The 42,102-nt window shown below is 38.4% G+C and carries 37 protein-coding genes and 3 pseudogenes; 23 read left to right on the top strand and 17 right to left on the bottom strand.

The window, feature by feature from the left end; all coding sequences use genetic code 11:
• Nucleotides 1-269 precede the first annotated feature (269 nt).
• The 3 genes from FTU72_RS12030 to FTU72_RS12020 all read left to right on the top strand — a co-directional run bounded on the left by FTU72_RS12030 (nucleotide 270) and on the right by FTU72_RS12020 (nucleotide 2,789).
• Nucleotides 270-1,838: a tyrosine-type recombinase/integrase gene (locus FTU72_RS12030; RefSeq protein ID WP_257220269.1), complete on the top strand. Its 1,569-nt coding sequence runs from the start codon at nucleotides 270-272 to the stop codon at nucleotides 1,836-1,838.
• 467 nt (nucleotides 1,839-2,305) lie between these two features.
• On the top strand, nucleotides 2,306-2,599 hold the full coding sequence (locus tag FTU72_RS12025) for a hypothetical protein (protein WP_180052885.1): 294 nt from the start codon (nucleotides 2,306-2,308) through the stop codon (nucleotides 2,597-2,599).
• 10 nt (nucleotides 2,600-2,609) lie between these two features.
• Complete coding sequence (locus FTU72_RS12020) at nucleotides 2,610-2,789, top strand: hypothetical protein (RefSeq protein ID WP_029574381.1); 180 nt, start codon at nucleotides 2,610-2,612, stop codon at nucleotides 2,787-2,789.
• Between the two features lie 49 nt (nucleotides 2,790-2,838).
• On the opposite strand, the pseudogene FTU72_RS12015 reads toward FTU72_RS12020, so the two are convergent.
• Nucleotides 2,839-3,099, bottom strand: a pseudogene (locus FTU72_RS12015) (integrase core domain-containing protein); the annotation flags it as partial.
• A 3-nt stretch (nucleotides 3,100-3,102) separates the two neighbouring features.
• Between FTU72_RS12015 and FTU72_RS12010 the strand changes: the two are divergent.
• A pseudogene (locus FTU72_RS12010) lies at nucleotides 3,103-3,241 on the top strand (hydroxyisourate hydrolase); the annotation flags it as partial.
• 182 nt (nucleotides 3,242-3,423) lie between these two features.
• Entirely contained in the window at nucleotides 3,424-3,678 is a 255-nt protein-coding gene (locus tag FTU72_RS12005) for a TIGR03643 family protein (RefSeq protein WP_130114021.1), read from the top strand.
• Between the two features lie 5 nt (nucleotides 3,679-3,683).
• Here FTU72_RS12005 and FTU72_RS12000 read toward each other — a convergent pair whose 3' ends face one another.
• Complete coding sequence (locus tag FTU72_RS12000; RefSeq protein WP_180052886.1) at nucleotides 3,684-3,827, bottom strand: DUF2256 domain-containing protein; 144 nt, start codon at nucleotides 3,825-3,827, stop codon at nucleotides 3,684-3,686.
• A 3-nt stretch (nucleotides 3,828-3,830) separates the two neighbouring features.
• Nucleotides 3,831-5,354: a cryptochrome/photolyase family protein gene (locus FTU72_RS11995; RefSeq protein WP_180052917.1), complete on the bottom strand. Its 1,524-nt coding sequence runs from the start codon at nucleotides 5,352-5,354 to the stop codon at nucleotides 3,831-3,833.
• A gap of 375 nt (nucleotides 5,355-5,729) precedes the next feature.
• Between FTU72_RS11995 and nudC the strand changes: the two genes are divergently transcribed.
• From nudC to FTU72_RS11950, 9 genes are all read left to right on the top strand, one after another.
• Nucleotides 5,730-6,503, top strand: a complete 774-nt coding sequence (gene nudC / locus FTU72_RS11990; protein WP_180052887.1) for an NAD(+) diphosphatase — start codon at nucleotides 5,730-5,732, stop codon at nucleotides 6,501-6,503.
• Nucleotides 6,504-6,672: 169 nt separating this feature from the next.
• Nucleotides 6,673-7,221, top strand: a complete 549-nt coding sequence (locus FTU72_RS11985) for a lipocalin family protein (RefSeq protein WP_180052888.1) — start codon at nucleotides 6,673-6,675, stop codon at nucleotides 7,219-7,221.
• Nucleotides 7,222-7,358: 137 nt separating this feature from the next.
• On the top strand, nucleotides 7,359-8,345 hold the full coding sequence (locus tag FTU72_RS11980; RefSeq protein ID WP_180052889.1) for an acyl-CoA desaturase: 987 nt from the start codon (nucleotides 7,359-7,361) through the stop codon (nucleotides 8,343-8,345).
• Complete coding sequence (locus FTU72_RS11975) at nucleotides 8,342-9,625, top strand: NAD(P)/FAD-dependent oxidoreductase (RefSeq protein WP_180052890.1); 1,284 nt, start codon at nucleotides 8,342-8,344, stop codon at nucleotides 9,623-9,625. The genes FTU72_RS11980 and FTU72_RS11975 overlap by 4 nt, the downstream gene beginning before the upstream one ends.
• A 9-nt stretch (nucleotides 9,626-9,634) precedes the next feature.
• On the top strand, nucleotides 9,635-10,429 hold the full coding sequence (locus FTU72_RS11970; RefSeq protein WP_180052891.1) for a DUF1365 domain-containing protein: 795 nt from the start codon (nucleotides 9,635-9,637) through the stop codon (nucleotides 10,427-10,429).
• Nucleotides 10,426-11,622 (top strand): cyclopropane-fatty-acyl-phospholipid synthase family protein, encoded by a 1,197-nt coding sequence (locus tag FTU72_RS11965; protein WP_180052892.1) that lies wholly within the window; start codon nucleotides 10,426-10,428, stop codon nucleotides 11,620-11,622. Before FTU72_RS11970 ends, FTU72_RS11965 begins: the two co-directional genes overlap by 4 nt.
• A 25-nt stretch (nucleotides 11,623-11,647) precedes the next feature.
• Nucleotides 11,648-12,427 (top strand): DUF1295 domain-containing protein, encoded by a 780-nt coding sequence (locus tag FTU72_RS11960; protein WP_180052893.1) that lies wholly within the window; start codon nucleotides 11,648-11,650, stop codon nucleotides 12,425-12,427.
• 8 nt (nucleotides 12,428-12,435) lie between these two features.
• Entirely contained in the window at nucleotides 12,436-13,485 is a 1,050-nt protein-coding gene (locus FTU72_RS11955) for a cyclopropane-fatty-acyl-phospholipid synthase family protein (protein ID WP_180052894.1), read from the top strand.
• 39 nt (nucleotides 13,486-13,524) lie between these two features.
• Nucleotides 13,525-14,847: a HAMP domain-containing sensor histidine kinase gene (locus FTU72_RS11950; RefSeq protein WP_180052895.1), complete on the top strand. Its 1,323-nt coding sequence runs from the start codon at nucleotides 13,525-13,527 to the stop codon at nucleotides 14,845-14,847.
• 21 nt (nucleotides 14,848-14,868) lie between these two features.
• Here FTU72_RS11950 and FTU72_RS11945 read toward each other — a convergent pair whose 3' ends face one another.
• The 4 genes from FTU72_RS11945 to FTU72_RS11930 form a co-directional block, all read right to left on the bottom strand.
• A complete protein-coding gene (locus tag FTU72_RS11945) occupies nucleotides 14,869-15,555 on the bottom strand; it encodes a response regulator transcription factor (protein WP_086209427.1) in 687 nt (228 codons plus the stop codon).
• Between the two features lie 11 nt (nucleotides 15,556-15,566).
• Entirely contained in the window at nucleotides 15,567-16,067 is a 501-nt protein-coding gene (locus FTU72_RS11940; protein ID WP_180052896.1) for a chalcone isomerase family protein, read from the bottom strand.
• Nucleotides 16,043-16,615 (bottom strand): nuclear transport factor 2 family protein, encoded by a 573-nt coding sequence (locus tag FTU72_RS11935; protein ID WP_180052897.1) that lies wholly within the window; start codon nucleotides 16,613-16,615, stop codon nucleotides 16,043-16,045. The genes FTU72_RS11940 and FTU72_RS11935 overlap by 25 nt, the downstream gene beginning before the upstream one ends.
• Before the next feature lie 113 nt (nucleotides 16,616-16,728).
• Complete coding sequence (locus FTU72_RS11930; RefSeq protein WP_180052898.1) at nucleotides 16,729-17,622, bottom strand: LysR substrate-binding domain-containing protein; 894 nt, start codon at nucleotides 17,620-17,622, stop codon at nucleotides 16,729-16,731.
• 102 nt (nucleotides 17,623-17,724) lie between these two features.
• Here FTU72_RS11930 and trpB point away from each other — a divergent pair, with 102 nt between their 5' ends.
• Nucleotides 17,725-18,936, top strand: coding sequence for a tryptophan synthase subunit beta (gene trpB / locus FTU72_RS11925; protein ID WP_180052899.1), 1,212 nt, complete (start codon nucleotides 17,725-17,727; stop codon nucleotides 18,934-18,936).
• Nucleotides 18,933-19,718 (top strand): tryptophan synthase subunit alpha, encoded by a 786-nt coding sequence (gene trpA, locus FTU72_RS11920; RefSeq protein WP_180052900.1) that lies wholly within the window; start codon nucleotides 18,933-18,935, stop codon nucleotides 19,716-19,718. The genes trpB and trpA overlap by 4 nt, the downstream gene beginning before the upstream one ends.
• Nucleotides 19,719-19,838: 120 nt before the next feature.
• Here the strand turns inward: trpA and ribA are convergent, their stop codons facing one another.
• Complete coding sequence (gene ribA / locus FTU72_RS11915) at nucleotides 19,839-20,441, bottom strand: GTP cyclohydrolase II (protein WP_180052901.1); 603 nt, start codon at nucleotides 20,439-20,441, stop codon at nucleotides 19,839-19,841.
• Between the two features lie 432 nt (nucleotides 20,442-20,873).
• On the opposite strand from ribA, the gene FTU72_RS11910 reads away from it, so the two are divergent.
• Nucleotides 20,874-21,149, top strand: a complete 276-nt coding sequence (locus tag FTU72_RS11910; protein ID WP_180052902.1) for a hypothetical protein — start codon at nucleotides 20,874-20,876, stop codon at nucleotides 21,147-21,149.
• A gap of 38 nt (nucleotides 21,150-21,187) precedes the next feature.
• Here FTU72_RS11910 and FTU72_RS11905 read toward each other — a convergent pair whose 3' ends face one another.
• Complete coding sequence (locus tag FTU72_RS11905; protein ID WP_180052903.1) at nucleotides 21,188-21,370, bottom strand: hypothetical protein; 183 nt, start codon at nucleotides 21,368-21,370, stop codon at nucleotides 21,188-21,190.
• Nucleotides 21,371-21,472: 102 nt separating this feature from the next.
• The gene (locus FTU72_RS11900) at nucleotides 21,473-22,222 is read right to left on the bottom strand and encodes a metallophosphoesterase (RefSeq protein WP_180052904.1); all 750 of its coding nucleotides are present in this window, start codon (nucleotides 22,220-22,222) and stop codon (nucleotides 21,473-21,475) included.
• A 587-nt stretch (nucleotides 22,223-22,809) separates the two neighbouring features.
• Between FTU72_RS11900 and FTU72_RS11895 the strand changes: the two genes are divergently transcribed.
• From FTU72_RS11895 to dptH, 5 genes are all read left to right on the top strand, one after another.
• Nucleotides 22,810-24,444: an HNH endonuclease gene (locus tag FTU72_RS11895; protein ID WP_180052905.1), complete on the top strand. Its 1,635-nt coding sequence runs from the start codon at nucleotides 22,810-22,812 to the stop codon at nucleotides 24,442-24,444.
• 78 nt (nucleotides 24,445-24,522) lie between these two features.
• On the top strand, nucleotides 24,523-25,107 hold the full coding sequence (locus FTU72_RS11890; RefSeq protein ID WP_180052906.1) for a bifunctional 2-polyprenyl-6-hydroxyphenol methylase/3-demethylubiquinol 3-O-methyltransferase UbiG: 585 nt from the start codon (nucleotides 24,523-24,525) through the stop codon (nucleotides 25,105-25,107).
• Between the two features lie 295 nt (nucleotides 25,108-25,402).
• On the top strand, nucleotides 25,403-27,007 hold the full coding sequence (dptF, locus tag FTU72_RS11885) for a DNA phosphorothioation-dependent restriction protein DptF (RefSeq protein WP_180052907.1): 1,605 nt from the start codon (nucleotides 25,403-25,405) through the stop codon (nucleotides 27,005-27,007).
• 2 nt (nucleotides 27,008-27,009) lie between these two features.
• Nucleotides 27,010-28,320, top strand: coding sequence for a DNA phosphorothioation-dependent restriction protein DptG (dptG, locus tag FTU72_RS11880; RefSeq protein WP_180052908.1), 1,311 nt, complete (start codon nucleotides 27,010-27,012; stop codon nucleotides 28,318-28,320).
• Nucleotides 28,301-33,547, top strand: coding sequence for a DNA phosphorothioation-dependent restriction protein DptH (gene dptH, locus FTU72_RS11875; RefSeq protein WP_180052909.1), 5,247 nt, complete (start codon nucleotides 28,301-28,303; stop codon nucleotides 33,545-33,547). Before dptG ends, dptH begins: the two co-directional genes overlap by 20 nt.
• Before the next feature lie 47 nt (nucleotides 33,548-33,594).
• Here the strand turns inward: dptH and FTU72_RS11870 are convergent, their stop codons facing one another.
• From FTU72_RS11870 to dndB, 7 genes are all read right to left on the bottom strand, one after another.
• A complete protein-coding gene (locus FTU72_RS11870) occupies nucleotides 33,595-34,314 on the bottom strand; it encodes a hypothetical protein (protein WP_180052910.1) in 720 nt (239 codons plus the stop codon).
• A gap of 84 nt (nucleotides 34,315-34,398) precedes the next feature.
• Complete coding sequence (locus FTU72_RS11865; protein ID WP_218947525.1) at nucleotides 34,399-35,706, bottom strand: DGQHR domain-containing protein; 1,308 nt, start codon at nucleotides 35,704-35,706, stop codon at nucleotides 34,399-34,401.
• A 10-nt stretch (nucleotides 35,707-35,716) separates the two neighbouring features.
• A complete protein-coding gene (locus FTU72_RS11860; protein ID WP_180052911.1) occupies nucleotides 35,717-36,238 on the bottom strand; it encodes a hypothetical protein in 522 nt (173 codons plus the stop codon).
• A 236-nt stretch (nucleotides 36,239-36,474) separates the two neighbouring features.
• Nucleotides 36,475-36,834, bottom strand: a complete 360-nt coding sequence (gene dndE / locus FTU72_RS11855) for a DNA sulfur modification protein DndE (RefSeq protein ID WP_180052912.1) — start codon at nucleotides 36,832-36,834, stop codon at nucleotides 36,475-36,477.
• Nucleotides 36,815-38,821, bottom strand: a complete 2,007-nt coding sequence (dndD, locus tag FTU72_RS11850; RefSeq protein ID WP_180052913.1) for a DNA sulfur modification protein DndD — start codon at nucleotides 38,819-38,821, stop codon at nucleotides 36,815-36,817. The genes dndE and dndD overlap by 20 nt, the downstream gene beginning before the upstream one ends.
• Complete coding sequence (dndC, locus tag FTU72_RS11845) at nucleotides 38,818-40,311, bottom strand: DNA phosphorothioation system sulfurtransferase DndC (RefSeq protein ID WP_180052914.1); 1,494 nt, start codon at nucleotides 40,309-40,311, stop codon at nucleotides 38,818-38,820. Before dndC ends, dndD begins: the two co-directional genes overlap by 4 nt.
• Complete coding sequence (gene dndB / locus FTU72_RS11840; RefSeq protein WP_180052915.1) at nucleotides 40,312-41,433, bottom strand: DNA sulfur modification protein DndB; 1,122 nt, start codon at nucleotides 41,431-41,433, stop codon at nucleotides 40,312-40,314.
• 162 nt (nucleotides 41,434-41,595) lie between these two features.
• Here dndB and FTU72_RS11835 point away from each other — a divergent pair.
• Nucleotides 41,596-42,003 (top strand): annotated as a pseudogene (locus tag FTU72_RS11835) (class I SAM-dependent methyltransferase); the annotation flags it as partial.
• Nucleotides 42,004-42,102 lie beyond the last annotated feature (99 nt).

Below are 42,102 nucleotides of genomic sequence, written 5' to 3'. Positions count from 1 at the left end.
TTCTTGACTCAAGCATTAATGCAGTACGATCTTCAAAGTTAAGATGATGGTATGACAATTTTATATACTCCATAAACCCTTTAAATTAATTAGGTGGTTTATGTCGCACTTCAAGTTTTACTCTGCCTAGTTATGGGCATGCGGTAAGTAATCTAAAAAAATTTCACAATAGTTTAATACGTAATTTTGATGCGCCTCGCGTTAATTATTTAGATCAACTGCAATCAACTGATTTGCAAGTGTGTAGAACGTCCTATGTTACTCCAGTAATGTTTAATCAATTTAAAAATTTAATTGCTGTCCAAACTCAGTTGACTAAAGACCAGAAGAACATACTTAAAGTCATTTGTATACTTGCGTATAGAACAGGGCTAAGACTCAATGAAATTTTGGGATTAAAGCTAAGTGATTTGGCGATGTTGAATCTACGCTACAAAAATATTGGTTATGATCCCCATTACTATTTTATCAATAAAAAATATGAAATTTGCAAAATTTTTATCCACAATAATTATACTCGGCAACTTAAAACCAGTAATGCAAAACGAGGAATGTGTCTGGATCAATTACTGACTAGAGATGAATTAATGTCGGTTATTCATTTGATTAACAAAAAAATGAATGTGCCCATTCATCAAAAGACATTAGGTGCCAAAGATGGTTTAATTTTCTCCGAAGAGGGGGGAGTTATTTCTCCTCGATCTGTGAGTCATCTGATCAAGGAGATATTTGATCAGTTATTTTCGAACCAAGCACACGATTATTCATTTCATAGCTTTAGGCACACTGCTGCGACCAATCTAGCTTTAGTTTTGAAAGGAACAGATTCACTGATCAAATCTTGGACTGATTATTCACCAGAGCAAGTTCGCAAAATTAAAACTTATCTACTTTCGAGCTTAGATAATACTGGTGTTCGTACTGATGTATGGAGGAAACTGGCTCATCTTATAGGACATTCTTCTATTGAAATGACAGTAAATCATTATTTGCATTTTGGACCATTATTGGTGGTTGATGCGCTATGTATAGAAGAGAGTAAAGTATCTGCAAAAATAGTCAGAGCCTTATTGCCCGTTAAATTATTTAATAAACAGTTCAATACATCGCAAGTGACAGAAAAAATTACTCTAAAAAGTATTGTAGAAAAATTGAATTCAAGCTCGAGAATAATTCAAGAAATGATATTTCCAGATCGTTTTATTACTTATGTCGCAGAGCAAGAGGTGATCGAAGAAGATCAAGACATGATGGTAAGACGTCAGCTTATGGCAAGCTTCAATCATATTTTGAACGCTCTATCAGGTAGAGAGGTGGATACTTTAATCAGTACAATAGGGAGTGATGTAGCTGTAAAACTCTATGCAAATCGTCACTTTCAACATGATGAAAACTGTAGTCCAAATAACACTTTGGACAAGCTCTTAAAGTATATTGATAAAAATCGAACAGGTAATTTACTAGTTGAAAATAATTATAAAATTTTCAATATATTAATGAGAAATCATTTCATCCTTGACTATTTTGAGTACCGTGTACATCTTATAGATGCACGTATGGAAGTGTATATTCAAAGCAAACAAGAGCATCAGGATTTTGGTAAATTCTGTCGCGAGTTAAAGGTCATTTATAAGCAAGTTTTTCATGAAAAAATAAAAATATCTAAACTTTCATGGAAGGAGATTGAAACTGAGTTGAAATTGGCTAAAAAGAAAAAAGAGATAAGTCTGAAAATTAGTAATAACAATTTTAAAGATAATACCTGCCAGAAAATTTTGAGTGATTTATTTTTAGCAGTCGTCTATCGGAGATGGAAGATAAATCAAACTAAGACTTAATTGCAGCGTTAAATAATTTAACGATTATGGAAATTGGATGCCTAGTTAAAAAAATGGAGGAATGCTCAATGAAATGTTTCTATATAGATGCTGATCGTTGTATCCGAGAAGCCTCAAAAGGACATGTTGTACATCTAAAAGATAATTTATATCTTATCAGTACTGAAACAGCTTCACAGCAAAAACTTATACCTGAGAATATTTGTAGTACAGCGCCATTTGGATTATTGGATATGCAGAACCTGAACCTATTCAAAATGCAGAAACAATAAATTTTCTTTTTTTTTTGGAATAATTTTTTTGCTAAATTTTCTGATAATGCTCATGAGTATAAAGATTTTAACCTAAGAGATGAGTGACGGTTTTTGTGTTGAGCTATAAGCTGTAAGTATTTATTGTTTTTTTTTGAATTAATCACAATAATTTCATCTAAATTTCGGTTGAAAAGTTAAGTTTAAGGACGTTTTGTGAGCAGAGGTATCAAGAAGCAACTCAGTTTCTTTTTAATCGTAATTTGCGGCGTTGGTATCTATAACTATATAGCTACTCGTCAAAAGCAAAATAATGAAGTGAATGTTGATGTCCAGCAACGTGAGTGGGACTTTATGGAAAAAAGAGCTGAATATATACATAAACATGGCGATACAAGTACCGCAGATCAAGAAATACAAAAAGAACTGGCTTTAAGACGAGGGCATTCTTTAATTGATAGTTCGTCTTCGATTAAGAATGCTCAAGACACTAAGCAATCGGTAGAGTGAGGTATATATTATGTTAGATCATTTTTTTTCTAATGATAGTGCAAAAATAGCCACTGAATCCTCAAAAAAAGATCAGCAAGATGAAATAAGAAGGGATGAACATATTATGAAGATACTAAAAGCAGCAAATAAACTTCCCATGAAGAAAGTGAGAACTGAGAAAGATATCAATGAGTTTTTTGAGGATTGAGTTTTTAAAACTGAACCGTACCGGGTTTGTCGGAGCCTTTTTATTTAAGTTAGGCTACCTGACCTAACGGATTAATTTTATCATAGTACATTGCTTCAAAATCAAAAGGTGACACATAACCAATTGCACTATGTACACGCTCTTTATTGAACCAATCTACCCATTTTAATGTCGCAAGTTGTACATCTGCTAAACCTTGCCAATCTGCTTTTAAATATTCAATCACCTCTGTTTTGTATAAGCCATTCACCGTTTCAGCCAGAGCATTATCGTATGAATCACCAGTTTTACCGACTGATGCTCGTAAATTTTGCAGGACTGGTTTAAAAAATAATCAAGATACTTTCTTTCCTGAAGTTCCTATCATTTTTAAAGTGGATGGAAGTGTCAGCCATTATCATATTCATCTACTTTTAAGTCCTTATGGATATTCGACTTATAGAGGTAACTAAAACTTAAAAGGGCTGGTCTAACTAGCCCTTTTATTTGTGCTGAGTCCGTAAAACTAGAGAAAAATCACAAAAAATTCATGATCGTATTGTTATGCTTTTAGTCATATTAAAGTTAAATCAAGTTATGTAAATGAGTTTATAAGGCTTATTGAAGTTTCATGGTGATTAAAAATGAGAATGGCATGAATCAATTTTCTGAAGAAGACTTATCCAGAATTATCGAAATGGCTTGGGAAGATCGAACCCCATTTGAAGCCATTCAACGTGAATTCGGTTTGAATGAAGCGGCGGTAATCCGCTTGATGCGGCAAAATATGAAATCCAGTAGCTTTAAAATGTGGCGTGAACGCGTGACCGGTCGAAAAACCAAGCATCTGCAGCTGCGTTCACCCGATGTAATACGGGCCTATTGTTCACGGCAATACAAGCGTTTCTAAACGTTTTATTTTGACCGCTGTCTGGACTCACTTTTACATCGTTCAGAACAGTATCGTACTTCCTCCCAGCAGCGGTGCCATTTCTTGCGCCAAGTAAAAGGGCGCAAACAGTGTATACAGATTTTTTCAGGGAGATGCTGTTTTTTCATCGTTTATAACTCATTGATCTGGCTAAGAAGTTGCTGGGCATGGCTGATAATCTGATGCCGATCTTTAAGTTTATCCAGTTGTCGATAGATCATGCCCATACGTGGATGAGTACGAAATTTCGCCTCATTCCGGATCATGAAATACCAGTACAGGCTATTGAACGGACAGCTATCTAGCTCGGTGCGAGTTTTGACACTGTAGCTACAGTGCTTACAGTAATCGGACATCTTATGGATGTAATTGCCTGAGGACGCATAGGGTTTGCTGGCCATCAAGCCGCTGTCGGCATGCATCACCATACCCAGCGTGTTCGGTAGTTCTACCCATTCATAGGCATCGGCATAGACTGCCAGATACCACTCGCTGATCTGCTGCGGGTCTACACCAGTTAATAAGGCAAAATTTCCAGTCACCATCAAACGCTGGATATGATGCGCATAGGCATGCTGAAAAGTATTACGGAAACACTCAGCCATACAGTTCATCCGAGTGCGGCCAGTCCAGTAAAATTGTGGCAATGGTGCTGAGTGCTGCAGTGCATTGCGGCTGGCATATTCTGGCATGTACAGCCAGTAAATTCCGCGAACATATTCGCGCCAGCCGAGAATCTGTCGGATAAAACCTTCCACTGCATTCAGTGGTGCATGACCGGCATGGTATGCAGCTTCTGCCGCATCACAGACTTCTTTAGGTAGTAGCAGACCACAGTTCAGATAAGGTGAGAGCAGGCTGTGAAACAGAATGTCTGAGTCTTGAACCATGGCATCTTGATAATCGCCAAAATGTGGCAAACTGTGGGTAATGAAATGCTCCAGTGCAAGAAGAGCATTGCTACGTGTGGTGCCCCAGCGGAAGTTGTCAAGGCTGCCAGAGTGGCGGGAAAATTCACGTTCAACCAATTCAAGCACATCCAGATCAATCTGATCGTGTTCAAAGTGAAGTGGTGCAGGCAAAGGGGGATTGCCAGCCCAGGCCTTACGATTGGCGCTGTCATAGTTCCACTGTTCTCCAAACGGCTGCTGTCCTTGCATCAAGTAACCGGTCTGCTTGCGCATTTCCCGGTAAAAATATTCCATACGCAGTGTCTGGTAGCGACTGGCCCAGTGCCGAAACTGCTCCGGACTACAGAAAAAACGTTCATCATTGAGGCATTGTACTGGCAATTGCAGCTGCTGGCTCCAATCCTGTTCAATCTGGTGCTGTAAACGATATTCCCCGCAGTGCGTAATGACCAGTTCTGTGACTGGTAAGAGTTGCTGCTGTGACTCTACGAAATCCAGCAGGCTACGAATCGGACTATCAGATTTAAAAGCATGGTAACGTACACGCCAGCCTTCTGCTTTGAGTTCTTTGGCAAAATGACGCATGGCGCTAAAAATCAGGGCAATTTTCTGCGGATGATGGGCGACATAAGTGGCTTCCTCAACAACTTCGGCCATCAGGATCACATCCCTGCTACGATCTAGCGCTTTGAGCGTAGCAAGCTGATGATGAAGCTGGTCACCCAGAATTAAACCGAAACGCATAGCCATTCCAGACCCTATGAAAGATAGCGCAGTGTAAGTCAAGACAGTTCAATTTTTTGTGAAAATAAAGATCATCCTGCGTGTTGAATCAATCCAACTCGACCAGATGACATCGCACAGAAATCATGAGTACTGCTATAACAAAATATTCATCCCTTCAATGCTAAAGCCAGTTGATGAAACTCGCTTTACATGATTTCTTAATACATGAGTAGTGTGAAAATTATGTGATTTTAATCAAAAAGATACAAATTATTATGGTTGTAATTCAAGTAGCTCACGCCTAGTATCTGGCTTGAAGTTACTCCATGTGAACTTCCTTAGTTTTGTCCCATACACCCCTCTGTATGGGATTTTTTTAATCAAGGAATTGTCATGAGCATGCATTCAAAAGCGTATATTTTTAGACAGCAGCAATTACTGGTGGATGAGCATTTTCAGTTGCCGCAGGTAGAAAAACTGCAGCACGACCTGAACCTGTCGGAAAATGGCGAGATCATTGCCCGTGATCTGAAAGAAGATGAACTGGTGCCGGAAGGTTATCAGCTGGTGCCGATCAGACAATTGGTGCAAGTCTGGAGCAGACCACAGTTTGAACAGGCCAGCCGTGCGGTACAGTTACTGGAATGGCGCCGTAATCATCGCTTTTGCAGTAAATGCGGACACGCCACCCAGCAGCATGCCACCCAGTATGCCATGGTCTGTCCATCCTGTAGCTATAACCAATATCCGCGGGTGAATCCCTGTGTCATTACTATCATTACCCGAGGTACAGATGAAATTCTGCTGGCAAAAAATGCCCGCAATAAAACCCAGATGTACAGCCTGATTGCAGGCTTTGTTGAAGTTGGAGAAACCCTAGAAGAGGCAGTGCGCCGTGAAACGCTGGAAGAAGTGGGGCTGCAAATCAAAAATATTCAATATCTAGCCAGTCAGCCGTGGCCGTTTCCTAGCAATCTGATGATGGCCTTCAAGGCAGAATATCACGGAGGGGAAATTCAGATTCAAGAAAATGAACTCAGCGATGCGCAATTTTTCAAATTTGATCAGTTACCCGAGATTCCGTTCAAGGGCAGTATCGCCTATGCCATGATTCAGCATGTGATGCATGGAACACCTGTTGCAGATGACAGCAAAGAATGGCTTTGAAAAAGTAATTCTGTTTGGGTCTCTCAAATAAGCTGCAATAACGCCCTAGGTAGTGAATATTCAGGTGGCATTTCCTGATCTGGAAAAACTGAATCGTATCATTTGATCTTCACGCTTTGTTCACATCTAACTGGGTTATCTTAATCCTGAGACCCAACAAGGCTAAAAAATGAAGATGCGATTTAAGTCTGCTTTTGCAGCGATAGCACTGTCTATCATCAGCTTAAGTACAACGACTCAAGCAGAAACTGCTGCGCCTCAGGCAGTTGATCGGGTAGATATCCAGAAGTATGCGGGTAAATGGTATGAAATTGCGCATTTACCGATGTATTTTCAGCGTAAATGTATAGCCAATATCACGGCACAATATAGTGTCAATGCCGATCAAACTATCGGGGTATTGAATAGCTGCCGAATTGCCAATGGCGAAATAATTAGCTCTGAAGGTGTTGCGTATTCGCAAAATCAGGGGAACAGCAAACTGAAGGTCAGCTTTTTGCCTACAGGTTTAAGATGGATACCATTTAGCAAAGGTGATTACTGGGTATTACGCGTAGATCCGGAATATAAAGTAGCACTGGTAGGTGGACCGAGTAATAAATATCTGTGGATTTTATCGCGCGAACCGCAACTGGATGAGGCCACCTATCAGTCCTATCTGGAGACTGCAAAACATTATGGTTATGACGTGACAAAACTGATCAAATTGCCGCATTAATCTGTTACCCTTTTGCCGAACTGCCTAGTCTCTCTACAGTTCGGCTTTTTTATTTTCACTTCACATAAAATTCATATCTGACTGATTAAACTCATCAAATAGAATAAAGACAGTCGCTTAAAATTTAGGATGAGTCCATGTTGAAAAGTCTGATGCGATGGATAGACAGCTGGTCTACAACCACACAGTCCGAAACGCTGAATGCTGAAAATAGCAAGATTCAGTGGTTGAGAATTTTGCCCTTTATTCTGTTGCATCTGGCCTGTTTCGCTGTGTTCTGGGTGGGTGTGTCATGGTTTGCGATTGGCTTTATGCTCGCGTTCTACCTGATCCGGATGTTTTCCATCACCGCTTTTTTTCATCGCTATCTGTCGCATAAAACTTTTCAGACCTCGCGTCCGGTGCAGTTCATGTTTGTATTACTGGGTACTATGAGTGCACAGCGTGGCCCGCTATGGTGGGCGTCACATCACCGTTATCACCACCGCTATACCGATACCTTGCAAGACCCACATTCCTCGACGCATGGTTTTTGGTACAGCCACGTCGGCTGGTTTTTAAATGAATATAATTTTGCCACACGTAAAGAAGTCATTAAGGACTGGCTGAAATATCCGGAACTGATCTGGCTGGATCGCTTCAGTTTAATTGTGGTACTGCTGACCGCGGGAGGAATTTATGCATTAGGGGAATGGCTGGCCATTACCTGGCCACAACTCGGTACGTCCGGCCTGCAATTGCTGGTCTGGGGCTTTGTCATCTCTACCGTGTTACTGATCCATGCCACCTTGTGTATCAATTCACTGGCGCATCATTACGGCAGCCGGGATTTTGACACTGAAGATCACAGCCGCAACAACTTATTCCTGTCCATCATTACCTTGGGCGAAGGCTGGCATAACAACCATCATTATTATGCTGGCAGTACCCGGCAAGGCTTTTACTGGTGGCAGATTGATGTGACCTATTACCTGCTGAAACTCATGGCCTTGCTCGGGCTGGTCTGGGGACTCAAGCCAATTCCAGCACGGGTCTATGAAGCCAGTAAAATTAGCCAAGCTCGAAAACAGAAAAAAGCCGCTACGGCAGGCACTCACAAAATTCAATCGAAGGAATCACCATGAAAATTGCGATTATTGGTTCAGGTATTTCCGGTTTGTATGCCGCCTGGAAACTCAGCAAAGTGCATGAGGTCACGCTGTTTGAAAAAAATAATTACTTTGGCGGCCATACCGATACTCATCAGCTCAATATAGATGGCGAACAGATTGCAGTGGACAGTGGCTTTATTGTGTTTAACGAGCATAACTATCCGCTGTTTTGCGCGATGCTAAAAGAACTCGGGATCCAATCGCAAAGCAGTGACATGGGCTTTTCTGTGAATAATCAGGTCAGCGGCTTACAGTACAATCCTTCAAAAAAATTCTCCCTGCTTTTCCGCCCACAAAATTTTCTGAATGCTGATTTTCGCGCGATGTTGTCGGATCTGTTCCGTTTCTATACGGCCAATAAAGATCTGGATGTCGAGCAGGTTGATGCACAACTCAGTATTGATGAGTATCTGAATCAGCATGGCTATTCCGATGCCTTCCGTCAGGAACATCTTTATCCGATGTGTGGGGCGCTGTGGTCCTGTCCGGTGGAACAAGCCGGACAGATTCCTTATAAGTTTGTGGTGAGCTTTTTTCAGCATCATCGCATGTTACAACTGAAAGACCGACCGTTATGGCTTACGGTCAAGGGTGGATCGGCTTGCTACGTTGGTGCGATTCAGTCCCAGGCCAATATTAGCTTCCGCAAAACGGGTGTTCTCCATGTATCCCGTAGTGCCAATGATGTGCTGGTTGAAACGACACAGGGCAGCGAACGTTTTGACTGGGTTGTATTTGCCAGCCATGCTGACGACAGCCTGAAGTTACTGAAAGACCCGTCCGTGCAGGAGTTGGACGTACTGAGCAAGTTCCGCTATCAGGATAACCGCATGGTGGTGCATTCTGATACCCGCATCATGCCAAAATCCAGACGCCAATGGGCCAGCTGGCATGTGCATGTGACCCCGAGTCAGGCCACCGAACAGACTCCATTCCAGCACAGTGGTATGCACTATGGTTTCAGTTACTGGATGAACCAGCTGCAAAACCTGCAATGCAAAACCCAGGTCTTTGCCACCCTGAATCCTAATTTTGCCTTGGATCCTAAAAAAGTCTGGGTAGAACGGCATTACCGTCATCCGGTATTTGATGTGCCAGCCATTGAAGCTCAACAACGCTGGAGCGAAGTCAATGCTCAGAACCGCACCTCATACTGTGGCGCTTACTGGGGCTGGGGCTTTCATGAGGATGGGGCACGTAGCGCTGCATGGGTGGTTGATCAACTATTGAAGCAGACCGAGCAGGCAGCTTAGGAGAACATGATGCAGATGTATCCACTGGCGATTGCCTCTGCCGAAATCCGGCATCGCCGTTTCTTGCCCAAAGCACATGCTTTTGAGACCCAGCTGACCTATCTATGGTTTGATCCGGATCAACTCTCAAGCTTTACCCAAAAATCATGGCTATGGTCTTCCAGTCGCTGGAATTTCTTGACCCTGGAAGAGCGGGATTTTCTGACCATGGAATGTGGCTCGATTCGGCAGAAGGTCGCACGTCTGCTGATCAAGCGGGAAAACTATCTGTTACCACATGCGGCTTCCATCCGTGTACTGGCTTTGCCACGCACCCTCGGCTTTCGCTTTAATTCTGTGGTGTTTTATCTGGTCTTTGATGCCACCGACCAACTGATCTTTGTACTGAGTGAAATTACCAATACCCCTTGGAATGAACGTCAGGTCTATATCCACGACTGCCGGCACAATGCAACTGAATATGCGCCGTACCAGAGTCACCAGTTTGACTTCAAGAAGGCCTTTCATGTGTCGCCATTCATGCCGATGGCACTGGATTACCGCTGGCGCTTCAGCTTCTCCGATCAAAACAATGTGATTCATATGCAGTTGTTTCAGCAGGGGATATTGCAATTTGATGCCACCATGCAATTTTCACTGGAAGCCATCACAGTTCCTTCACAGCAGCACCGTTATGCTGTGTTGAAAGTTCTTGAACCCTTCAGGATGGTCAGCGGAATTTATCTAAATGCCTGGCGTTTATGGAAAAAGAAAATTCCGTTTTACCGGCATCCTAAAAAAGAAAAAGGAAACACATTGCGATGAAAACACTATTCATGGGAGAACAAAGCACACTGCCGGTGGTATTACGGCATTTGCTGAAATTACGGCATGGTCAGCTGATTTTTAAAGGCATCTGGAATGGGGCAGTCGGCGAAAACAGCGATCTGCAGGCCGTGATTCAGGTGCATGATACCCGTCTGATGGAACTGTTGTTCCGTAATGGTGTGCTCGGTGCGGCAGAAGGTTTTATCCGCGGTTACTGGAGCAGTGAAGATCTGGTGGATGTGATCCGCATTTTGGCACGTAACCGCGATGTACTGGACCGGATGAATCAGAATACAGTGGCCAAGGCCAGCCAGTTGCTGCTAAAGGCCTGGTACAAATCGCGCAAGAATTCGATTGATGGCAGCCGCAAAAATATTGCCGAGCATTATGACCTGAGTAATGAATTTTTCAAGCTGTTCCTCGATAGCAGCATGATGTATTCCAGTGCGGTGTTTAAAGAGCCGGGTATGAGTCTGGAACAGGCTTCGGATTATAAAAAAGAGCTGATCTGCCAGAAACTCAAGCTGAAACCGATGGATCATTTAGTCGAAATTGGCAGTGGCTGGGGCGGTTTTGCCATTTATGCCGCGCAGCAGTATGGCTGTAAAGTCACCACTATCACCATTTCCAAGGCACAGTATGATGAAGCAGTGGCCCGGGTCGCTGCAGCCGGACTATCACATCGCGTCACTGTCCAGTTGAAAGATTACCGACTACTGGAAGGCAAATACGACAAGCTGGTGTCGATTGAAATGATCGAGGCCGTAGGTGAACAGTATTTGCCGACCTATTTCCGCAAATGCCGTGAGCTGCTGAAACCGAACGGTCTGGCCCTGATTCAGGCCATCACCATTGAAGATGCACGCTATGCCAAAGCCCTGAATACCGTGGACTACATCAAGCGCTATATTTTCCCGGGCAGTTTTATTCCGTGTATCAGCGTCATGACCCAGGCCGCGTCCGAACAAAAACTGCGTCTCAAGCATCTGGAAGATATCGGTCTGAGCTATGCCCAAACCTTAAACTGCTGGCGTCAGCGTTTTCTGGGGCAGCGTGATCAGGTACGGGCGCTTGGCTTTGATGAGCGCTTTATCCGCATGTGGGATTTTTATTTGTGTTATTGCGAAGGTGGCTTCCGCGAAGGCGTAATCAGTGATGTGCATCTGCTGTTCGAAGCGAGTGCTTATTAAGCTGAGATAAAACAGGAGGGCTGACATGCTGCTGAATTTACTGGTTCTGAATGTCTTTATCATGTTCTGTAGCTGGCTGCTGGTGACCTATAACCAGCGTGCCGGACTGGTCGATGTGGCCTGGAGCTTTAGTATTGCACTTAACGTCATTATCGCGGCCTGGGTCATGGAAACTGCACCGCTGCTAGTTCGGGTATTTCTGGGCGTGTTTAGCGGCATCTGGTTTTTACGCCTGACCTGGCATCTACTGCGCCGTTATGCAAATGAAACTGCAGAAGATACCCGTTATGCCAATATGCGCCGGGCCATGGGCGATTATCAGCATCTCGGTTTTCTGGCCTTTTTTATGTTTCAGGCCGGTCTGGTGGTGCTGTTTTCCTATCCGATGCTGGAGTTGCTCAATATTCCGGCCCAGCAGTGGAATAACTGGACACAGGCTACGGTATTCATGGCAGGTATGATCATGCTGCTGGCGCTGATTGGTGAGAGCACCGCTGACCAGCAACTCTACCGTTTCAAACTAAATCCACAAAACCAGGGCAAAACCCTAGACCAAGGATTATGGAAATATTCACGTCATCCGAATTATTTTTTTGAATGGCTGCACTGGTTTGCCTATCCAATCCTTGGCCTGGCAGCAGGTGTATATGGATTATGGCTGTACCCGCTGCTGATGTGGTTATTTCTGTACTACATCACCGGGATTCCCTTTAGTGAACAACAGGCGCTGGCACATCGCGGCGACAACTATAAAGACTATCAACGACGAACTTCAATGTTTATTCCGTGGCCACCCAAAGCGTAGGTAAATACATGGACTTTATGATTCAACAATCTTTAAAACTGATCGAAAGCGGCAAAGTGCCTGACCCGTTGATTCGGGCCGGTATTCGTACTTTAAGCAAAAAACGCCTGGCACAGGAAGGACGCTTCGACCCGGCACTCGCAGCCCAGCGCTATATGTATGTGCTGCATATGCTGAAAAACAGCGAGATTGCCATCGAGACTGACAAAGCCAATGAACAGCACTATGAACTACCGACCGCATTTTTCCAGGCAGTGTTGGGCAAGCGTCTGAAATACAGCGCCAGCCTGTTTGAACAGGCTGATACCACACTGGATCAGGCTGAAGAAGCGGCACTGGCCAGCTATTGCCAGCGTGCACAGTTGCAGGATGGACAGGATATTCTGGAAATAGGCTGTGGCTGGGGCTCTTTCAGTCTGTATATGGCCGAGCATTATCCCAAAGCCCGCATTACCGTGGTGTCGAATTCCTCAACCCAGCGCCACTATATCCAGGAACAGGCCCGCCTGAAAAAACTGGAAAACCTGACGGTGATCACCTGCGATGTCAATGTACTGCAATTGGAACCAGCTACTTTCGACCGTGTGGTTTCGGTGGAAATGTTTGAGCATGTCCGCAACTACCAGAAACTGTTTGAAAATATCAGCAGCTGGTTGAAAGCGGATGGCCTGTTGTGGTGCCATATTTTCTGTCACCGTTTCCTGCATTATCCGTTTGAAGTCAAAAATGAATTTGACTGGATGTCGAAATATTTCTTTAGTGGCGGTCTGATGCCGGCAGCTTCAACCTTCCTACATTTTCAGCAGCATTTGCAGCTGGAACAGCACTGGCAATGGGCTGGCACCCAATATGAACGCACCGCAAATGCCTGGCTGGAGAATATGGACCAAAAGCAGACTGAGTTACAGCCCCTATTTGAACAGACCTATGGCGCAGATGCTGCCATCTGGTGGCAACGCTGGCGGATTTTCTTTATGGCCTGTGCCGAACTTTTTGGTTATGACCATGGACGCGAGTGGGTGATCGGCCACTTTCTGTTTAAAAAGAAAGTCGTATAATTGAACGGCGAATCGGATGGGACAGTGGGGAATGCATCAATGTTAAAGCTGTTTAAGGACAAGCGCGATCATCCTCTAGGTGAGGTGTTTAACCGCTACTACTGGCTGCAAATCGGATTCATTGCCCTGTCCGTAGTGATTGGCATTGGCTGCAGTGCCTGGGTAATCAAGGGTTCCTTGCTCAGAACAGCGCTGGAACAGGAAATGTCGCATTACTGGCAGCGGCTGGAACGCAATCCGGCGGCTGAACTGCCGGATACCAAAAACCTGTATGGTTACCGCTGGAACGATGTGCCGCCGGTCCAATTTCAGCACATGCAGCTTGAGCAAGGCGTGAACCGGCATTTTGTCGATGGCAAGGAACGCATGACTGTGTATGGCGAAAAACATGGGCAGCATGTGCTGCTGGTGTTTGGCGAAAGCAACGTCAACAAGCTGGTCTGGCTGTTTGGTCTGGCACCGCTGATGGTCAGCCTATTTGTACTGTATAGCGTGCTGTGGTGGTGGAATCGCCGCGCCCGGCGCTATTTTTCCCCGATTACCCGTTTGGCGAATGCGCTGGAGCATATTGACTGGGAACACCAGAAAAATCAGGTTTCACCGTTTCAGGACATCCGTACCGACTCCAATCTGGAAGCGGAATACCTGAAGCAGGCATTAGAAAAATACCATCAGGTGCTCAGCGAGTTTATTCAGCGTGAACGCGAGTTTACTGGGGATGTCAGCCATGAACTGCGCACTCCACTGACCATTTTAAAAGGCAATGTGCAGTTATGTCAGGCCCGTTATGGTGACAACAAATCGTTTACCCGCCTGCATAACACCATTGAAGACATGCAGCTGCTGGTCGACACTCTGCTGGCTATCGCCCGCAATACCACCAATACTTTAACCGCGGAACCGACCATGCTTTCAGAATGTTTGGAAAATCTGGTGCAGGATCTGGAAAGTGTCAGCCACACCAAAGGCATGCAGATTGATCTGCAAAAAGACCTCGATGAACAGCTACGTAAACTGTATCCGTCAATGACCAAAATGGTGTTTGGCAATATTCTGCGTAATGCGCTGAACTATTCACAAGGCACAGAAATTGATGTGATTCTGCAAAAAAATAAAGTACTGATTGCTGACAATGGAGTCGGTATTCCTTTGCCAAATAATGCCAAAGTCCAGGAGCTATCTGGACAGCAGCTGCAACTGGAAATCAAAGGGCACGGGATTGGCCTGCAACTGGTACAGAAGTTGTGCAAGCAGCTGGGCTGGCGGGTCGAGCTGTTTGACCGGCAGTATTATCTCAGCACCCATCAGGATGTTGATCTGGAGATGACGACCGGCTTAATCGTGGTAGTGTATTTAAACTAGATCTCTGTCTGCCTAAAAAGATTAGGTTTCTAAAGCAATCTTTAAACCGACACCAGATATGGTATGAATCAGTTTTTGCTCAAAAGGCTTGTCGACCATTTTACGCAGATTGTAGATGTGACTACGCAGGGCATCACTTTCCGGCTCTTCATCACCCCAGAGTTCCATCATGATTTCCTGTTTGGTCAGGACTTTAGGCGAATGACGCATCAACAATTTTAACAATTTAAACTGAATCGGAGGCAGTTCAATGCTCTGCCCAGCCCGGGTCAGCTGCTGTCTTGCCGGGTCCAAAATCAGGTCGTGAATTTGCAGACGGCTACTGGACACTTCACCCAGCGAACGCTTGATCAGAGCTTTGACCCGCACCACTAGCTCGTTAAAGTCAAACGGCTTAACCAGATAATCATCCGTGCCGGAATTGAAGCCTTTGAGTTTGTCGTCCAAGGTATCCCGAGCGGTCAGCATCAGCACTGGCAGGTCCAGACCTTCTTCATGACGCAGCCATTCACACAGTTCATAACCGGAACCGTCTGGCAAGTTAATATCCAACAGCAAGATATGATAGCGTTGCTGTTTCAGTAGCTGGCGCGCAGCATTCAGATTGCGGGCATGATCCACCACAAAATCATGCTCTTCCAGAAACTCGCATAAGGTAGAGGCCAGTTCATAATGGTCTTCAACCATGAGGATAAAATGTTTGGACATAGCGGCAGAGACTAATTCAATAATTGCTGTTTTAATTTAGCACTAAATGGCTGCGAACCCAGCCAGATATTAAAATATTGCTGGGCCAGCGGATGCTGCAGCTGCCCTAAATTTTTCCGGTTGAGGGATAAACTCAGGGTTTGCGTGGCATGGCTGTATTTCAAGCGGTACAGATCACCTGATCTGACCGGACGATACAAATCACTGATCGGATTGAAAATGGCCTGGATGTTGGGGTCTTTGACATTACGCTTGAGCAGATGTGTAGCTGCACGCTTAAATGCCCATTCAGGAATATTATGTGTATAGGAAAAGTCCATCTGGATCGTCTGCTCTTTCCAGGATTGGCTACAGTTTTGGGCAAAATAACTGGCCATACCGACCTGTTTTTGGCCCACCATCAGCGGGCCATTGCCACATTGATTCAAGCTTTGCGCTTGCGCCCATGAACTGAAGCTACATCCCATCAGTAACGTGGTACTGATGGCTATTTTTTGAAAGGCAGTAGCCATGAATAGGCCCCTCCGACATAAGGTAGGGAACGGTACAGACCATTCGCCGGGTCCCAGAAATCTTGCTGGAAAATAATCTGATGGTTTGGGTTGACCTTTATTTCACTGATTCCAAATGAATCCATTGTTCGTGTCTTGCCGAACATTTTAAAATCATAAACCATATGCCAATGCACATAGGCAGAGTCTTGATGATATGAAGTATTTAATAGACTGACAGTTACATTACTTACCCGCTGGTTCATACCTTGAAAATGTTCAAGCAGTTTTTTACGCGATGAAAATTGCGACAGAGTATCGTTAATAAAAAGCTGATCTGCATACAGTGCTCCAGCATTTTCAACGAATTTAGGTGTGCCCAAGGTATTAAATGCCGAAGTGAAGCGGGTACCGATTTCTAGTGCTTTTGTATCATCTAAGGGTATTCCCTGAATACTCGCTCTGGCATTTGCATAATCAGAGGAATAACGAGGAACACTTTTACATCCTGACAGGAAAAGCACTGGTAAGGATAAGGCAATTGCCATTAACGTTTTGACTTGATTCATATTGACTGTCCATCTTCACAGTTTATCCCCCCAATTTAGAGAGGCTAAAGTGAACAGAATGTGAAGATAGATACTAAAGACAGTACATTGAATAGAATTTTGATGATTAAGGATTAGATTTCACTTTCTCTTTTTTTTTCAGTCATTAGCCAATGAATGATATTCATGACATCAGGATTCTCATTATTTTTTCTGACTATGGCATAAAAATTATAGTCACAATAGATAAAACCAAAAGGGGCAAAGACTCTTCCATTTAGTATTTCTTTTTCTACTAAAATTTGAGGTGCTATCGCAATTCCTAAGCCTGAAACAGCCGCCTCTATCATTAAATTGAGACTATCAAAATAACGATCATTCGCTTTTGGGGAAAAGTGAATCTTGGACTGATCAAACCATGTATGCCATGCACTTTTATTTGAGTGGGTATGAAGTAATGGATAATTTAAAAGATCATTTTTTGTATGAAGAGGATTTATTTCACGATTACAAACAGGCCCCATGTTATCGGGAAATAAAAGATATTTATTCAAAAAGTTGGGAAGTATATGATTTTCACTGATGCTATTGATAAATATGTCAACTTTCTCTTTTTCTAACAATTTTAAGTCATTACATGTCATTAATTTGATATGGATATTGGGGTAAATGACTTCGAGTTTTTCTAATCGGGGAATCAGCCAATTTGCCATAAAACTATGAGAAGCGCCTATTACCACTTCTACTTCTGACGTTTTATTTGTTAACTCAAAGATACATTCTTCTAAACGATTAAAAAGATGCGTACAAACTCGAGATAATTCTTCTGCATCCGTTGTCTGAGAAATGGTAGAGGAATGCCGAATAAACAATTTTTTATCTAACCATTCTTCTAACTGCTTTATTTGGTGGCTAATCGCACTATGGGTGACACACAATTCTTCCGCAGCTAAGCTAAAGCTTTTATTTCTGGCAACTGCTTCAAATGCTTTTAAAGCATTAAGGGGAGGTAATGTTCTACGTTTCATGTTGTAAAATTTTCTAACACCATAAACTCAAAATATATCAATTATCAGAAAAATGAAAATATTTTAAGATCAAACAAGTTTTGATAGTAAAAGAGATATGAGATGACAACCCCTTATACAGGTAATGGTCCTGATGACTTGGGATTTTTTGGTAAATTTGGCGGATGCTACATGCCAGAGAGCTTAATGCCAGCACTTCAAGAATTAGAGCAAGCCTTTAATACTGTTCGGCATAAACCTGAATTTTGGGCTGAATATCAACATATTTTAACGGACTTCGTTGGTCGTCCTAGTCCTCTTTTTTATGCAAAAAACCTAACAGCTTATACAGGAGGTGCTCGAATATATCTCAAGCGGGAAGATTTGAACCATACGGGTGCACATAAGATCAATAATTGTGTTGGGCAAATCTTATTAGCCAAATTTATGGGGAAAACCAGAATCATTGCAGAAACTGGTGCTGGACAACATGGTGTTGCAACAGCAACGGTTTGCGCACTGTTTAAGATGAAATGTACCATTTTTATGGGAGAAACAGATATTCAGCGCCAACAAATGAATGTTGAACGCATGAAATTACTCGGTGCTGAAGTCAGAAGTGTTCAAAAAGGTCGTGGGACTTTAAAAGATGCGATGAACGAAGCATTACGTGACTGGATTAGTCATGTTGATACAACCTATTATCTGTTGGGTACTGGTGCAGGCCCTCATCCATATCCCGTAATGGTCAGAGAATTTCAAAAAATTATTGGTTTAGAAGCCAGAAACCAAATACTCCTCAAAGAAAATAAATTGCCTGATGCCTTAGTTGCTTGTGTTGGTGGTGGATCAAATGCATTAGGGTTGATGCATCCCTTTCTAGAAGACCTGAATGTCAAAATGTTTGGCGTTGAGGCGGGTGGAAAAGGAACACATACTGGTGAACATGCCGCCTCTATTTGCAAAGGTCAAGTCGGTGTGCTGCATGGCAATTTAACCTATTTATTACAAGATTTAGATGGGCAGATTTTAGAAGGGCATTCTATATCAGCTGGTTTAGACTATCCTGGTGTCGGTCCTGAGCATGGCATCCTGTTTGAAACAGGACGTGTGACATATACGGCTGTAACTGATCAAGAAGCTGTAAATGCATTTCAGCTTTTAAGCCAACAGGAGGGTATTATCCCTGCACTTGAGAGTTCTCATGCGATTGCGTATGCGATTCAACTTGCTCAAGAAATGCAGCCAGAACAGATCATTATTGTCAATTTAAGTGGTAGAGGTGACAAAGACTTAAATACAGTCAAAAAATATCTTACAGGAGCTACAGCATGAACCGTCTAGATCAAAAATTAGAGCAATTAAAACTGGAAAATCGAAGCGGTCTGGTCTGTTATTTTACTGCTGGAGATCCTAATTTTGCAGAAAGTTGTCGTCTGTTGAGCCAATTAGGTCAAGCTGGGGCTGACATTATTGAAGTTGGCATTCCTTTTTCAGATCCAGTGGCAGATGGTGAGATCATTCAGGCAGCACATCTTAGGGCATTAAGTGCAGGTCAAACGGTAAAACAAACCATTGAGTTGGTAAAAGCAATCAGGCTACATGATGAAAAAACACCAATAATTTTAATGACTTATTTAAATCCGATTATGCAATATGGTTTCGACAAACTTGTCGCCGAAATGGAAAATTTTATAGACGGAATATTGATTTTAGATACTCCATATGGGTATCGAGAAAACTTTGAAGTGCAATTAAACGAAAAAAATATGCATTTAATTGCAATGACTGCCCCGACTACCCCAGTTGAAAGGTTAAAACAAATTTCAGTGCGCGCGACAGGTTTTTTATATCATGTTGCAGAAAATGGCTTAACAGGAGGAGACTTCAATCTGTCTAATCTTGAGAAAAAGATTGCTGAAATCCAGCCTATTTTTAAGATTCCTGTTGCAATTGGTTTTGGGATCAAAAATGAAAGTCATGTTAAAGCCTTAGCCAATAAAGTAGATCTGATTGTTATCGGTTCAGCGCTCGTCGATACTTTTTTTAATAAGGGGATGAATGCGACTTTAGAAAAGGTCAGAGTTTTTTCGCAAATACTTAAAGAAAATAAATAATATCCTGTTTCTTTAATCACAGTTTTTTAAGTTAATTTTACAAGAACCATATGTGATAAAACCGTCTCCCTAAGGGAGATGGAACTTTGTATGTTGATTTTTTCTGAAAGTGATCACTTTTTAAAAATCACTATTATCATATAGATGTGACATTCGTTTTTGCTTTGTTTCGAGATAATTTTTATTAAAGCTATTTAAACCAACTTTTAAAGGAATACGTTCAACAACATTAATTTCTAAATCAGATAAAGATTTAATTTTAAATGGATTATTCGTAATTAACTTGACGTCTTTTATTTGTAAATAATCAAGCATTATTGTACACATATCATACTTGCGAGCATCTGCTGGCAGGTTTAATAATAAATTGGCATCAAGGGTATCATGTCCTTGGTCTTGAAGTGCGTAGGCCCGAATTTTATTGGTTAGTCCTATGCCACGGCCTTCTTGGCGCAGGTATAAAATAACACCTTGACCTGCATCATGAATCATCTTCATAGTTGAGTGTAATTGTGGACCACAATCACATTTGAGTGATCCAAAAGCATCACCTGTTAAGCATTCTGAATGTATTCTGACCAGTACAGGTTGATTGGGAGCGGCATTCATCCCTTTAGCAAGAGCGATATGTTCTTCACCAGTACTTTGATCTTGAAATGCTATAATTTCAAAATCGCCAAATGCAGTAGGTAACTTTGATTTGGAAACAAATTCTATAGCCACGGAAGAATACACCTATATAAATATATATTTGATACAATTTACTTAATCTAGCTTAAAAGCATCGGCCGAATTTTTTGCAGTTATAAATTTCAGCGTTTTACTTCCAATTAAAGAGTATGTATCTGATAGTGAATTTTATGTGAAATGTTATTTAGAGTATTTGATTAGTGTTCTACTTTGTTGTAAAAACACTCAAAAGCTGAAGCTTGCCTAAAACATCAATATTGAAGATAAGCTGGTTTTTTTCTAGTAAATTGAATTTATTTAATTTATTAAATAAGTTGATAAAAGTAGGGTTGGACTGATTTTAAATGTATTGATCAAATTTTATTTGATCGCCGTGATTTTAAGGCGAGATTGCTGGATAGTTAGATCATTACCCAATTTTAATTTATTAATCTTAGTTTCAGATAAAAATCAAGGAGACAATTGATGTCGAGAAAAATAATAATGACTACAAATGAAAGGCGTCTTCAAGCTCTAAATCAAATGCGTGCTAGTTACAGAGGTGAGCAACTTTTAAGGCAAGATAGAATTAAACTCATTCAACATGGTGCAGTTGTTCAATCGCACGAAATTTCTATCAATGACAGTGATCATACTCAGTGTGATGATTTAGCAATAGAAATTGATGAATGTGACATGTTAAAACAAACTGCTGAGACTATGTATGCAACTACAGGTGATACAATTTGGTTAAGTTTTTAATACCTTAAAGCTTATGATATTATTTTAATGAGAGAAGCTCAGAGTATCTTGAGGAAGTCCTCAGTTGATATTTCTTGTTCCACGTAAAAAACACCATTTTGGTCTGCTTTCATTTTTTTAATCGAATTACCTTGAAGTTTATTGATCTCGAGTAGATCTTTAAGTATTTGATCTGCAAGTTTATTCCTTCTATCATCTTCTGAATCTAAATGAATTGACATGAGTTTTTCCTGGTTTTAGATACTGTGGAAGTTTAATTATCATTCCTACAGGAAGTTTGACATTAGAGTTGGGTTGAATTTGTTTAATACGAGTATGACAATTTAAACTTCGATGATCAAATTTTCTCTAAACCCATTTTTTCCTTGCTCTTGTGGATACCCTAAAGGATTGATCACTAATCTACATCCGTCGACTACAGTATCAACTGATGTATGCGTATGCCCTGAAATCCAAAGTTTAAAGCCTTTAACATCCAAGTCATTTATAAAATAAGGATTAAGGGCTGATGCAACAGGATGTTTACCCCAATACGGATCAAGGCAGGCTAAATGAGGAGGGAAATGGGTAATGACGATTACATTGTCTAGCCCCTTAAATTGCATAATATTTTGATGATATCGTTGAAATAGTGCAATGTAGTCATCAGCTGTTATAGTTCGATTATCGCTACTTATCATGATTTGATCAAAATCATAAATAGATTGTTCAGCATCTTCTTTAAATTTTTGCAGTTCGTTAGTGGTTGTACGAGCTGAGTTGGAACGAAAGTTCGTAAACAATGTACCGCCAACAAATATTTTATCCTGTATCTTGATATGGTTGTCATCAAGCAGAGCATTTTGAGGATAATTTTCTCTTAAAAAGTCTACGACTAAATTGTAGTTTGAGCAGTAATAATCATGATTACCTAAAACAAAAATAAAGTTCTTATTCAGGTTTTTACATGTTTCTGCAAACTCAATAGCACCACTTAGGCGATTCGAAAAATCCCCAGCGTGAATAATCACATCAGCTTCATCTAGTAAAGCATATTGAGAATTGTGGGTGTCTGATAAGATTTGCAGTTTCAATCTACTTCCTTTATTAAATCACGCTGCTCAAATATATAGAGTTTTATTCCAATCAGTTTATATCATTGTAGAAATTATAAGATACAAATCTGTAATCCTAAGCTTCTAAAAATATAGGTAATTATTTTTTTAATTAACTGGTTAAATATTAATCATAAAATTTGACCAATTGAATTTATGCACATAAGATAAAGATGTTACAGCAAAATCTGTGATCAGGCGTGGAAACCTGAATTTACTACAGAAGCAGTAAACCGCTTTGGCGGTTTTTTGCGTTAACTATGTTTAGCCTATCGTAATGGTAGGCCAAGCAGGGCAGTCTATGACTGGCCGTCTTCTGTAGTACGGTATTTCCACCCCTGTTTGGCTTGCCTCCATCTCGTGGAAAAGATGGAAGATTGTTTGTAATTACTACAGGAACTAAACATGAACACTTTCTATAATATCCCTTATTTTCTCCAAGCCATTTCTTTTGTTCTGAAAGAATAAAATTTTCGAAATAAATTTTAGTCATATCTAATTAATTTTACTTTTATAAATTTCGTAATCTCACGAGATCTAGAGAAGTATTGCCTAGAGAAAATAAAATGGCCCGTACTAAGCTTTTAACCAATATTATTCAAAGAAAAATAATGCTGCTTGACGAAATGTCGCACTCAAATCAACACAACAACTTTGAGTTATCACTTTATGATTTCGCTCAACATGAAATTCTAGATAAATTATATAAGGCAGATAATCAACGTTCCACAGAATGTTGGAGCCCTGATGAAATTGAGGAGTTTATTCTAGATTGTTTGAATGATCGTAATGTCAATTTATGCATTCGCTATTGGAAAGATGCTGCTGGCAATATTTATATCATCGATGGTGGGCATAGGATTTCAATCATTTATGCTTGGATCAAAAGATACTTTATTGATGAGCAGGTAGTTGGAGCTCCGAAATTCACGCCGTCACAAAAACGAGATATTCGTCAGATTCGTCATCGATTAGGTGGATTAGCTGATTTTCAAGAGTTATGTAGTGATTCTGAGTTTCAGCAAAAATTAAAATCAACCAAAATTAATTTTATTGAAGTAATTGGGACACCTGAGGAGGCTCGGAAAGCCTTTTGTTCAATCAATTCAGATACGAAACGATTAGATCCAGATGAAGAATATCATTTACAGAATAGGGGGAGTGATGCTTTTTATGTGATTTATGTGTGTTGTTACATAAACGATAATAAATCCAACTTAGCTGAACTGAATTACGAGCGGATAAATGAAGTAATCGCTTTAGGTGAGCAAATTCACGATCATCTTTTTAAGATGATACTTTTAGAGCCAGATTTAGCACACGGTAAAAAAATAGGCCTAGTCAATGAACTCCTAAATATGATGTTTGGTGATGCTTGTCAGAATACTATCAGTATAGACCAAGGTCAGCGTGTAGAAAATTTAATACTAAAGCTCAGAGTTGTGCTGTGTCGTATCGCTACACCAGAAATTAGCATTGGAATTCCAAGTTTAGGTTTACACCCGAAACTATATTTTTATAAAGATAATCGATTTCAAGTTACATCCTTTTTGGCCTGGTTCTCTATCGTCTTTGAAATTGAAGAAGGCAGTTTTGAAATACAGAATAAGAAGTTAGATTTTATTGGTTTTACCCGAGCACGCCGTAGTGTTGAAAGTTTAATTGATAAAATTCCTGTGGCGATCAAAGAAACTGTCGGTAAGTTTGGTAGCGGAATCAGATCACATGAGCGATTGAAGAACGTGTATCAAGCCTTTATCTGTATTGGACTAAATATGGATTTAGATTTTGAAGATGAAGTTTGTTTGAACACCGTCATTCTTTCGATGAGTCAATCATTTGATTATATTAATTTTAACGATTTTTACCTTGAACGTTTTGGTGGCGATTATGATGAAAGCATTGTTGATAATGTTGTGAGCTTTGTGAAATCAGTAAGACCATCAAAGAAGAAAAAACCTCTAAATTTTTCACTCGCTACCAAAAGAAATCTGTATCAACGTGAGGAAAAGAAAACATGGAGCTATTGCGAAGTATGTGATAGTGCTCTATACGTTAAATCGACTGAAGTAGATCATCGAGAATCGAAAGCAGCAGGTGGCTATGGCATTCTAGAAAATGGAGCAATTATTCATCCTATATGTAATCGTTTCAAGTCAGATCGTACTTTGGAAGAAGTAAGAGCAGATTTATTTGACTAAAAAGATAAGGGAGCAAATGCTCCCTTATCTTTTTGTTTTTTAGTAGACTGGGGTCAGTGTTTAGCCTAAGCCTCAATTATGAAAACAATAGATTATTACAACCAATATGCGGATGAGTTTGCACAAGCAACCTTAAACGTAGATATGGAAACACTGTATCAGCCATTTTTAGCTGAGTTACCAGAATCTGCACGAATCTTGGATTTGGGCTGTGGCTCAGGACGCGACACTTTGGCTTTTAAAAATAAAGGCTATCAGATTGATGCCATCGATTATTCTACGGCATTGGTCGAACGAGCGACCCAACTGACTGGTATCGCTGTTCAGCAGCAAAGTTTTTATGAGATTGAAGTGCAGGATATTTACGATGGGGTATGGGCATGTGCATCTTTATTACATTGTGATCGTAACCGACTTCCTGATGTTTTAAAGCGCATTCATTCTGCATTACGCTGTGGCGGTATCTGCTATATGTCTTTTAAATACGGCACAACAGATCGAGAAAAAGGCGGTAGGGCGTTTACTGACTTAAATGAAGAGCAGGCTCAGGAATTGTTAGACCAGTTGAATGGGGTTAGGGTATTAAAACAGTGGATTACAGTAGATAAACGGCCTGATCGTCATGAAGAGCGGCTAAATATAGTGTCGAAAAAATTGGCTTAAAGATAGTTATATTTGTTGATTTGTCTAAATAGAAATAAACCATGTAAACAGATATGACCACTTCAATTTCTATTGATTACTGCATTTAGCCCTTTTTTATTTTAATTATTAAAATAAAAAGAGTTTTTGTTTTTATAGAGTTGGAATAAAAAGTTAAATTTATGATAATAGGTAAGAAATTTTTTTGGCGTTAGATAGCCTATGCCTCAAGAAATGTTGGAAAAACAGAAGACTATGAGTTTTCTTTGGCAAAACTTCACATGTTATAAAATTATATTCTGAGAGGGGTATCTAGGTGCAATTCGTTGAGGCCTTAAGTATTTTATCTAAATCATCATCCTTTGCTGTTTCTACAGAAAGCGATCGAGATTTAGAATTATCTAAAATCAAATCTGATCTTTATGTTGAAATGCCTATTGAAAAGGACTTTTTTTCGTTACTAGAGCAAATTGATTCTACGTCTAAATGCGTTATATTTTTATGTGGAAGTAGCGGAGATGGAAAGTCTGAGCTGATGCTAAGAGCGAAGCAAAAGTATGAAAAACCATATCTAAAGTTTCACTTAGATGCAACACATAGTTTTGAGCCTCATGACACTGCGACTGATACCCTAAATAGAGTTTTTGAAGACTTTCTAAATGGTGCCCATTCATTGGTCATTGGGATCAATATTGGAATGTTAGGAAATTATGCAGAAGATGCAGAACAACAAAAAATAAAAGATATATTAAAAAAATATTTAGAAAAAAATGAAAATACTGAGGATTTCAAATTTGTAAATTTTGAAGATTATCCAAAATTTGAAATTACTGAAAATGGATATAAAAGTGAATTTATTTCTAGAATTTTAAAGAAGATAACATCTCCAAGCTCTATGCTTTACCAGCTGTATGTGCAAGATGAAACGCTAGGAATAAATAGTGCTGATTATTTTAAATTTGTAAATTATAAGTTGCTATGTAATGAAAAAATTCAGGAAGTCCTTATTGAGTTATTTTTAAAAGTTAGATTGTTTAGAAATCAGTTCATCACGGCAAGAACATTTTTAGATCTAATTTATGAGTTAATAACTAAGAAAAATTATCTTTTCAATAATCTATTTTCCTGCAATGAAAACGAAATTTTAGAAAAGATAATTGAATTTGATCCTGCAAAATTAAGAACTAAAGTGATTGATCGCTTTCTTATAGCATATGAGTTGAATAGTCTTTCTAATGATTTTGAAGAATTTAAGAAAGATTTAAAAAATGATCTAATGATTAATGATTTAGGGTGTTCTAATGCTTATATTAGATTGTTCTATATATTAAAATTACTAGATCTAGGTAATAATTATCATAAAAAATTTTTTGATGATTTTAAAGAGAGTTTGCTTATAGATTATTTGGAGATATATAGACATCATCTTTATTATGATGCAGTTCGATCTCGACCAGTGCTTCGTAATTTCTATACTAAAGAATTAATTAGTGCAATTAGGGGATATATTAATAAAAAAGCACCCTATTTGGAAGATGATCAATTTTTGTTGGTTGAATATGGGGATTACAAAGTTATTTCTAATCTAAAGTTAGCTCCCAATTTTTCTGAGATTCAAAAGAGTCAATTTCAAAAAAATAGAGGATTTTTTGATGCAAATATTATGATCAAAGGATTTTCAGAAGATAAAAATGATCCTAATTTGAAATTTAGTCTTGATATTAATCTCTATGAATTATTCAGTAAATTGAGAGCAGGTTATCGACCAAATAAAAATGATAGAAGTGTCGTCGTTGTATTGAATGAACTTGTAAATCGATTACTACTTTTTGCAAATCAATCAAACGAAATTAGTTTCAAGTCAACTTCTTCTGAAGTTAAATTTATTCGTGAAGAAGACTGTATAGAAGTAGGGTACTGAGAATGTATTTAAAAGCAGATTTAAAGCCATCTAGTAACAGTATGGCAAGTTTCTATCCTATTAGTACCAATGAGAATAGTAATGATTTTGACTGGGATTTAGTAACAAATTTATTTTTAAGCGAACTTTATGGGTTAACTGCTGAAAAAAAAATAAACAAATTGAGAGAGAATCTTGATCAATTTTATAAAGATCTAGAACAGCAGTTTAAAGCAGATTTTTTAGATGAGAAAGCTTGGGAGATGATTAATAATATTTATTTTAGAGAAAATAATATTGCTAAAATTTCGCCAAAGTTACGGATATTTTCATTGACTGATGAGTCTCAAGGGCTATCAGCTGAAAAAAGAATAGTCGCTCTTTTAAAGACACTTTTAAAAAATGAATTCATCTATACTAATGATGTTACGAATTTAAACTTCATAGAGCAAAAAATTTATGAAAAATTTGAAAGTGTCTTTCAAAGCCAGTATCCAAATTACGATGGTTTGATTACTTATCTACCGAAGCTTTCCTCAATTTTTTCCAAAGATTTAATTTTTCTTACTAATCATTCGAAATACTTTTTAGAAAATATACAATTATTTTTGGAATTGTATACCTTTTTATATACAGCACAATTATCGATTATCATTAATGGCTGGAAAGAGGCGAGTGAGCCAGATATAAAGGACTGTTATTTTATATTAGATACTGAAAAAGCTAGTCGAGAAAGAGCTTCACTACAAAGAAGCGGATATAAGTTGGTAGAGAAAAATTTAGATTCTATTTTTCCAACCTTAGCACTTTGCGAGAGTTTAGAAAGTAGCAAAGGTCATAAATATCCCTTATGGAAAATAGTTACATTGTTAGAAGAGGATGATTTACCAAATTTAGAATCCTATTTTGATGCTTTTATAGAAAATAGAAACTTGAAAATAAATAGAAATAAATTCAACACTGTTCATTCTGCTTGTGAAGCTTTGCATCAAGCTTATAAAGCGCAATTTGCGAAAGGTGAAACAAGAGCGAGCCGTAATTCAAATATTGTAAGAACAATTAAAAATATTATTTTAAAACCATTTATTCAGACACGAGGCAGTGCAGGTACAGTCTTTGTACTTACTCAAGAATATTTATTGTTATTAACAAATCTCGTTATTGGTGAAAGAGATAAATTGCGTTTATATGAAGTGATCAAAGAATTTGAGCTAAGAGGGATCTTCTTTGATAAAGAAAGTAGAAAAGCTTTGGTTGGTTTTTACGAACGTTTAGGTAATGTAGAAAAAATGAGTGATAGTGGGGATGCGATCTATGTCAAAAAAACAATATGAAGATTTTTTAGTTGAGTTATTTTTTGATTGGGCGCAAAACAACTTAACGATTGGTGAGAAACTGCACTTTAAATCACCTGATGATGAAAATAGTTTAAAACTTTTCCAAGCTTTTATCCGTAAGTCAGAATTTTATTTTTCTTTACATGATGAGCAGATCAAATATTTCATCTTGAATGAACATAAGATTATCCCAGTCTTGCATTCAGATGCAGACTTAGGATATTCAGAAAACTATATTTCATATTTACGAGATCAGGTATCAAGCCAGATTGGCGAGTTTAAAGATTCCATTTTGTTGATCATTCATAACTCATCTTTAGATACTTTAAATAATTCCTCTAAAGATTTGACACTAACGGATAATATTTGGAGTCCTAAAGCTATTTATGATGCTTTATTGAGTTTTATTAATGAAAGTTCTTTTAAAGATCATGAGATTTCAAAGCAACTGTTGAGTCATCAGTTTGAGCTCATTTGCGCTGATGGCGCAACCATGTTTGGTTTCAGGGAATTATTTAATGCAGTTCAGGATGGTAAAATAGAATTTAATGAACTAGGTTATTTGAATGATGCGGCATTACAAGATTGGCATCATGCAAGCATTGCACAAATTGAAAAAAGATTAGATGAAAATAAGCGTCTCAAAGAAGACATTGAGTATATTGTTGAACAATTTCCAACTGAGTACGTTGAAAAGTTAATTGATTTAGATTTTAGCGAAAAATTTATTGATAAGTTTTTTTCAGATAAGGATTTAGATTCATGGAGAACAACGCTAGACTTTGGTGAATGTCAGCAAGAGAGACAGAAAAATGCTGTAGATCTTATAGAGTTTTCTGATCTAAATACTTCAGCCAGCAAATATTATCATCGTACGAAAGGTGAAGCTTCTCAAAAAGGTGGTTCTTCTAGTCGTGATCATCATTTAATAATAGAAGTATGTCCAACTCAGACACTCATTGATCTGGATCTTACTTTTATTAAAGGGCAATTATCTGAAGAAGAAATAAAAATCTCACCTAAATTTAGAAAGTTATTGAATTATAAGGTGAATAATCGTTCCGCTAAAAAAACAACCTTAAGTTTAGAGACTGAGTTTAAAGGAATACCGAAATATCTTAATTTCGAGATTAAGAGATCAAAACCTAAAGAATGCTTTAAATTTAGAGTTCTATTGGTTCCACAGAATATTTTTCCTATACATTCATTTCAGGATAAGTTCTTATTGGTTCCTAATAAAGAATTTATTATTTTAGAAACTGATCAATCAGAATTTATTTTTAATACTACGAATGAGGCCACTTATACCTTATCTCAGTCTGGTGAAAAGGTTGATGCCTATCAGTTTGGGACTGTGGTTTATGAGCGTTTATTAAATACAGAAGAGCAGGTTAATTTCGTACTGAATGCAGGAGAGCATGCATTAAGATTTGAAATTCAAGGTATTCTTTCGGTCTCAAGCCTCAATCTACCAGTCATTTTTAATTTAGACTCTTATAAATATTTCTTTGATGATGAACTTTTCGGTATTTATAACAACAAGAGTTCTAGGATTTCATTCTTGGGTCGAGAATACAAATCAAAAGGTGAGTATAAGAAGTTACTGGAATTAGAAATCGATCTTATTTCAGAACAAATACTCTCAACTGAAACTGTACGTGGTGGAAAAATATATCTTAAGGATTTAGCACCCGCATATTCAAATCTCAGCCAAGCCTACACACAGCTTTATGATTATCTTAAGACGAGAAATACAGTGTTAAGTTTAGTCACATGGGGCTCAGAGTTTAGGGAAATTGTAGAAAATGTAGTGACTGAATATGTGAAGTGTATACATGAAATTCCTACAGAACGCTTACTTTCGAATGATGCAAAAAATCTTGTTAATTTAGGTTTTTGTAGTTTGGATAGAAAGGAATATATCTCACCATTTCATCCATTAAACCTTTCTTATTTCCTTAACTTAGTGAATGAGTGTTTAGCTGATTCCTGCGGATCTTTTCAAACTCTACACAATACGACTTTACGTAGGTTAAGCGCAGAAGGACTCATTCCGTTTAATTGGCATGCTGATCATGACTTTAGCTATAGTCAAGCGGTATCCGAACATCCTATGTGGCTTCAGGTTATTCCTCAAAAGCAAACACAATTAAATTATATAAGGCCTCTCGTTCGCCAAAAAACATCTGAATTTGTGGAAGCTTTTAAAATTCTCTTCCATCAAGGAGAACGAGATACTTTATTAATTAACTCTATTAATAATGGATTTAATCAGGAGGTATTCTTAGGTTTAGTTGGTTTTATACAGAAACTCAAACCGAACGAAGTTCCTAATATTCATGTCAATTTATATGATGATGAATTAATCACAACTTATTTTGATGAAGTTGCTGATACTGTTAGCCAAATGAAGCTCAAACAGTTATGCAAATTGTCTTTATTGGATAATAGCGCAGATCAGATTGCTGACCTGATTCGAAGAAGGGTGACGTACAGTAAATTTGAAACCAAAGATGATGAAAACTTCAAATATGCACATTTAACCTTTGTTCGAAATAATACGCCTGTTGAAGTTGCTAATGTGGATTTAAGAGCAGAAAAAACAGGAATCGCATGTAATGCCTTGTTAGCGGGTGAGACTTCTTACCATCAGCAAGATACATATTTTACGACTGCTGGTTTAAAGGGTATTCAGTGTGATAAACCTGTGCTTCAAATTGTCCAGAGGTATAGTGCTTTAAGTCATGCAGCATGGAAAAATCAGAATTTCTATGAGTCTAATGGTTTATCTCTGAAAGTCTCAAATCATTTACAGAGACTTCTTGATCGTGCTTATGACGATAGTTTATGGACGGTAATCATAGATCCAAAAGTTACCTTGGACTTCTTTAAAACTCAACAAGATGTAGTTCTCATACATTACTCGGATAACTATACAAATTCTGCTCATTATGATGCGATTACAGTCACGAAGCGCCGCGATCTTTATGATCAGATTTTGAGCCAAGGTCAGTCGGGGAGAATTGATGAATTTAATGCCTTTAATGGAGAATGGCTGTTAAAAATGCTGACTCTTCCTGAGAAGGATCGTAGAGAAAAGAAAAGTATTATCGCAGCTTATAAATATGTGAATTCTCTCTTATATGAGAGTGATATTACTTGGGTTCCACTCAGTGTCGCCGAGATGATCCGTGTGTCTGGTAACGTTGGCCTTAAGATGAGCGAGTCTGATTTTAGTACATACTGCCAAGGCAAAAAATATGGTGTCATTTCTGATGATGTTTTATTTGTAGGATTTAAAGATCGGCAGATGTTTTTACTTCCTTTAGAGGTGAAAGTAGGCCAAAAACAAAAGCATGATAAAGGGATTCTTCAGGCACAAAAATTAAAAAGATACTTAGAAACATGTCTGTTTGGCCGTCAAGATTTAGTAGGGCATTTGTATCGAGGCTTATTCATTCGTCAAATTATGATGCAGGTTGAAAAGTATCAGCTTTATCAAACTTACCCGGATCATTATTTTGATCAATTACTTGATAATCGAGAGTGGTGGTTAGCTGGGCATTATCAGTTGGCAAATATCGAGAGGTACCCTAAAGGCTTTGTTTTAGCGTTTGTAGAAAGTGATACATTCTTCCAAGAAGACTTTACCCTAGAACAAGATATTCTAGTCATCAAACTTCCTGGTGCTTGCCAAAATAAGTTTATTTCTACGCCATTGAAAGATCTGTTTAAACAAGTGGATAGTAAAAATTTATTTAATATTCCTGAGCGATATATTTTAAATGGTGACACATCATATGTGGAGATCGATGCAAACGATACAACAGAAGAAGTTGATAAAGATCAGGATAAATGTGGCGAACAAACGGGGTTATTGGAGTTTATTCCCCAAGATCTTCAACCGACTTTATTTGACTTCAGTACGGATATGATTAAACCTGAGCAATCTGAGCAATCTGAGCAATCTGAGCAATCTGAGCAATCTGAGCAATCTGAGCAATCTGAGCAATCTGAGCAATCTGAGCAATCTGAGCAATCTGAGCAATCTGAGCAATCTGAGCAATCTGAATCAAATGTTGTGAGACCTCTGCAGATTCATTTTGGTGAGAATGCTATCACGCATGAGCAGCTATATTGGGAGCCAACGAATACTGCCAAGTTTATGAATACCAATACAGGGATTATTGGCACAATGGGTACAGGTAAAACTCAATTTACTAAGTCACTCATTACTCAGCTCATGCAGAATCAGTCGAGCAATGTGAATTCTGCATCTATAGGTATGTTAATTTTCGACTATAAGTCAGATTATGTTGATGATGAGTTTGTAGAGATCAATGCTGTAAAAAGACATAAACTTTATAAATTACCTTACAACCCATTAAGCTTATTTGGTGATACACCAATGTTGCCGGTACATACGGCACGTGGTTTTTCAGACACTATGGCGAAAGCATTCGGATTAGGTGTCAAACAGCAGGCAACCTTACGTAAATTAGTGCTAGATGCTTATGAGCATGCTGGAATTGATAAGGCCGATTCATCTACATGGCAATTACCAGCACCAACAATTAAAGATATTTGGAATTTATTTGAAGCAACAGATCCGTCGATCGATTCATTATATGCTGCTCTTGAAAGCTTAAATGAACTAGAAATCTTTGAATCAGATAATAGTCAATGTTCTAGTTTATATGACTTACTTGATGGAGTATTGGTCGTTGAGCTGGCTGGATACCCACCTCAAGTTCAAAATCTTGTAGTTGCATTGACACTGGATTTGTTCTACTCGCAAATGCAGAAAAAAGGTAAACCTCAGGTTCAAGGTGACTATAGACAGATTACGAAAATGATTCTTGTGGATGAAGCTGACAATTTTATGTCACAAGACTTTCCAAGTTTACGTAAGGTTCTTAAAGAAGGGCGTGAGTATGGAGTAGGTGTCGTCTTGTCCACACAAGATATTACGCACTTTAAGACCGGAGAAAATAACTACTCAGCGTATATTTTGACTTGGGTAATCCATCGTGTAGCACAGATTAGCAACGGCGATATTAAGGCGATCTTTAATGTGGATGATAAGTCTGAGCAAGAGCATCTAATGGAAACAGTCCGTAAGCTTGATAAGCATTATAGCTTGTATATTGATGGGCATAAGAAGCTAGTGAAGATGAAAGACAAAGCCTTTTGGGAGTTGTGTCAGCAGTTGCAAGTATCGTAATATTTTTTGAATTGTTGAGCCTTTGTTAGAAGGCTCAACAAATGTAATCAGGTTGTATGTAAAAGGTTGAGTTGTAGAGTTTCTATTGTAAGATCCTCTAAGTGAAGTTTATAAGCAAATTCAAGTGGTGAAAAGCCATGTTCATAATTACCATTAACGTAAATATCTTGTTCATAATCTTCTATTAACATTTCATATGAACTTAGAAATATAAGTTGAATCGTCAATAGACAAATTCTTGAAGCAGTTTGTACTAAATTTACCTGTAAACTTATTGGTTCGTTTTCTTCATTAGGCTGAGCCGGAAACATCGACCCGTGGGCGAATGAGTTTCTTAACTCATACACTAATAGTAAACCGATCCCAGCAATGCCCTCTGGTGTAGAATTTAATTTTGATTGTATTTTTTTTTGATTTAAAAAACTATCTGATAATTTTTTAAAGAGTAATACAGATTCTATATATTCATCTGGTAAGTTTGAAGTCCTTAAATTTTGATTTAAGAAATAGCAAATATTTCTAATTTTTCCTCTTTTCTTTTTATCTGGATGAGATGGGGGATTTATGTTTTCAATCAGAGATTCTATAGCACACCAAATAAAAGAAAATATACTTAGTTCTGTAGCAAATTTTTTTAAAATTTGCTCTTTTGCAAGATCGTACTCATGGGCACTTTCACAAATACCCCATGTGTAATCATATTTGCTTATATCTAGATCGAGCTTTTCAATGGATGAGGCTAATAATATCCATTCGCTAAAAGTCATATATTGCTCGAGATCTGTAACTCCGAATAAGTCTCTGATTCTCGAGCAATGTTCTGAAATTGAAATCATTTTGTGCATCAATTTTTATCGAATTTCAATATGTTCCAGAATGGTTCTTCTGATCTGCGATCTACCAGCACCGGAAGCATTGTTGAACTTAATATCAGAAAAATCAATCGTGCTTGCCGGTTCTAAAATATTTTTAAAATAACTCACTCGAATATCTTTCAAATCATAAGCATCTTCAGCTAATAATTTCAAAATATCAAATAAAGCCTGAATACCTACTGTTTTTGTAATGAAAGAATTGGCATTATTTTTACTCCAAAAAATTTCTTCACAAGCAGTTAAAAAGTTTCTTACCATGAGGTAGATAACTTTATCTTGCACATCTATGTAAGCAGATCTTAATGGTGACTTATCACGTCTATATTTTCTTAGAACTTCACGAGTAGGTTTATCTTCAGCATATCTTTTGTTAATTTCGTTTGAATCTTTGATTGGATTACTAGAAATTAATTTTAATATACCTTGGACAACGACAGCAGTTGAAATCTGCCAATCGATATTTTTTGAAAGTTCTTTAAGGTCATTATCTAAAGTGGCTGCAATTTTAATTCTGCCATTTAATGCTGATTTTTCATCTACCATAAGCTTTCTTGTTAAGAATACAGCTAATTTATCTGGTGACCAATAAGCTTCATCTTCTTCTTCAATATTATAGCCGTAAAGATTATAAGTAAGGCTCTTGTCGACTGGCTTCTGAGTTGAATTAATGACTGCAAATATTTGTGCTTGTAATGCTTTGGGTAAATCTAAGTATATTGAACAAACAAGTTGCATATTTTGTGTTTCTTCGTCTTTATTAGCATGTTCAAAAGCCATTAAACGATGCTGGCCATCGATAATTGCTGCCAATTTTTTATTTGAAGGGATATGAAGGTCATATGTACCATCATTATTGTCTATGACTTTCCAAGAGTAACTTTTGTAGTAGTTTATTGACGGATCTTTCAGCTCTTCCCAAATAAAATCTTGAGAAGATAATTTTGTAGTTAATTCTTTGAAATCTTCATGTTCAAATTCATCAGATTTAATCTGATTTTCGAGTTCATCAAGTGTAAATCCATATGGGGTAAAGTTTGCAGATAAAATAATAGTATTAGGAAAGGCTGCATCTGAACGGTTTATATATTCTGCAATTTTTTTCAAGCGATCGGTCCGTTTTACACGTTGAGTACCATTCACTTTGTAGGTTTCATTTTCAGAATCTAAATGTGCTGACATAGTGTCACTAAAACCTACTTTAGTAAGAAGGCTGGCAGGAAGTACCCCTACAAAAAAATCGCCCATAGGCTGATGAACAGGTAAGACTTTAATTTTAACAGTCATATTTTTATCCTTAATCTTCTACTTTAAACCCAGTGGTAGTGCCAGCTACATCAGAATCAGTAGATCCTCCCGTTGATGCATCAGGTTCAGCATCATCATCACTAAATAGGTCTTTATTGGGAGAGTTAGCTAAAATCCATACCCATAGTGCTATGAGGATAGTTATGATATTAAAAACTGCATATATAAAAAGATTAGCATTTTTATAAGTTAAATTAAGACCAAGGGTTATGATTGCCAAGATGAATGCAAGTATAAGAATCAACGTTCTCATATCACGTTTTTGGTCGGTGAGCAGTAAATAAATACCTGAAGAACCAAATACAGCAGGGGAATAGAAAATTAGAGCTAGTTGAAGATTTTTCAAAGAGCTATCGCTTAATGAAAAAGCTAATTTAAAAATTTCTATCCAGATTCCTAGGCCAGAAAAAAAGATAATACCTAAGAAGAAATGACTTCCTAAGAAAGTAAAATTTCTGGCTTTACAAGTCCGTTGCTTTAAATCATTTAAAAGACTGTATTTGGTTGTCATAAATATATTCGAAAGACAGTAGTAGGAAAGTACCTGTTTTTACAAGATTTTTATATCAAAACTAGTTTGTTAGTTTATGTAATAATGTTTTAAACGTCAATTTCATTATGATTTTTTTAAAATAATATTTTTACCTGGTACAGATGTGTTTATCTGCATAATAATTTAAATTTTTGAAGATTCTCAATGAATCTTTTAATTTATAAAAGGCAAGCTATCTGAGCTTGCCTTTTTATTTATATATTTGCAATCAAACTTTCAGATGACTTATAACGAACGGACATCGCACCAACACCTCGATGAATATGCCCACGCATGCGGTCAAGAAGCATCTTATTGTCTAAGGGTTCTTCCCGATCATCTTCCACATACCTTAAAAGTGATAAGAACAGATCTGTATTTTCACCTGTTAGTGTATAGGCATTAAACTCAGAACCATCTTCATTTGGTAATGGAATATTACCTAAAGGGCCTTCTTCTAAAGACATCATCAGGGCAATACGACAAAGCAAATTTGGTGTCAGACCTGTACGTTGTTTCAGCATACGAAGGCGAGTGGTTGCTTCAGATGAAATTTTAAGCTTGCTGTAATGCAATTCTCTTCTCCGTCGTATTGGTACGTTTTAGATCAGTAAAGTAGCCATGTAATGCCTGAGTAGAACTTAACTCATGATTGTATTCAAGTAAGTAACTTTCAGAAATAAACTCATCTAACTGATTTACGTATAAATCATCAATCTCTGTATCAGTCGAAAGAATAATGACTTGATGGCTGACATGAGGGAAGTAAAACTTCATGAGGTTGTCACGGTGCTCTCGGTCTAAACGGCCAAGTGGTGTATCAACAATCATTGGTAAGTGGCGACCACTAGTTTTTGCTAAAGACCATAACATGGCAATTGCATAGATCTGTTTTTCACCAGCAGATAAAGCAGATTTCTCAACGACTTTGCCATTGGTTTTGATTAAACGTGTGTTGAAGCTTTTTGGATCAATCTGTAAATCAGTAATGAAATTGCGTTTGCGTAGAAGCGAGTTAAAAATTTCAACAAAATTTTGACGAACTTGATTGATTTTTTGCTCTAGCAGACCTGTTTCAAACTCAATGAGGGCTTTGATCCCTTTAGCTGCTAATGAGTTTTTGTGATTCTGCAAAGCAAACTCTGCTACTGCTTCACTCGCCGCTTTTAAGTTTCGTTCTGCTGTCACAACATCCCAATTAATTTTACGAGCCTCTTCTTCCTTTTGGTTAAGGATTAGATCAAGCTCACCCAGCTTGCGTTCTTTATGAAGCAATTCATCTAGATAAGCATTAGAGTCTTCAGCATTTTCAGCACGCGCAATCGAAAATTCTGTAGCTTCCTTTTCTTGGTTTAAGTGAGTAAAGCGTTCATAAAGTGCTTTAACCTGTTTCTTCACTTCACTATCTAGGCTCAATAATTTCGCCAAAGCTTGCTGTGGTTCAGCCAGTTCGCCAAATGCACTATGAGAGCTATGTTTTGGTGCTGTATCAAAATAACTTGAAAGGAAGTCGTTTAAATTTTGCCAATGTTCATCTTTCCAGAGTTCTTTTTTCTGAATAGGGCTTGTTTGGAATGAACTTAAAGCCTGTTCAACAAGTTTTTGATTAGATGATTCGTCGGCAGATGAGCTCTGCAAATGATTCGCAAATTTAGCGATAAGCTTAGGTGCAAACAGGAATGGCAGTAATCCATTCGCTAAGTTCACCAACTCTTGCTTACAAGTAGTGATCTCTTTGTTGAGTTGAGAGAGTTTTGTTTTGAGCTGATCGTATTGCAAAGCAATTGCACCACCTTCAGACACAAAGCGTAATCTCTTTTGTTCTATATTTTTTAGCAAGCTCTGATGTTCGAACTTAAGCTGAGCATACTCATTCTTGATGTCATTTTCTTTAGATTTAAGCTTAGTTAACTGTTGGGTTAAAAGAGAGACATCATTTTGTTCAACATCATCAGATTTATTACGGGTTAAATATGAATGTAGATCTAGACGCAACTTTTCAATTAAGTCAATGCCAAGCAGATTCTTAATTGCATCTGATAATGATGCATTGTTATCTTCAGCAATATCCTGAATTTTCTCGCCGTCGAAGAAGAAGAGTTGAGAAACCCCGATTGGGATGAGCTCTAAAAGGAAGTTTTCCCACTCTTGTTTAGGTACGGAAGTAACCGTTGTACCATTTTTTTGAAGGTCTAAACTTTCGCGCACCTGTCCATCAGCAGCTACAATCCATGAACGGCATACCGTGAATTCAGCGGGAATACTGCCTTCGGTATAAATGAAGGTCAACTCAATGCTTGAAGAGCGTTCGAGGTGATTTTGATTGGTCTTGCTGAGTAAATACTGATGGTATTCTTTATGACTAATACCTAATCCTAAAGCACGTTTGCCATATAGTGCTAAACGAACAGAATCTAAGAATGTCGTTTTACCCGTACCATTACGACCACCAATCAGAATAATAGGGCGATTGGTAATGGATGATTTTTTGGGTTCTAAAGAAAATTCGGTACGCTGACTATATAAACCAACATTATCCAAAATTAATGATTTGATAATCATGGATTAGCTCCAGCGTTATTAAGTAAATCTAGCTGACCTGAAGAAATTTCTTCAGCAAAAGATGTTTCGTCATCTTCTGTTTCAATGATGTCATCAACTGTTTGATCTGACTTGTGATCAGCCAAAATTGTTTTCAAATCTCGCCATTCTTCATTGAGTACTTTGCTCAATTGGCTATGGATATTGTGACGACGTTTGAGGCCATGAGAGGCTTTTTCCACACCAATCAGCTTGACCATGAGTTCGGTAGGAAGCTCATGTTCTTTGCAGATTTGATCAAGTAAAGCAAAGTCTTGGGTATTGTAAAGCACGCTATCTTCAATTTCCCAGTCGAGTTCAATCCCAAGGATGTTTTTAACAATTTGACGGACTGAATCTGCCCAATCACCGCTTTCAGAACGCCATAAACGACGAATTTCATGTAACTCTGCTGGATGGATGAGAACTGGCGCTTCACCGATTGGTGCTTCTGCTTGTACTCGTTTTTGAATTTCCAAAAGCTTACTCAAGAGTTCTTTACGGAATTCTAATTTGTATGGTCCAGGAACCAGTTTGCCATTTGCATGGTTAAACGCAACCTGACCATTACGACGTTTAAACTCACGATAAATAAATTTTTTCTCAGGATCCTGAGTTGAAGACAGTAAGTCACGGTATTCTAAGAGTGGTTCTAACCATTCTTCACCTGACTCCACCATGGCTTCCATGGATTTATCTTGTTGCACAACAGTACATACCCAGCAACCAAAACGTGAGTTACCACAGCTAGGAGTCGTTTTGTCGACGACAAGAGGGCATTCACCAGCTTGAGCATTTCTATACATGGTGACTAACTCGCGGTTGTCATTATTCCATGGAGATTTGTTTTGGAGTAAATAATTCCAAACATCGTCTGTCGTAAAGGCTTCGATCGGTGCAAAGACAAAGGCATTCAAAAGAGAAGAGTGACGTGCGAGTTTGGTGCCCTTAATTTTGTGCATTGCAATAACTTGCGCTCGTGTTGCACTTTCAGCAGAACGTACACCTAAAACAACAACAACCTCACCAAACTCAGCAACTCGTTGTGTAATAAAATCATTTGCAGGTTCGATTTTTAAGCGTTCTGTACACCAGCGGAATTTATTACTGGGTGCAGGATAACCTCGACCGATTAAGTTAACCCAAAATGAACGTTCAACACGTGGGCTTACCTTTTGGACGATAAAAGGCATACCTTGCGCATCAGATTTTTTCTGAATATTTTCAAGGTTTTTGTCAATGTAGCGAACAATAATAGGGGTCTCAACCAGTGTATCTGAACTAATCACGTACACGGGTTTTTGTCTTTGCTCGGCGGGCAATAAGGCTAGAGCATTCCACACTAACTGTAATGCACAGGTAGAATCTTTACCACCTGAATAGCCTACAACCCAAGGCCGTTGATCAGATAGATATACTTCTTGGATTGACGTATGAATGTCTTTTAGTGAGTTGGTCTCAAAAAAACTCATTTAGACCATCTCCTCGATGTTTGATACGGTACTTTGTTTAACGTGAACAGAGTTGTTTAGCAAATTTTCCACTCTTTGTGATTCATCACTCAATGGAATTCCTAGAACTTTCTGAATGTAGTTGGTCACGAGAATCAAATTATTGCGGGATTTGTTGATTTTCCCTGCGACTAATGCTCGACCATCCCAAATACCCAAGTTGCTTCGTGACCACTCAACATGAATGAGTTTGCTGAGATGGTTTTGCCAATTTTCAGGATATTCTTGCAATAGTATATTGCCGACTCTTGCAAGTGCCTGTAATGCAATCCCATGAGCATGAACATAATTCTGACGCAGGTGATAGGATGAAGTTTTATCTTCAAGAAGATCAAGCCAACCAGGAATGTATTGTATTACTTCTTGCCAAAATTGTGTTGCTAAATGAATGGCATCATCGGTGTTTAGATGATTATTTTTGAAAGTCAGCAATTCTTTAGTTGCTTGGTGAATTGAACTAAAGGTGAACACTTTTGTTGAGCGATTAGAAATACTTGATTTCTCGAAGTCTGTGTATTCAGAGAATAAGGGAATAGCCTCAATCACAGATTTGGTGATATGAGTCTGTTCATCCCTGTGATTGAATAATAATTTAATAGACTGGGCTGGCTTTACCGCATGCATATTCAGATCTGCAAACATTTGTTGCGAGCGTTTAAGACCTTGATCTGCATAAAGTACAACGGAGATTGTTTCGTCTCCAAGATATGGTTTTACTTTAATGGCTTCTTCGATGGCTGCGCGACGATGTTGACCATCATTGATCAGGACTGTTGCATCCATAGAAATTTTGAGTTTCCCTATGTTGTTGGAAACTTCAGATGGCTCAAACTTTACTTCGCCATCAACGCATGCGCATAGAGAAGAGAGAATATATTCTTCAGGATTTTCAGTGATATATCTACTAATTTGAGGTATGCGGCTTTTATTTAAAGTTCGTTGTGCTCTCAGTGATGGCGGGAGTGAATTATCATCAAATTTAAAAAATTTAGGTACGAATTTCAAAGGTACCATTATGATGTAGAAAGCATTTCTTGCTTGGATGCCTTGCATCGCTACAAATTCAAACCAATTACCATCCATAGGAATTACACATATAACAATATTATTGTAATTCTATCATGTATGGAAGTCTAATTTTGATTATTTGGAAGTTTGTTTTTATGAAAAAATGAACTGGATCTGAAAAAATATGGATATATATTTAATCTTTCATATCTAGTTTTAAAATTTGGAGAAAATGAAATGGAATCTTTTTATAACAGGAATGCAGAGGACTATTTCCAAAAAACATGGGAGCTCGATTTGAAGGAAATTTACGAGAAATTTTTAAGATATATCCCTTCAGGTGGAAAAATTTTGGATGTTGGTTGTGGTTCAGGTCGGGATGCGTATCATTTTTCCCAAGCTGGATATGCAGTCACAGCATTAGATGAGTCAATTGAGTTAATTAATAAAGTGAGGAATCATGTTGACTGTCAGGTACAACACAGTAGTTTTTATGATTTCAATGAAAAAAATATTTATGATGGGATATGGTGTTGTGCTTCATTATTACATTGTGCTGAAAACAAATTAGAAGATGTATTGAACTCATTGATATCAGGTTTGAATCCTTCGGGTATTTTGATGTGTGCTGAATTAGCAGGAGACTTTCACTTGGGAGATTCTAGGCAGCTAACCGATAAAAGTCTTCTGCCATTTGATTTGGTGTCTTAAAATCCAAGCCTTTTTGAATTCTTCGCTGATTAT

The organism is Acinetobacter sp. YH12137 (assembly GCF_013418535.1).
GTDB lineage: Bacteria > Pseudomonadota > Gammaproteobacteria > Pseudomonadales > Moraxellaceae > Acinetobacter.
The sequence above is the reverse complement of the archived record's forward strand: the minus strand, read 5'-3'. Positions and strand labels throughout refer to the sequence as shown.

Coding starts and splice junctions, on each gene's coding strand:
- FTU72_RS11960 (WP_180052893.1), top strand. CDS start 11,648: ATGCTGCTGAATTTACTGGTTCTGAATGTCTTTATCATGTTCTGTAGC.
- FTU72_RS11955 (WP_180052894.1), top strand. CDS start 12,436: ATGGACTTTATGATTCAACAATCTTTAAAACTGATCGAAAGCGGCAAA.
- FTU72_RS12030 (WP_257220269.1), top strand. CDS start 270: ATGTTTAATCAATTTAAAAATTTAATTGCTGTCCAAACTCAGTTGACT.
- FTU72_RS11860 (WP_180052911.1), bottom strand. CDS start 36,238: ATGACAACCAAATACAGTCTTTTAAATGATTTAAAGCAACGGACTTGT.
- dndD (WP_180052913.1), bottom strand. CDS start 38,821: ATGATTATCAAATCATTAATTTTGGATAATGTTGGTTTATATAGTCAG.
- dptH (WP_180052909.1), top strand. CDS start 28,301: ATGTCAAAAAAACAATATGAAGATTTTTTAGTTGAGTTATTTTTTGAT.
- dndB (WP_180052915.1), bottom strand. CDS start 41,433: ATGGATGGTAATTGGTTTGAATTTGTAGCGATGCAAGGCATCCAAGCA.
- FTU72_RS11935 (WP_180052897.1), bottom strand. CDS start 16,615: ATGAATCAAGTCAAAACGTTAATGGCAATTGCCTTATCCTTACCAGTG.
- dndC (WP_180052914.1), bottom strand. CDS start 40,311: ATGAGTTTTTTTGAGACCAACTCACTAAAAGACATTCATACGTCAATC.
- FTU72_RS11930 (WP_180052898.1), bottom strand. CDS start 17,622: ATGAAACGTAGAACATTACCTCCCCTTAATGCTTTAAAAGCATTTGAA.
- FTU72_RS11865 (WP_218947525.1), bottom strand. CDS start 35,706: ATGACTGTTAAAATTAAAGTCTTACCTGTTCATCAGCCTATGGGCGAT.
- FTU72_RS11970 (WP_180052891.1), top strand. CDS start 9,635: ATGCAGATGTATCCACTGGCGATTGCCTCTGCCGAAATCCGGCATCGC.
- nudC (WP_180052887.1), top strand. CDS start 5,730: ATGAGCATGCATTCAAAAGCGTATATTTTTAGACAGCAGCAATTACTG.
- FTU72_RS11980 (WP_180052889.1), top strand. CDS start 7,359: ATGTTGAAAAGTCTGATGCGATGGATAGACAGCTGGTCTACAACCACA.
- trpB (WP_180052899.1), top strand. CDS start 17,725: ATGACAACCCCTTATACAGGTAATGGTCCTGATGACTTGGGATTTTTT.
- FTU72_RS11905 (WP_180052903.1), bottom strand. CDS start 21,370: ATGTCAATTCATTTAGATTCAGAAGATGATAGAAGGAATAAACTTGCA.
- FTU72_RS11965 (WP_180052892.1), top strand. CDS start 10,426: ATGAAAACACTATTCATGGGAGAACAAAGCACACTGCCGGTGGTATTA.
- FTU72_RS11945 (WP_086209427.1), bottom strand. CDS start 15,555: ATGTCCAAACATTTTATCCTCATGGTTGAAGACCATTATGAACTGGCC.
- trpA (WP_180052900.1), top strand. CDS start 18,933: ATGAACCGTCTAGATCAAAAATTAGAGCAATTAAAACTGGAAAATCGA.
- FTU72_RS12020 (WP_029574381.1), top strand. CDS start 2,610: ATGTTAGATCATTTTTTTTCTAATGATAGTGCAAAAATAGCCACTGAA.
- FTU72_RS11910 (WP_180052902.1), top strand. CDS start 20,874: ATGTCGAGAAAAATAATAATGACTACAAATGAAAGGCGTCTTCAAGCT.
- FTU72_RS11950 (WP_180052895.1), top strand. CDS start 13,525: ATGTTAAAGCTGTTTAAGGACAAGCGCGATCATCCTCTAGGTGAGGTG.
- FTU72_RS12005 (WP_130114021.1), top strand. CDS start 3,424: ATGAATCAATTTTCTGAAGAAGACTTATCCAGAATTATCGAAATGGCT.
- FTU72_RS12000 (WP_180052886.1), bottom strand. CDS start 3,827: ATGAAAAAACAGCATCTCCCTGAAAAAATCTGTATACACTGTTTGCGC.
- FTU72_RS11995 (WP_180052917.1), bottom strand. CDS start 5,354: ATGCGTTTCGGTTTAATTCTGGGTGACCAGCTTCATCATCAGCTTGCT.
- FTU72_RS11870 (WP_180052910.1), bottom strand. CDS start 34,314: ATGACTTTTAGCGAATGGATATTATTAGCCTCATCCATTGAAAAGCTC.
- FTU72_RS11895 (WP_180052905.1), top strand. CDS start 22,810: ATGGCCCGTACTAAGCTTTTAACCAATATTATTCAAAGAAAAATAATG.
- dptG (WP_180052908.1), top strand. CDS start 27,010: ATGTATTTAAAAGCAGATTTAAAGCCATCTAGTAACAGTATGGCAAGT.
- FTU72_RS11985 (WP_180052888.1), top strand. CDS start 6,673: ATGAAGATGCGATTTAAGTCTGCTTTTGCAGCGATAGCACTGTCTATC.
- FTU72_RS11940 (WP_180052896.1), bottom strand. CDS start 16,067: ATGGCTACTGCCTTTCAAAAAATAGCCATCAGTACCACGTTACTGATG.
- FTU72_RS11890 (WP_180052906.1), top strand. CDS start 24,523: ATGAAAACAATAGATTATTACAACCAATATGCGGATGAGTTTGCACAA.
- FTU72_RS11975 (WP_180052890.1), top strand. CDS start 8,342: ATGAAAATTGCGATTATTGGTTCAGGTATTTCCGGTTTGTATGCCGCC.